The organism is Frankia sp. EI5c (assembly GCF_001636565.1).
Taxonomy (GTDB): Bacteria; Actinomycetota; Actinomycetes; order Frankiales; family Frankiaceae; genus Parafrankia.
The window spans coordinates 1-57,671 of the sequence record NZ_LRTK01000032.1; the positions used below are offsets into that span (position 1 = coordinate 1).

Annotated in this window: 42 protein-coding genes and 12 pseudogenes (1 of these 54 running past the window's edge); 32 read left to right on the forward strand and 22 right to left on the reverse strand. The window is 73.2% G+C overall.

Going from position 1 to position 57,671, the window contains the following annotated elements:
* Window positions 1-762 precede the first annotated feature (762 nt).
* The 5 genes and pseudogenes from UG55_RS16665 to UG55_RS16685 all read left to right on the forward strand — a co-directional run bounded on the left by UG55_RS16665 (window position 763) and on the right by UG55_RS16685 (window position 5,193).
* On the forward strand, window positions 763-1,716 hold the full coding sequence (locus UG55_RS16665; protein ID WP_066069727.1) for a TerB family tellurite resistance protein: 954 nt from the start codon (window positions 763-765) through the stop codon (window positions 1,714-1,716).
* A gap of 122 nt (window positions 1,717-1,838) precedes the next feature.
* Window positions 1,839-2,285: an NUDIX domain-containing protein gene (locus UG55_RS16670; protein WP_066069730.1), complete on the forward strand. Its 447-nt coding sequence runs from the start codon at window positions 1,839-1,841 to the stop codon at window positions 2,283-2,285.
* A 180-nt stretch (window positions 2,286-2,465) separates the two neighbouring features.
* Window positions 2,466-2,760 (forward strand): annotated as a pseudogene (locus UG55_RS47400) (SAM-dependent methyltransferase); the annotation flags it as partial.
* Window positions 2,761-2,889: 129 nt separating this feature from the next.
* Complete coding sequence (locus UG55_RS16680) at window positions 2,890-3,579, forward strand: AIM24 family protein (protein WP_066069733.1); 690 nt, start codon at window positions 2,890-2,892, stop codon at window positions 3,577-3,579.
* A 69-nt stretch (window positions 3,580-3,648) separates the two neighbouring features.
* Window positions 3,649-5,193: a CoA transferase gene (locus tag UG55_RS16685; RefSeq protein ID WP_083986902.1), complete on the forward strand. Its 1,545-nt coding sequence runs from the start codon at window positions 3,649-3,651 to the stop codon at window positions 5,191-5,193.
* 27 nt (window positions 5,194-5,220) lie between these two features.
* On the opposite strand, the gene UG55_RS16690 is transcribed toward UG55_RS16685, so the two are convergent.
* The gene (locus tag UG55_RS16690; protein WP_066069737.1) at window positions 5,221-6,495 is read right to left on the reverse strand and encodes a hypothetical protein; all 1,275 of its coding nucleotides are present in this window, start codon (window positions 6,493-6,495) and stop codon (window positions 5,221-5,223) included.
* A gap of 611 nt (window positions 6,496-7,106) precedes the next feature.
* On the opposite strand from UG55_RS16690, the gene bfr reads away from it, so the two are divergent.
* The 6 genes and pseudogenes from bfr to UG55_RS16720 all read left to right on the forward strand — a co-directional run bounded on the left by bfr (window position 7,107) and on the right by UG55_RS16720 (window position 12,172).
* Complete coding sequence (bfr, locus tag UG55_RS16695; RefSeq protein ID WP_066069740.1) at window positions 7,107-7,589, forward strand: bacterioferritin; 483 nt, start codon at window positions 7,107-7,109, stop codon at window positions 7,587-7,589.
* Window positions 7,590-7,824: 235 nt separating this feature from the next.
* Window positions 7,825-8,421, forward strand: coding sequence for a haloperoxidase (locus tag UG55_RS16700; protein ID WP_066069743.1), 597 nt, complete (start codon window positions 7,825-7,827; stop codon window positions 8,419-8,421).
* A 96-nt stretch (window positions 8,422-8,517) separates the two neighbouring features.
* Complete coding sequence (locus UG55_RS16705) at window positions 8,518-8,943, forward strand: helix-turn-helix transcriptional regulator (RefSeq protein ID WP_066069746.1); 426 nt, start codon at window positions 8,518-8,520, stop codon at window positions 8,941-8,943.
* Window positions 8,944-9,185: 242 nt separating this feature from the next.
* Window positions 9,186-10,097, forward strand: a complete 912-nt coding sequence (locus UG55_RS16710) for a cation diffusion facilitator family transporter (RefSeq protein WP_242424646.1) — start codon at window positions 9,186-9,188, stop codon at window positions 10,095-10,097.
* 422 nt (window positions 10,098-10,519) lie between these two features.
* Window positions 10,520-10,879: pseudogene (locus tag UG55_RS38190) on the forward strand (hypothetical protein); the annotation flags it as partial.
* 858 nt (window positions 10,880-11,737) lie between these two features.
* Window positions 11,738-12,172 carry a CBS domain-containing protein gene (locus UG55_RS16720; RefSeq protein ID WP_066069752.1) on the forward strand — a complete coding sequence of 145 codons (435 nt, stop codon included), beginning with the start codon at window positions 11,738-11,740 and terminating at the stop codon, window positions 12,170-12,172.
* 122 nt (window positions 12,173-12,294) lie between these two features.
* On the opposite strand, the gene UG55_RS16725 is transcribed toward UG55_RS16720, so the two are convergent.
* From UG55_RS16725 to UG55_RS16735, 3 genes are all read right to left on the reverse strand, one after another.
* Window positions 12,295-12,552, reverse strand: coding sequence for a Prokaryotic metallothionein (locus UG55_RS16725; RefSeq protein ID WP_066069755.1), 258 nt, complete (start codon window positions 12,550-12,552; stop codon window positions 12,295-12,297).
* Window positions 12,553-12,628: 76 nt separating this feature from the next.
* Entirely contained in the window at window positions 12,629-13,264 is a 636-nt protein-coding gene (locus UG55_RS16730; RefSeq protein ID WP_066069757.1) for a response regulator transcription factor, read from the reverse strand.
* Window positions 13,265-13,423: 159 nt separating this feature from the next.
* A complete protein-coding gene (locus UG55_RS16735) occupies window positions 13,424-14,791 on the reverse strand; it encodes a DUF2889 domain-containing protein (protein WP_066069760.1) in 1,368 nt (455 codons plus the stop codon).
* Window positions 14,792-16,154: 1,363 nt separating this feature from the next.
* Between UG55_RS16735 and UG55_RS45470 the strand changes: the two genes are divergently transcribed.
* The 7 genes and pseudogenes from UG55_RS45470 to UG55_RS16765 form a co-directional block, all read left to right on the forward strand.
* Window positions 16,155-16,300: hypothetical protein (locus UG55_RS45470; protein WP_255360496.1), on the forward strand; the 146-nt coding region annotated here is incomplete at its 3' end.
* Between the two features lies 1 nt (window position 16,301).
* A pseudogene (locus UG55_RS38195) lies at window positions 16,302-16,747 on the forward strand (molybdopterin-dependent oxidoreductase); the annotation flags it as partial.
* 1 nt (window position 16,748) lies between these two features.
* A pseudogene (locus UG55_RS16745) lies at window positions 16,749-18,509 on the forward strand (FdhF/YdeP family oxidoreductase); the annotation flags it as partial.
* Between the two features lie 1,395 nt (window positions 18,510-19,904).
* On the forward strand, window positions 19,905-21,306 hold a 1,402-nt coding region (locus UG55_RS16750; protein WP_242424656.1), incomplete at its 3' end, for a tetratricopeptide repeat protein.
* Window positions 21,307-21,602: 296 nt separating this feature from the next.
* Window positions 21,603-22,637, forward strand: coding sequence for an MBL fold metallo-hydrolase (locus UG55_RS16755; RefSeq protein ID WP_066069775.1), 1,035 nt, complete (start codon window positions 21,603-21,605; stop codon window positions 22,635-22,637).
* Between the two features lie 304 nt (window positions 22,638-22,941).
* Window positions 22,942-24,489 (forward strand): hypothetical protein, encoded by a 1,548-nt coding sequence (locus UG55_RS16760; protein WP_066069778.1) that lies wholly within the window; start codon window positions 22,942-22,944, stop codon window positions 24,487-24,489.
* Window positions 24,486-25,685 carry a transporter substrate-binding domain-containing protein gene (locus UG55_RS16765; protein ID WP_242424647.1) on the forward strand — a complete coding sequence of 400 codons (1,200 nt, stop codon included), beginning with the start codon at window positions 24,486-24,488 and terminating at the stop codon, window positions 25,683-25,685. The genes UG55_RS16760 and UG55_RS16765 overlap by 4 nt, the downstream gene beginning before the upstream one ends.
* Here the strand turns inward: UG55_RS16765 and UG55_RS16770 are convergent.
* The 6 genes and pseudogenes from UG55_RS16770 to UG55_RS29165 all read right to left on the reverse strand — a co-directional run bounded on the left by UG55_RS16770 (window position 25,648) and on the right by UG55_RS29165 (window position 33,343).
* Complete coding sequence (locus UG55_RS16770) at window positions 25,648-26,322, reverse strand: FHA domain-containing protein (RefSeq protein WP_083986893.1); 675 nt, start codon at window positions 26,320-26,322, stop codon at window positions 25,648-25,650. The two genes, UG55_RS16765 and UG55_RS16770, sit on opposite strands and share 38 nt — an antisense overlap.
* Complete coding sequence (locus UG55_RS16775) at window positions 26,312-27,802, reverse strand: vWA domain-containing protein (RefSeq protein WP_066069781.1); 1,491 nt, start codon at window positions 27,800-27,802, stop codon at window positions 26,312-26,314. Before UG55_RS16775 ends, UG55_RS16770 begins: the two co-directional genes overlap by 11 nt.
* A 13-nt stretch (window positions 27,803-27,815) precedes the next feature.
* A complete protein-coding gene (locus tag UG55_RS16780) occupies window positions 27,816-30,137 on the reverse strand; it encodes a serine/threonine-protein kinase (RefSeq protein WP_066069784.1) in 2,322 nt (773 codons plus the stop codon).
* Window positions 30,138-30,776: 639 nt separating this feature from the next.
* Complete coding sequence (locus tag UG55_RS38200; protein WP_396230935.1) at window positions 30,777-31,028, reverse strand: hypothetical protein; 252 nt, start codon at window positions 31,026-31,028, stop codon at window positions 30,777-30,779.
* A gap of 5 nt (window positions 31,029-31,033) precedes the next feature.
* A pseudogene (locus UG55_RS46295) lies at window positions 31,034-31,886 on the reverse strand (transporter substrate-binding domain-containing protein); the annotation flags it as partial.
* Window positions 31,883-33,343: a hypothetical protein gene (locus UG55_RS29165; RefSeq protein ID WP_157901524.1), complete on the reverse strand. Its 1,461-nt coding sequence runs from the start codon at window positions 33,341-33,343 to the stop codon at window positions 31,883-31,885. The gene UG55_RS29165 and the pseudogene UG55_RS46295, both read right to left, overlap by 4 nt.
* Window positions 33,344-33,717: 374 nt before the next feature.
* On the opposite strand from UG55_RS29165, the gene UG55_RS16800 reads away from it, so the two are divergent.
* Window positions 33,718-34,227, forward strand: coding sequence for a hypothetical protein (locus tag UG55_RS16800; RefSeq protein ID WP_066069851.1), 510 nt, complete (start codon window positions 33,718-33,720; stop codon window positions 34,225-34,227).
* A gap of 432 nt (window positions 34,228-34,659) precedes the next feature.
* Here UG55_RS16800 and UG55_RS29510 read toward each other — a convergent pair whose 3' ends face one another.
* Complete coding sequence (locus UG55_RS29510; protein ID WP_199865160.1) at window positions 34,660-35,535, reverse strand: hypothetical protein; 876 nt, start codon at window positions 35,533-35,535, stop codon at window positions 34,660-34,662.
* 148 nt (window positions 35,536-35,683) lie between these two features.
* Here UG55_RS29510 and UG55_RS16810 point away from each other — a divergent pair, with 148 nt between their 5' ends.
* The 7 genes and pseudogenes from UG55_RS16810 to UG55_RS38235 all read left to right on the forward strand — a co-directional run.
* Complete coding sequence (locus UG55_RS16810; protein ID WP_066069790.1) at window positions 35,684-35,908, forward strand: hypothetical protein; 225 nt, start codon at window positions 35,684-35,686, stop codon at window positions 35,906-35,908.
* Window positions 35,909-36,020: 112 nt separating this feature from the next.
* The coding region (locus UG55_RS38210) for an undecaprenyl-diphosphate phosphatase (protein ID WP_304440418.1) at window positions 36,021-36,524 on the forward strand (504 nt) is incomplete at its 3' end.
* Window position 36,525: 1 nt separating this feature from the next.
* Window positions 36,526-36,902 (forward strand): annotated as a pseudogene (locus tag UG55_RS38215) (undecaprenyl-diphosphate phosphatase); the annotation flags it as partial.
* Between the two features lie 179 nt (window positions 36,903-37,081).
* Window positions 37,082-38,564, forward strand: a pseudogene (locus tag UG55_RS38220) (HAD-IC family P-type ATPase); the annotation flags it as partial.
* A gap of 1 nt (window position 38,565) precedes the next feature.
* Window positions 38,566-38,782: pseudogene (locus UG55_RS38225) on the forward strand (hypothetical protein); the annotation flags it as partial.
* 1 nt (window position 38,783) lies between these two features.
* A pseudogene (locus UG55_RS38230) lies at window positions 38,784-39,148 on the forward strand (HAD-IC family P-type ATPase); the annotation flags it as partial.
* Between the two features lies 1 nt (window position 39,149).
* A pseudogene (locus UG55_RS38235) lies at window positions 39,150-39,604 on the forward strand (cation transporting ATPase C-terminal domain-containing protein); the annotation flags it as partial.
* On the opposite strand, the gene UG55_RS16825 reads toward UG55_RS38235, so the two are convergent.
* From UG55_RS16825 to UG55_RS16835, 3 genes and pseudogenes are all read right to left on the reverse strand, one after another.
* Window positions 39,597-40,091, reverse strand: a complete 495-nt coding sequence (locus UG55_RS16825) for a nuclear transport factor 2 family protein (RefSeq protein WP_066069799.1) — start codon at window positions 40,089-40,091, stop codon at window positions 39,597-39,599. The pseudogene UG55_RS38235 and the gene UG55_RS16825 overlap by 8 nt on opposite strands.
* 430 nt (window positions 40,092-40,521) lie before the next feature.
* Window positions 40,522-42,440: pseudogene (locus UG55_RS16830) on the reverse strand (WD40 repeat domain-containing serine/threonine protein kinase); the annotation flags it as partial.
* Window positions 42,441-42,545: 105 nt separating this feature from the next.
* Window positions 42,546-43,937, reverse strand: a complete 1,392-nt coding sequence (locus UG55_RS16835) for an NAD(P)/FAD-dependent oxidoreductase (RefSeq protein ID WP_066069805.1) — start codon at window positions 43,935-43,937, stop codon at window positions 42,546-42,548.
* A gap of 31 nt (window positions 43,938-43,968) precedes the next feature.
* Here UG55_RS16835 and UG55_RS38240 point away from each other — a divergent pair.
* The 6 genes and pseudogenes from UG55_RS38240 to UG55_RS16860 all read left to right on the forward strand — a co-directional run.
* On the forward strand, window positions 43,969-44,627 hold a 659-nt coding region (locus tag UG55_RS38240), incomplete at its 3' end, for a bis-aminopropyl spermidine synthase family protein (protein ID WP_242424648.1).
* A gap of 1 nt (window position 44,628) precedes the next feature.
* Window positions 44,629-45,750: pseudogene (locus UG55_RS38245) on the forward strand (bis-aminopropyl spermidine synthase family protein); the annotation flags it as partial.
* A gap of 10 nt (window positions 45,751-45,760) precedes the next feature.
* Window positions 45,761-46,396 (forward strand): copper resistance CopC family protein, encoded by a 636-nt coding sequence (locus UG55_RS16845; protein WP_242424649.1) that lies wholly within the window; start codon window positions 45,761-45,763, stop codon window positions 46,394-46,396.
* 4 nt (window positions 46,397-46,400) lie between these two features.
* A partial coding sequence (locus UG55_RS16850) for a cytochrome c oxidase assembly protein (protein WP_242424650.1) occupies window positions 46,401-48,318 on the forward strand: 1,918 nt, incomplete at its 3' end.
* 318 nt (window positions 48,319-48,636) lie between these two features.
* Window positions 48,637-50,152: YhjD/YihY/BrkB family envelope integrity protein (locus UG55_RS16855; protein ID WP_242424651.1), on the forward strand; the 1,516-nt coding region annotated here is incomplete at its 3' end.
* Window positions 50,153-50,387: 235 nt separating this feature from the next.
* Window positions 50,388-52,970 (forward strand): carbamoyltransferase HypF, encoded by a 2,583-nt coding sequence (locus UG55_RS16860; protein ID WP_242424652.1) that lies wholly within the window; start codon window positions 50,388-50,390, stop codon window positions 52,968-52,970.
* On the opposite strand, the gene hypB is transcribed toward UG55_RS16860, so the two are convergent.
* From hypB to UG55_RS16890, 8 genes are all read right to left on the reverse strand, one after another.
* A partial coding sequence (gene hypB, locus UG55_RS27475; protein WP_242424653.1) for a hydrogenase nickel incorporation protein HypB occupies window positions 52,868-53,520 on the reverse strand: 653 nt, incomplete at its 5' end. The two genes, UG55_RS16860 and hypB, sit on opposite strands and share 103 nt — an antisense overlap.
* A gap of 36 nt (window positions 53,521-53,556) precedes the next feature.
* Window positions 53,557-53,961, reverse strand: coding sequence for a hydrogenase maturation nickel metallochaperone HypA (locus UG55_RS16865; protein WP_066069814.1), 405 nt, complete (start codon window positions 53,959-53,961; stop codon window positions 53,557-53,559).
* 14 nt (window positions 53,962-53,975) lie between these two features.
* Complete coding sequence (gene hypE / locus UG55_RS16870) at window positions 53,976-55,088, reverse strand: hydrogenase expression/formation protein HypE (protein ID WP_066069817.1); 1,113 nt, start codon at window positions 55,086-55,088, stop codon at window positions 53,976-53,978.
* Window positions 55,085-56,254: a hydrogenase formation protein HypD gene (gene hypD, locus UG55_RS16875; protein ID WP_066069856.1), complete on the reverse strand. Its 1,170-nt coding sequence runs from the start codon at window positions 56,252-56,254 to the stop codon at window positions 55,085-55,087. The genes hypE and hypD overlap by 4 nt, the downstream gene beginning before the upstream one ends.
* A gap of 53 nt (window positions 56,255-56,307) precedes the next feature.
* Window positions 56,308-56,580 (reverse strand): HypC/HybG/HupF family hydrogenase formation chaperone, encoded by a 273-nt coding sequence (locus UG55_RS16880; RefSeq protein WP_066069820.1) that lies wholly within the window; start codon window positions 56,578-56,580, stop codon window positions 56,308-56,310.
* 61 nt (window positions 56,581-56,641) lie between these two features.
* Entirely contained in the window at window positions 56,642-56,746 is a 105-nt protein-coding gene (locus UG55_RS47405; protein WP_396230934.1) for a DUF6893 family small protein, read from the reverse strand.
* A 2-nt stretch (window positions 56,747-56,748) separates the two neighbouring features.
* A complete protein-coding gene (locus tag UG55_RS16885) occupies window positions 56,749-57,276 on the reverse strand; it encodes a hydrogenase maturation protease (protein ID WP_066069823.1) in 528 nt (175 codons plus the stop codon).
* Window positions 57,273-57,671: part of a hypothetical protein coding region (locus tag UG55_RS16890; protein WP_242424654.1), annotated on the reverse strand (this coding region is incomplete at its 5' end). The annotated region continues 816 nt past the right edge of the window; the window shows 399 of its 1,215 annotated nt. The genes UG55_RS16890 and UG55_RS16885, both read right to left, overlap by 4 nt.

Consider the following 57,671-nt stretch of genomic DNA (forward strand, 5'->3'; position numbering starts at 1 on the left):
GCGCGGGAGTGCCGATCGCGCGCCTGAAGGGCTCCTTGTGTCTCCTGCCGAAACGTCTTGACGACCACGGTGGCGCAGGGGCCGCAACCCCTGCGGGCGAAGGACACGCAAAGCNCTTCAGTCGCTGTCGGCGAATCCTCGCGGANCCGTGGCGCGGGGGTGGGCGACGGGTGTTGCGGGGCCTGTGGGTGCTCTGAAAGCCCTGGNAGCGCCGTTGCGGCGAGGTCTGCGGGCGGCCGGCGGCCCGGCCAGTCGCACTTCTGCGGGTGGTCGCCGGCCCGGGTGTCCGCGGGCGGGATCGGGACCGTCGAACGGGCGGGACGGTGGGGTCCCGGTGCCGGCCCGGGGGCGCCGCCGGCCGGGCNTCACGGCCGGCCCGACGGCCGGGGTGTCCCGTCTGATCAGACAGCTGTGTTACCCGAGGCCGGCTTGATGCCGGGCTGTCACCCGAGGTGCGGCTCGACACCCGACCGTCACCCGAGGCTCGGCCTGGTACCCGGCTGTCACCCGAGGCGCGATCAGCCTCCGACGGCCGCCCGGGGCGCGGGTCAGCCCCCCGGACTACTGCTCCGAACGCCCGATCGTGTTCCACAAAGCCCCCTGGCCAGGCAGGCGCCCCGGTCCAGACCACGTCCGCGTTGGCGCGGGTCGGACCGGGCAGTGCCCGGGCCTCCCCCGTCTGGGGGATGATGTACCGCGCGGGGTGTCCCACTGCGGGCACCGCGACTCCTCGTCCTCGGCCCCGTCGGGAGGTAATCCGCGATGTCCCCGCCTGCCTTGATCCGGCTTGAGGCACGCCTGCTGGTCCGTGTCGGCAACAACGTGCTGCTCGCCCACCTGCCAGGTGACGCCTGGCACGTGCTACCCGGGGGACCGGTCCAACCGGGGGAGAACACCGAGCACGCGCTGGCCCGGAATCTGGGTGGCCTCGCCGAGTTGATCGGCCCCGCCCGGTCTGGCCCGGGCGGGTGGAGGTTCATCGGCGCGGCCGAGCACGCGGGCGACGAACTGGGCAACGCCTCGCAGCCGCGGGACGCGCACACCCTGACCATCCTGTTCGCCGCGGACTGGCCCGGCGGAGTCCCGCTCCCGTCCACCTGGGAGGGGCACGAGCTCGTCCCGGTCGACCGCGACCTGTTGGTGACCACCCGGCTGCGCCCGCTTCCGGTCGCGGCGGCCGTCCGGCGATGGGTGATGGACGAGTGGCCGCTGTGGCGGGGCCTCACCCCCGGCGCGGGTGAGGTCGGGCGCCTCGGTCGCCGTCTCTCCGTCGCCTCGCTGAAGGCGCAGCTGGCCGCCAGGCGTGAGGAGCTGCGCGGCAACGCCTTCCGCGACGCCGCCGTGGCGATGTGCGCCCTGGTGACCGCCGCCGACGGGCGGGTCGACCCGGCCGAGCGCGACGGGCTGCGCGCGTTCGTCGCCAGTGACCCCGTGATGTCCCATTTCCCGGCCGACGAGCTGGAGGCGCTCTTCGACGCGCATCTCCAGCGGCTGGTCGAGGATCCGCCGGCCGGCCGCGCGGCCGCGCTCGCCGAGATCGCGAAGGTCCGGAACCGTCCCACCGAGGCCGCGGCCGTGATCCACCTGGGTGAGGTCATCGGCCGGGTGGACGGGGAGTTCGTCCTCAGCGAGAAGGCGGCGGTCCTCGACGCGGTGCACACCCTGGGGCTCGACCCGGCGGAGTTCGCGCCGTCCGCACTGCCCCGTCCGGCCTGATCTGGCGGCGCGGGCAGCCGTGCGTTGCGCCGCCTGCCCGCATCGGCGCCTGCGTAAGTGCCCGCCCGCGTAGCTGGCCGCTGGTTCGTCTCCCGCCGACCTCCCACTCGTTTGGAGCGTTCATGGTTTCCTTCGCCCCCGTCGAGATCAGCGCCCGGGTGCTGTTCATCACCGGGGACCGCGTTCTGCTCGCCAGCCGTCGCGGCCAGTCGTGGTTCTACCTGCCTGGCGGAAACGTCGCGCCGGGTGAGTCCGTCGAGGCCGCCCTGCGGCGGGAGACCCGTGAGCAGGCCGGTATCGATGTGCACGACCTGGAGTTCATCGGCTGCGCCGAACATGTCTACGTCGAGAAGGGCGTCCGTTACCAGGAGATCAACGTCCTCTTCGCGGCTGATCTGCCCTGGGGCTTCCAGCTCGGCAGCCTGGAGATCGACGTGGACCTGACCACGGTCGCCCTCGCCGGTCTGCGCAGCCTGGATCTGCAGCCCGCCTCGCTGAGGAACGTGATCGACGGCTGGCTGACCGACCGCAGGCCGTCCTGGCACGGTGCGAAGGCGGCCGCCGGCTGAGCCGGCCCCGGCCCCGGGCGGGGCGCTGACGGCTCGGTCCGGCGGGCCGTGGTCCAGGCCGCAGGATCCCGCCGGCTCCTGCCGGTGCCGTCCGCTCCGATAGAGCCGAGCGGGCCGCGCGCGGAGCCGATGTCCACGGCGAGGCCGGCGGAGGCGGGCGAGCCGGGTGGGTTCGGGGCCCGTGACGGGCTGTTCGACCTGGTCGTCGCGGCCGGGAACGTCATCCCGCTGCTGGCCGAGGGCACCGAGGCGGGTGTGCTGCGGGCGCTCGCGGGCCGCCTGCGGTCGGGCGGCCTGCTGGTCGCGGGCTTCGGTCTCGACGCGGGGCACCTGCCGCTTCCCGCCGCGCCTTTCGGGCTCCCCGAGTACGACTCGTGGTGCGCCGCCGCCGGGCTGGTCCTCGACCGCCGCTTCGCCACCTGGGACGCCGACGCGAGCCTCGCCGTCGACGGATACGCGGTGAGTGTGCACCGCCNGGCCTGAATGCCTGCCCGCGCCACCGCGACCCACTGACCCACTGACCCACTGACCCACCGAGACCCACCGCGTTGAACGGCCGGCGCACCCGCGGAGTGCGTCGACTGCGGTCGATGCCCGGCGTTCAATGGTGTCCGTGAATCAACCACTTGGGCGCCATGCGGCAGGGGACGACGGCGGGCCACCGTTCGCGCTCGAGGCGGGTGACCGGATGCTGCGGGTCCGTCTCGACGGCGGTGAGATGTACGCGAAGCAGGGCTCGATGGTCGCCTATCGCGGCCAGGTCGACTTCGCCTACAAGGGTCAGGGCGTGGGTGGCTACCTGCGCCGGGCGGTGACCGGCGAGGGCCAGGACCTGATGCGGGTCAAGGGCCGCGGCACGGTCTGGTTCGCCGAGTCGGGCAGCCACATCTCGATCTTCCATCTGGACGACGACCGCCTCACGGTCAACGGCCGCAGTCTGCTCGCGCTCGAGTCCGGCGTCCGCTACAAGATCACGACCACGTCGGGCGGGGTCGGCGCGATGATCGCGGGTGGCGTCTTCAACACGGAGGTCTCCGGGACGGGTGGCGTCGGGGTGCTGTGTCTGGGCAGCCCCCTGGTGCTGTCGACGGACGAGCCGGTCTGCGTCGACCGGGACGCGGCGGTGGCCTGGACGGCCGGCGTGCGCACCAGGGTTGTCTCGACCTTCCGGGTCGGCAACCTGTTCGGGCGGACATCCGGTGAGCTCGCCCAGATCGAGTACCGCGGGCGGGGTGGTTTCGTGGTGGTCCAGTGCGGCGAGGTCCCGGCTCGTGGCGCCGAACCGAGTGGCTGACAGCCGCCGCACCCGCTGGGCCGCGGAGCACCCCCGAGCGGATGACCCCCGAATCGGGTGGGTCACCGGGTGACCGGGTCCTTCAAGGACGAGCTCGCGCGTGTCCTGCGTGCGGCGGGCCTGCCGCTGCCCGCGGAGTGCGACCCCGACCGTGACGGCGAGCACGGGTCCGGCGCGGCGGCACGGGATGGTTCCGGCGCGGCGGCGTGGGCCGGAAGCGCACTGGACTGGGCGGAGTCCGGGCTCATGTGGCTCACGGGCCAGCCGGGCCAGCCGCCGGTCGTTCCGGCGGCCCCGGTACTCGGGCGGGCCCGCGCCGCGGGCCGGCTGCTGCTCGCCGTGTCGACGCGGCTGGGCACGCCCGTCGCGGTGGATGTCGCCGAGCTGCTGGGCGGGCGCGCCGCCCTGCTGGGCCTGCGCCGCGGTGGCACTGTCTCGGCGAACGGCAGCTGCCGGCTGCTGCGAACCGCGGACGGCTGGGTGGCGGTCAACCTCCCCCGCGAGGACGACGTGGACGCCGTTCCCGCCCTGCTCGGCGCCATGCCCGCGGACATCCTGGCAACGGCCCCACTGGAGCGGGGGCCGGGGGGAGCCGCTGGCCCGGCCGGGCGGACCGGGAGTGACCCGCTGGCTGAGGCCTGGGCCGCGCTGACCATCGCGCTGCCGGGGCGGCGCGGCCGTGACCTCGTCGAGCTCGCGTGGTTGCTGGGCCTGCCGTTGGCCGCGCTACCCGCGGCCCCGCCCGCCGCGCCCCCGGCGCCGGTCCGGATCTCCGGCGGCACCCCGGCGGAACCCGGCCTGCCGGTGTCCTGCCCGCAGGCGTCCAGCCGCCCGCCTTCCGAGCCGCCCGCCCCCGGCGGGAGGGTCCCGCTCGTGGTCGACCTGTCCTCCCTGTGGGCCGGACCGCTGGCGGCGCACCTGCTGGGGCGGATGGGCATGCGCGTGCTGAAGGTCGAAAGCACCCACCGCCCGGACGGGGCACGCCGGGGTGACCCGGACTTCTTCCACTGGCTGCACGCGGGGCATGACGGTTGCCGGCTCGATTTCACCGATCCCGCCGGGCGTGCCGCGCTGCACCGCCTCGTCGAGCGGGCCGAGGTGGTGATCGAGGGCTCCCGGCCGCGCGCGCTGGCCCAGCTCGGCCTGGACGCGGACCGATGGGTGGCGGCCCGGCCCGGGAGGGTCTGGCTGAGCATCACCGGCTACGGCCGCCAGGCCGCCGCCGCCGGCCCGGGCGCCGGGCCGGTGGCCTTCGGGGACGACGCGGCGGTCGCCGGTGGCCTGGTCGCCTGGTCTGGGGCGGTCCGTGGCGGCGGTGTCCCGGTCTTCTGCGGCGACGCGATCGCCGACCCGCTGACCGGGCTCTACGGCGCCCTCGCGGTCGCGTTGTGCCGCGCCGGTGGCCGCGGCGCGCTGCTCGACCTGGCCATGCGTGACGTCGCGGCCTTTGTCGCGCACCCGGGCCCCGCGGCGTCGTCCTGGTCGGTCACCGGCTCGGACCGGTCTGGCTGGACGGTGCATGAGGCGGGCCGCCGGACCCCCGTGCGCCCCCCGCGCGCCCCCCGTGCCGCGGGCGCTCCGCGCCGCCCGCACACCCGGCAGCCACCGCCCTGATGCCCCCGGCCTGACCCTCGCCGGCTTTCAGTCTTCGTCCGGACGTTCCGGGAGGTCCCGCGGCTCGGGGTTGCCGGTGGACGAGTCCTGGGAGCTGACGATCTCGGTCGGCGGGTCGGGATCCTCCGCCCCGTCGGCCCCCGCGGTGCCCATCGGCGGGGCGCCGGGCCGATCTCCGGCCGGGTTGCCGGGTTGCGCATCGGCGTCCTCGGCTCTGGGGACGGGGGCCCAGGCCGCCACCTGCACGATGACCTCGTCACCGGCGACCGTGACGGCGTCATCCGAAATGTGGGGACCACTACCGGCCTGGCCCGGCCGGGGCAGGGACTGGTCTCGTCGGACGGCGGCGTCGTAGGCCGCGAACCGGTACGGAATGCGTTCGAAGGCGGCCGGGTGCCCCCCGGTCCGCGGGCCGGTGGCCGGCGGCGAGGGCGCCAGCGCGATCGGGCGGCGGCGCGGACCGTAGCCGGGTCGGTCGTGGCGCGGGGCCACGCGGACCCACACCGCCGTGCCCACCGCGGCCATCCACAGGCTCCACACCAACCGGGCGAGGACCGGCACCGGCGGCAGACTGACCAGGCCGGCCGTGGACGCGGCGCCGGCGACCAGCAGCGCCGAGCACAGGAGGCCCCCGCCGACCAGGGCCGGCCGGGCCCACAGCAGGCCGCGCAGGCGAAGCCAGTCCGTCCACACCCGGGCGGTCGCGATGAGACGGCCGAAGGAGCCGCCGCGCGGGGACATCCCGCGCCCCACCGGTCGCAGCGGGCCGAACGGCCACCAGCTGTCGAGGACGGCGCCGACGAAGCGGGTGGCGACGAGCGCCGTCCAGCCGGCGAGCAGCAGCGGCCCGATGATCTCACCGCTCAGCAGCCCGGCGGTGACCCGCAAGGAGTCGAACGTGAGTACGTCGGGGGTGATCCGCCCCGGAACCTCCACCGGGTGAGCGAGCAGTGGCACCGCCACCAGCCACAGCGACCACTCGAACATCATCGACAGGCCTGCCGCCATGGCCAGGCACAGCAGCAGCCACCGGGCGCCGCGGCGGGCGGGCGCCGGGTCTCCGTACCCTGCCCGGATCACCGCGGTCGTCAGCGGCACGAGGAGGAAGGCGGCGACGGCGGTGAGGGACGTGAGGAGGGCCAGGGTGCCGATCCGCGAGCCCAGGGCCGTGAGGGCCGCCCCGGCCGGCTCGTTGAGCACGCCCGGGTAGCGGAAGACGCGCGCCATCCCCGCCACCCCCAGCGCGTTGGCCAGCGCGCAGCAGACGAACAGGGCGGCGCCCGCGTCCGTGCCACGTCGCATCGAGGCAACTCCAGGTACTTTGACCGGGTTCCGAGGAACCGCTTCCAGCCTGAGCGTCGCACGGACACTACGTTCCGCTGTCTTTTAGCTGTCGGTTGCCCGCGCCATGTGCCCCGTGTATCGCCGTGGGTCCCGGGAAACGCCCCCCATGGCTGCAGGTAACCCGCCAACCCGCATGCGCGGAGGTCCCGGCGGGTGGAAACGGCGGGCTTCACCGGGCCGTGTCGTGCCGTTTCCGTCCGATCCGTGCCGCAATCCCGGGCGGCCCGTCGGGCGCCCGGCAGGAGTCAGTGAAGCCTTCCCTTACTGAGGACAGGCTAGCCTAAACAGGCATCGATGTGACCTTCGCTTCCCCCCACCGTTGTGCGTTTCGCCCAGCTATGTGATTTCCTGTTTCCTGGGCAATTCAAGATGCGCGGCGTCCGGCTCCGGCCGGGCGGGAGCGAGCCGCCGGCGACGAGTCGGCCGCCCGCTCTGTCCCGGCGCTTCCGGGTAGGACCTGCATGGACGGATGACAGGCCGTGCCAGGGGGGTGCCGTGGGCGATGGCTGCCGCAACAGGCATGCTGGGTGGGCCGCGGCTTGCTGACGCGTGGGAGACGAGTGAGGGAGATGGCGACGGTGCGTGGCGACAAGGACATCATCGACCTGTTGAACAGGGTACTGACCAACGAACTGACAGCCATCAACCAGTATTTTCTGCATTCGCGGATACAGCGGAACTGGGGCTATCGCCGAATTTCGGACTACTACTACCACGAGTCCATCGACGAGATGCGACACGCGGACGAGCTGATTGAGCGCATCCTCTACCTTGACGGCCTGCCCAACCTGCAGCGGCTGCACACACTGCGGATCGGCGAGACGGTGCCCGAGCAGCTCGCGACCGACCGCTCGCAGGAGGACGAGGCCGTCGAGCTGCTCCGCGGCGGAATCGCGCTCTGCCGGTCGAAGAACGACGTCGGCTCCGCGGTTCTGCTGGAGAAGATCCTGGTTTCCGAGGAGGAGCACATCGACTGGCTCGACGCCCAGCTCACCCTGATCGAGCAGGTCGGCGCGACGAACTACCTCGCCCAGCAGATTCACGAGAGCTAGTCACGGAAGCTGGTCACGGAGGCTGGTCCGAGCCGGCGGAGCCGTGGGCTGTGCCGGTGCGGGACGGGTGTCGTCCGCCGGACACGGATCGGGCGGTGGGGGTGCCGGCCGGGGGTGCCGGCCGGGGGATAGTGTGCCTGGCCGGAATGGATCTACGCTCGCCGGATGGTGAGCGTCCTGCCCCGCCGTGGGCCTGACGGCGCAATGGCGCGCCAGACAAGGAGAACACGGCCTCATGACCCCCCTGACCGCAACGATCGACCCCAGGTCCGCCGAACACGACACAGGCCCGGAGGATCGCCCTCCTGGTGAAGCGGTCCGGGCTGTGGTCGCGATGCTGGTTGGTCGCGGCGAGAGCCCGGAACCCTATGAGTGGCTCGCCGGGCGGCTGGCGCTGGACGGCTATGGCGCCACCGTCGTCCCGGGCGGCGGCAACGTGGCACGTTCCGTCGGCGAGATCCGCCGTCCCGGGGTGCCCTTCGTCATCCTCGGCTCCGACTCGGGGGCCCTGGCCGCCCTGGCCATGGCCGGCTCGCCCGCCGTGCGCCCGGACGGGCTGGTGCTGCTCGGGCTCCCAGTGCTGCACGTCCCCGTGGCGGGCATCCCCGTCGCCGACCCGCCCCCGCGCGTGCTGCCCGACATCCCGATTCTGCTCGTACACGGCAGGGATGACCGGATCAGCCCGCTGCCGCTGGTGCGGATGACCACCCGGACGGCCGGGCGGACGGACCTCGCGGTGGTTCCTGGTGGGCACACGGTGCTGGCCGGGCCGGGGCGGCGCTGGGTGCCGGCCCGGGTACTGCTGTTCATCGAGGGGCTCATCGACGGCTGAGCGCCCTCGGTCACCCACCGTCGCCGGCCGGGTCCGGTGGCGGTGGGAGCAGGTTCACGGTCGCCTGATGTCAGCGTCCGCTGTACTGTTCAGTACATGGTGAAGCTTGTGGCGCATGGAGAGGTCCTGGCGAGATTCGGGCACGCGCTGTCCGACCCCACCAGGGCGCGTCTCCTGCTGGTGCTGCGCAAGGGTCCCGCCTACCCGACCGAACTCGCCGAGATCCTCATGGTGAGCCGGACGAACCTGTCCAACCATCTGGCCTGCCTGCGTGGTTGTGGCCTGGTGGTGGCCGTTTCGGAAGGCCGCCGCCTGCGTTATGAACTGGCCGACGGCGCGCTCGCGCACGCGTTGGACGACCTGCTGAGCGTTGTCCTCGCCGTCGATCCGGATCATGCCCACGGCGACGAGCATGCCCACGGCGACGACCACGCCCGGGGCGGCGAGCTCGTGGCCTCCGGCGCGCTGCCCGCCGGGCCCGCCGCGAGCGGTGGCGACCGCACCGATCGGCCGGACCGGTGACCTTCTCGGCCGGCCGGCGTGCGCGGAAACCCGGCCACGAGCATCCCCACACCCACACCCAGGGCATCACCCCCGCCCCCAGCCACGTTCCGCGGCAGGCCCAGCGCCCCCACGCGCATGGCGCGCGTGCGCATGGCGCGCACGCGCACACCGCGGATGGCCTGCACGGTCCGGCGCGCTCCGGGGCCGCCCGGGGCGGTGGCGGTCCCGCGCCGCGCAGCCCTGCCTCCCAGTACCGGAGGATGGCCGCGGCGACAGCCCTCAACATCGCGATCGTCCTGGGCCAGGCCACCGCGGGTCTGATGGTGGGTTCGGTCGCCCTGCTCGCCGACGCCGCGCACAACCTCGCCGACGCGGCGGGAGTCGCGTTCGCCATGGTCGCAATCAGGCTGGCTCGGCAGGAGCCGTCCGCGAGCCGCACCTTCGGGGGGCTGCGCTGGCCGGTGCTCGCCGCCCAGGCGAACGCGGCGAGTGTCCTCGTGGTGACGACGCTGGTGTGCGTGCAGGCGGCCGGGCGGCTGGCCCATCCGGAGCCGATCGACGGGCTGGCGGTGCTCACGGTCGCGCTCGCGGCATCCCTCGGGAACGGCGTCAGCGCGCTCTTCGTGTACGAGCGCCACGGTGACCTCAACACCAGGGCAGCTGTCATCCACCTGGCCTCGGACGCGCTGGTCTCCATCGCCGTGGCCGCGGCCGGCCTCGTCATCTGGCTCGCCGATGGCTGGTACTGGCTCGACCCGGCGCTCTCGCTCACCGTCGCCGGTCTGATCGGCGCGCAGGCGCTGCGCCTGCTGGCGGAGTCCTCCCGGGTGCTGCTGGAGGCCGCTCCGGCCGGCCTGGACATGTCAGCGGTGCACAGCGACGTGCTGGCGGTGGACGGGGTCACCGGCGTGCACGACATGCACGTCTGGAGCCTGTCGGACCGGGTCCTCGCCGCGAGCGCCCACATCGAGGTGGCCGGTCATCCGACGCTGGAGGAGGCCCGGGAGGTCGCCGACCGGGTCAAGGCCGTGCTGGCGGAGCGGCACGGGGTGGAGCACGCGACGGTGGAGACCGAGTGCGAGCCGTGCGCGCCGACCGGCAGCGACCCCTGCGGGGTCCGCGCGGTGATGACGCGGCGCGCCTCCCACCTCATCCCGGCGCACCGCCACTGATCCGCACCGCCACTGATCCGCACCGCCACTGATCCGCACCGCCACTGATCCGCACCGTCGCTGATCCGCTCCCTCGCTGACCCAGCCGGTTTCGGGACGGGCACACCTCTCAGGGGAGTGCCCGTCCGTCCGAGCCGAGGGAGCGTCAGGTGAGCAGTTCGCGAACGTCCGGTCAGGAAAGCCAGGTGCTGGAGTTCGACCCCGTCTCCGGGGAGGCCGGCTCGGGGCTACTGGCCATGTCCACGGTCGAGACCACGCACTCGACCTTGTTCTTCCTCGCCGACCGCGTCTACAAGATGCCGAAGCGGATGGTGTCCGGGCCGACAGATCTGCGCCGCCGGGCGGCCCGCGAGGCGGCCTGCCGCGCGGAGGTCGTCCGCAACCAGCCGTTCGCGCCCGGCGTGTACCTNGGTGTCGCCGACGTGAGCGATGACGCCGGCCAGCCGGTGGAACACATGATCGTAATGCGCCGCCTGCCGGCCGACCGCCGGCTCTCCGAGCTGATCGCGCGGGGCGAGCCGGTGGACGGACCCCTGCGGGAGGTCGCGCGGGCGCTCGTCACCTTCCACGAACAGTGTGCGGTCCCGGCCCGCGGCGGCGGCCACAGCAGCCTGCCGGACCTCGAGGCGGCGTGGCTGACGGCGGTGGACGGGCTCACACCGCTGAGCGGCTCCATGCTGAACGCGGACGAGATCGAGCAGATCGCCGAGCTCGGCCAGCGCTATCTGCGCGGCCGCGGAACGCTGATCGACGCGCGGGCCGCCCGCGGACGCATCCGGGACNGGCACGGAAACCTGGTCGCCGAGCACGTCTTCTGCCTGCCGGAGGGCCCGCGGATCCTGGACCGGCTGTCCGCCGACGGCGGCCGGCGCGTCGCGGACGTCCTGTCGGACGCGGCGACGCTGGCGGTGGACCTCGAGCTGCGCGGGGTCCCGGCCCTGGCGGACCGGTTCTTCCACTGGTGCGCGGAGTTCTCGGGGGAGAGCCATCCGCCGTCGCTGGCGCACTTCTACCTGGCGTACCGGGCGGTCGCCCGCGCCGGCGAGTCGGGCGTGCGCGCCCATCTGGGTGATGAGCCGGCCGCCGCGGAGGCCCGGCGGCTGACCAGGATCGCGCTGGAGCACCTGCGCCGGGCCAGGGTGCGGCTCGTGCTGGTCGGCGGGGCGCCGGGAACCCTCCGCTCGGCCGTGGCCGAGCGGCTCGCCACCGATGTGGACGGCTGGGTGCTGCTGGCGTCCGACGTGATCCGCGCGGAGCTCGCGGTCGACCGCGAGCGCCAGCCGGCCGGGGCGGCGCCGCGCGAGTTCGGGTCGGACGAGTCCGTGTACGCCGAGATCCTTCGCCGGGCGCGGGAGGCGCTGGAGAACGGCGACAGCGTGGTCGCGGAGGCGCGCTGGCCTTCGGCGGCGCGGGCCGCGGGGGCCCAGGTCGCGGCCGGCACCTGGGCCGACCTCATCGAGCTCGACTGCCGCGAGGCCGGTGCCTCGTTCGACGGTGTCGTGCGCAACGGCCGACTCGCCGCGGGTATCACCGCCTGACCGTGTGCGGACAATCACGGTGGGTATGTAACTGCGGGTCGGTGCGGCGGCGTGGGCCGCCGACCGGCGACCAGCAGGCAGGACGACGACAGGGGGAACACCATGACGACGGCCCGGGACATCATGCATGGGGACGCGCAGTGCATCGGCGCGGACGAGCCGCTGACCAGCGCCGCCCGCATGATGCGTGACCTCGGAGTCGGTGCGTTGCCGATCTGCGGTGTCGACGACCGGCTCGGCGGCATCATCACCGACCGCGACATCGTCATCCACTGTCTGGCGGAGGGGAAGGACCCGGCCAGGGTCTGCGCGGGTGAACTCGGTCAGGGAAAGCCCTTCTACGTACGGGCTGACGCCGACCTCGACGTGGTCCTCGACGAGATGATGTCGCACCAGGTCATGCGGATGCCGGTAGTCGACAACAAGCGGCTCGTCGGCATGATCAGTGAGGCGGACCTGGCGCGGAACCTGCCCAGCGACAAGATCGGGGCACTCGTCGAGGCGATCAAGAGTGGTCCGGCTGACCGGGCTGGCTGACCGGCGCTCCGCGCGCCCGGCCNGCCGTCCCGTGCGTCGCGTTCGTGGCGGGGCGGGGCGGCGGGTGTTCTCCGGTCGACGGACCCTGCCGGTAAGGACTCTGCCGGTAAGGACCCTGCCGGTCAGTTGGGGTGGGCGCCGACCGCGTCCCGGATCTCGCGCCCGATGCCACCGCTCTGGCGGGCGCAGTGCGCGCAGCAGAAGAAGCGCCCGGACACCTCCACGCCATGGCCGATCACCCGGCAGTCGCAGTGCTCGCAGCGTGGCGCGAGTTTCTGCACGGCGCACTCGAACGAGTCGAAGTTGTATGTCTCACCGCTGACGACCCGGATCTCGAAGGCCATCCAGTAGTCGTTTCCGCAGGTGTCGCAGGTTCGCATGGCAGTCTCCCCGGTCGGCACACCGGCGAGGCTACGTGTGGTGCCCGGTTGATCGCATGTCGTGGTGAGGGCTGGGTCAGGCCTTGAGCCGGGCGGCGAAGACCGCGGCCTGGGTTCGGCTGGTGAGGCCGAGCTTGCCGAGAATCGCCGACACGTAGTTCTTCACCGTCTTCTCCGACAGGTGGACGCAGGCCGCGATCTGGCGGTTGGTCATGCCTTCGGCGATCAGCCGGAGAATCTGCCGCTCCCGGGCGCCCAGGGCGGCGAGCTGCTCGTCCTCGGCGGGTTCGTCCCGCAGCCGGGCCAGCACCTTCTGGGTCACCGCCGGGTCCAGCAGCGACCTGCCGGCCGCGATGGTGCGGATCGCTCCGACGAGGTCGTTGCCTCTGATCTGCTTCAGCAGATACCCCGCGGCGCCCGCCATGATCGCGGCGAACAGCGCGTCGTCGTCGTCGTAGGAGGTGAGGATGAGGCAGCCCATGTTCGGGTGCGTGGAACGGATCTCCCGGCACACCTCGATCCCGTTGCCGTCCGGCAGGCGGGCGTCGAGAACGGCGACGTCGGGACGGGCCGCTGGGATGCGTCGCAGTGCCGCGGCCGCGGTCGACGCCTCGCCGACGACCTCGATGTCCCCGGAATCCTCCAGCATCTCGCGGATGCCCCGGCGGACGATCTCGTGATCATCCAGGAGGAAGACGCGAACTCCAGTCATGATCAAGAAAGTACCCGGGCGAAGGCGTCTGCCGGGCGCCCCGCGGGGAGGTCAGCCGGTACGGACCTGCCCGTCCGGGACCTTTGCCAGGGTCTCGGCACGTCCAAGGACATCGTGACAGTGCTCCTTCCCGATGCTGGGCGCCCGGGCGGCGCGGGCTCAGTCGTCGCCGCGGTGCCCGAGGCACGCGATCAGATCGGGCAGGTCGCCGAGCGCGCGAAGGGTGTCGTTCAGGTGGGTGCAGGTGGACGTCCCGGCGAAGGTGCGGCTGACCTCGCGGCGCAGGCCCGCGGCCGGCAGGCCGACGATGCGCCCGGCGCTGCCCAGGGCCTCGGGGCACTCCCGGCCGGGTAGCACCCCCGCCCGCGCCGCCGAGCGGGTGATCAGCCCGGCTCCGTCGACGTCCGCTTCGACCCCGTACTCGTGCACGACGACCTCGCGCCCGGGTCCCTCCAGGTAGGTGTCCCGGAACAGCGCGTCCACCCGGACCCCGGCGCCGGCCGGCGCGGCACCCGGCGCGGTAGCGGCGGGTGCGGCGGCGGGATCCCCTTCGGTGCCGACCGGGATGACGTCGATCCGGCGAAGGCGCCGCATGGCGTGCTCCGACATCGCCGGCAGCGGATGCCACCCCTGCGGATCATCTTCCAGGCCGAGGTCACCGGCCGGGACGCTGATCGCCTGGACCGGGGTGGCCGGATTCGCGCGGCGTTCCGCGGACAGCCGCGCGAGCAGCCCGTCCTGCTGCCAGCCGGCGCACACGTCGAGCATGGGGTTCCCGCCGGACTCCGCCCCGGCGTTCGGGGTGGACTCCGTGCGGAAGATTCCGTTACGGCCGAGGGCGGCCCCCGACACCAGAACCGCCACGGGGACGTCGTCCAGGAGCTGACCCAGCAGCGAGCGTGCCGTCTCGGCCCCCGCGCTGCCGGCACCGACCTGACCGGTGCCGGCGCCGGCACCGGCGCTGTCGCCGAGGAGCGCGCGCCGGGCGGCGGAGCGGAAGCCCGCGCGGGTCGAGACGCCGACCAGCCCCGGCAGGGCCGGCACGGCCGGCTCGGACTCGATCTCGAGCACGGTGCCGGGGGCCGCCATGTAGTCGAGGACGATGCGCAGCCGGGCCTCGCCGAGCACGACCGCGCCGCCGTCACGGGTGGTCAACAGGTCGCGGCCGATGCCGCTGAGGTGCAGTGGGCCGGTCAGTCCGGCTGGGCGTTCCATCATCACCGAGATCGTCCGCCGGACCGAGCCCGGGCGGCGGGCGGGTGTTCCCCGCACCGAACCCGTTGTGCCGGGCCACAGCAGGGCGGTTTCGGGTGCCCGGGCATCCGCGGCTTCCCCGGCCTCGCGGACCGGCGCCGGGGCGCCGCGGCGGTCGGCGGCGTGCCGTCCGCCGCCGCCGGAACCGGGGTGACGGGTGATCTCGTCGGTGCGGGGCCGGCCGGTGTGCGGAACGCGGGGGCCGGGCCGCCCGGGTGTGAGCCGGGTGGATGAGGCCTGGACGGCGGTGGGTGCCGTCTGACCGTGCGCCATGCGCGTTCTCCGATCGCTGCTCTCCGGCGCGCGCGTCCGTCCCGCGCGCTCGCCCGCGGCCCGCGTTCGCCCGCGTGCGCTGCTGCTTCCACGCGAATTTGTGGCGGACGCGGCTGCCCGGCCCCAGGATATGGTTCAGCCACCGGCGAATTGGTCCCTCGCCGGTGATGGCCTTTTCACAGTGTTCGGGCGCGGAGGTGTGACCCACACCGCCCGCAACGGTTACCCGCACCGATCCCCGTCGGGATTCTTCGGACGATTTGGGCCGCGATCGGTCGCGTCACAGTGGTCGGCGGCGGGCGGCGGGCGGTCGACCGACCGGCCGTGGTGGGCCGAGTGGCGGGGAGCGGATGCCGGGCGCCGGTGCGGTTCAGGAGGTCGCGGTGGTCTGCGGCATGAACGTGTCGGTGGGAACCGTGGCGACGATGGGCTTTCCGTATTCCGTGAACGTGACGTCAAGCCGGTCGTCGTCCTGGCCGGTGATCTGGCGCAGCGGCACGGCCGGACCGATATTCGAGACATACAACGTGGCGGATTCCATGGTGACGCGCACCGCGGGCGTCCCCAGCGCGACAGCCCNGTCGACCGTCGCTTTCTCGCCGGCGTCGATCCGCTCCTTCATGTTCAGGATCTCGTCGACGGCGCTGCTGAGCGACAGGCTGTCGGAGGTGCCGACCGTACCCGTGTTGATCCACTGGTCGGCCCGGGCACCGGGGTAGGACGCGGTGGCGTTGGGGCCGCGCACGTAGGCGATGTTGGCGATGCGCAGCACCTCGACGCGCTGCCCGTCCCCGTCGAGGACGCCCAGGACGGTGCCGTCGGCCCCCAGCCGAAGGTCGATTGCCGGGGCTCGGCCGCTGTCGCTGCCGCGCCCGACGTACCGGACGGTGGTGGCCGCGCGCAGCGCCTCCGCCGCGGTCGAGATGATCTCGGCGGCGGGTCTGGACTCGACCCCGTTGCGGGGCCCGGTGACCGTCACCTCGACCCCGGGCTCCGGGGCCGGCGTGCCGCCGGGTCCGTCGTTGCCGGCGGCATCGCCTCCACAGGCGGCGAGCGCCAGCGTGAGTCCTAACACGGCGGTCAGTGCGGCTAGTCCGGGCAGTGGGGTCCGCGTCCTTCTCATGGTCGACCTTTCTCCAGCGGCGGACCGGTTGCGGTGCCCCGGGTTCGCGGGGCTTGGGCCGCCGGCCCCAGACGGGTGGTCCCTCCCAGTGCCACCCGCCAGCGGAATGGCCTTCAGGTGACTTTGCGGACGATACGAGCATTTATGGGGACATGCAGCCCGTTGGTGAGGCCCGTAGGGTGGCGGACAATGGCGGCCGGCATCAGAGCTGGCCAGCGTGCCGACAGTGAGCGGAGGGTGATGGGTACCCGTCCTTCCCAGCGGCCATTGACCGGTCAGGTGTCGCCGGCGGATGAGGACACCGGTCTCACCATCGGTAGCCCCGCCACCTCCGCCGCGGGTATCCCCGGAGTGGCGCACGCGCTGGCGAGCTGTCACAAACTGATNGGCGTCCGCCGTTCCGTCCAGACACTTCGCCTGCTCAATCAGGACGACGGATTTGACTGCCCGGGATGTGCCTGGCCCGATCCTCGCCCCGCGGACCGTTCGCGTACGGAGTTCTGCGAGAACGGCGCCAAGGCCGTCGCCCAGGAGGCAACCCGGGCCCAGGTCACGGCGGAGTTCTTCGCCGCGCACAGCCTGCCGGACCTCGCCACCCGCTCCGGGCACTGGCTCGGCGAGCAGGGCAGGCTGGTGCAGCCGATGTACAAGGACGCCTCCCGCGACCACTACGTGCCGGTCAGCTGGGACGACGCCTTCGCGATCACAGCCGCCGAGCTGAACGCCCTGGAAAGCCCGGACGAGGCCGCCTTCTACACCTCGGGGCGAACCAGCAACGAAGCCGCGTTCCTCTACCAGCTTTTCGCGCGGGCGTTCGGGACGAACAACCTCCCNGACTGCTCGAACATGTGCCACGAGTCCTCCGGCACCGCCCTGATCGAAACGATCGGGGTGGGCAAGGGTTCGGTCACGCTGGCGGATCTGGAAACCGCGGACCTGGTTCTCGTGGTGGGCCAGAACCCGGGTACCAACCACCCGAGAATGCTGACCTCACTGGAGCGGTGCAAGGCTGCCTCCGGCAGCGTCGTCGCGGTGAATCCGCTGCCGGAGGCGGCGCTGATGCGTTTCCGCAACCCCCAGAACGCCCGGGGTGTGCTGGGCCGGGGCACCGTTCTCGCCGACCAGTTCCTGCAGATTCGGCTGGGTGGGGACATGGCGCTCTTCCAGGCGCTGTCGGCCCGCCTGCTCGCCGCCGAGGAGGCCCGTCCCGGCACCGTCCTCGACCGCGCCTTCATCGAGGAGCACACCACCGGCTTCGAGGAGTTCGCCGCGCACCTGCGCACCCGTCTCGACCCCGCCGACGTCGCGGCCGCCACCGGCCTGCGCCCCGCCGAGATCGACGAGCTGACCGGGCGCGTGCTGCGGGCCGACCGCGTGATCGTGTGCTGGGCGATGGGTCTCACCCAGCACCCGGACGCCGTCGCGACGATCCGGGAGGTCGTGAACTTCCTGCTCCTGCGCGGCAACATCGGCCGGCCGGGCGCGGGCGTCTGCCCTGTTCGCGGCCATTCCAACGTGCAGGGCGACCGGACCATGGGCATCTGGGAACGCATGCCCCAATCGTTCCTGGACGCGCTCGGTGCCGAGTTCGCCTTCACCCCGCCGCACCACCACGGCCTGGACGTCGTCGACACCATCCGGGCGATGCGGGACGGTCAGGTGAAGGTCTTCGTCGCCATGGGCGGGAACTTCGTGGCAGCCACCCCCGACTCCGCCGTCACCGAGGCGGCGATCCGTCGCTGTCGGCTCACCGTGCAGGTCTCGACCGCGCTCAACCGGTCGCACGCGGTGACCGGCGAGCGGGCACTGATCCTGCCGACGCTGGGCCGCACGGAGCTCGACCTGCGGGCGACCGGCCCGCAGCGGGTCAGCGTCGAGGACTCGATGGGTGCTGTCCACGCCTCCCGCGGTCGGTTGGCTCCGGCCGGGCCGGACCTCCGCTCCGAGGTGGCGATCGTCGCCGGCCTGGCGGCGGCCACGCTGGGTGCGGGGGCGTCCGCGGCCGCTGATCGACCCACTGTGGACTGGGCGGCGCTGGCCGATGACTACCGCCTTATCCGCGCGCACATAGCCAACGTGGTTCCCGGGTTCACCGACTACGAGACCCGCCTCGACGAGCCCGGCGGCTTCCAGCTACCGCATCCGCCCCGCGACAGCCGTACCTTCCCGACGCCGACCGGCCGGGCCGCCTTCTCCGTGAACACCTTCGAGACCGTGCCGATCCCGCCCGGCCATCTGCTGTTGCAGACCATCCGGTCACACGACCAGTACAACACCACCATCTACGGGCTCGACGACCGCTACCGCGGGATCCGCCGCGGCCGCCGGGTGGTGCTCGTCAGTCCCGAGGATCTCGCGGAGCTCGACATCGCCGACGGGGCGCGCGTGGATGTCGTCGGAGCCTGGGGTGACGGTCTCGAACGCCGCGCCCCCGATTTCCGGGTCGTCGCCTACCCGACGGCCCGCGGCTGTGCCGCCGCCTACTTTCCGGAGACCAACGTCCTGGTGCCGTTGGACAGCACGGCGAAGCGCAGCAACACGCCGACCTCGAAATCAATCCTGATCCGCCTGGAAAGCGCGGGAAGCGGGAGCTGAGCCCCGCCGCCGACGCACTGCCGGGGGCGTGCACTTCCGGCCGTTGTGGCGTGATTCCCGGGTGCCGGGCCGTTTTCGGTGCGGTTGCCGTCNGCGATCTGACAGTGATGACTGGCATTCCGGGGCGCGGATGCCAGGGTTTCGGACGCGGGCGCGAGGGTCGCGTTCTCGCGCCTATAGGGCTTTCCGTGTCCTGCCCGCAGAGCCTTGACAACCAGCGTCGCGGAAGGGTCGAAACCCTCGGATGACAAAGGACACACAGAGCCCTGTAGTCGCGGACACCGGACAGGCGCCGGACCCGGCGGACGGTGCGGGTGACCGAGTTCCGGGGCATCTCGGACGTCTGAAGGCCCTGGTAGCAGCCCTGCGGCCGGGCTGTTGCCGCCGGCCGCGGCCCCGCCGGTCCGCTCCGGCCGCACACACCGGCACCGGTGCCGTGCGGAGCCCTCCGGCGTCGGCGGCTCCGAGGAGAAGGCGGACGACTGGCGACCCGGCGCCGATACCGTCCCGCTGACCAGCGGGACACGCGGCCCACCCGACCGCACGGGACATCCCACCTGATCAGACATGGCTGTCACCTCGACCCCAGCAGATCACCGCCGAGCGGCCTGCTCCAGGTGGACGACCCGGCCCGCGCGGCCCGAATCGTCGAGATCTCCTGGTCATTTCGAGTGCGGGCATCCCGGGGTATCCGGACCGGGAAACGTGGCTCGGGGAAGACCGACATTCGTCCTGTTCGGGGCGTGGCGGGGAACGACCTGTTTCCGTCGGCGTGTTGAGTCAGGAAACGGCCTCGGTCGCCGCACAGTGGGCACTGTCCACGGCGGCGCGGCGGGCCTTGTGGACTGATCGGATCCGAGGAGTTCCTGTGCGCCCGTCGTGGCAGGTCAGCCGATGGTGAGAGCTTCTTTCCCCGGCTGCCGGCCGCCGGTGTGGAATGTCCGGCCCCGGGATCCGTTTTTCGTGGGGCGGGCGGAGCTGCTTTCGCGTATGCACCGCGAACTGTGCGGTCCCGGGCGGGCCCGGTCGGCCGCGCCCGGCGGCTACGACCACGACCACGACCACGGGAGCGGCGGCCGGCGGGTCGGCCTGATCCCCGCCGGTGGGGCCGGTGGAATCGGCCGGTCGCGGCTGGCTGTCGAGTACGCCCATCGCCACCGCGGCTCCTACGGGCTGGTGTGGTGGGTGGATGCCGCTACTCCGGCCCGAGCCGAGGCTGGTCTCCTGCAGCTCGCGGCCAGGCTGGAGCCGTCCGCGGCGGGCGGTCGAACAGCGGCGCTGCGAAGGCTCTGGATCGTGCTCGCCGAGCGCCCCGACTGGCTGCTGATCTTCGATGACGTCGACCCGCGCACGGGTCTGGGTGCCGCCGCACCACCCGACACGGGCAGCGTGATCATGATTGGTGACGGTCCGGAGCTGGCCAGGCACGCGCCTGCCCTGTCGGAGGTCGGCGAGCTCGGGCGGGCCGACGCCGTCCGCCTGCTCCAGCTCCACGACAGCCGGCTCACACGCGCCGAGGCGGACGCGCTGGCCGCGGCCGTCGGGGGTCTGCCGCTGGCCCTCACGCAGGCAGGCCGCCTGCTGGCCGCCACGGGCGAGTCGGCCGCGGCCTACCTCTGCCGCCTCGAAGAACATTCGCGGCGGACCGAGCACCCGGCCGCCGAGCACCACCGGTGTCTGTCAGCGGTCATCGAGACGGGCCGTGCATGGTTGGCGGAGAGCGCTCCGGCCGCGGCGGCCGCGCTGGACGGGCTGGCCGTTCTCGCCGCCGCGCCGTTGCCGGCCGGGACTCTTGCCGCCGCACCGGGGCTGGTTCAGCTCGGGCTGGTGGACCATGGTGGCACCGAGGTCCGCGTGCATCCGCTGGTCCAGGTGCGGCTACGGGCCGGTCTGGCGGACGGGCGGCAGGCGGTTGCCCTTCTCGCTGCCCAGCAGCTGCTTGTCGCGGCCGGCCACGCGGCCACTGCCTCCGGTCACGGCGGCACCGGAGATGGTCATGCTCTCGGCGGGCAGGGGCACGCGGGCGGCGTGCTCGTATCGCTGGAACCGCACATATCCGCGCTCGCGGCCTGGATCGACCGGCTTCCCGGGCCGTCCGCCGCGGCGGAGATCCCGGAATTCCGCGCGCTGACGCTGCGGGTGGTCCGCCACCTGCACGCCGGCGGCGGGTACGACAGCGGTCGGGAGCTGGTCCGCCGCGCGCGCCGGCGGTGGTCCGGCGGGCTCGGGCCGGACCACGCCGACACGCTTGCCGCGGCAGAGCTCGAAGCGGCGTTCCTCGTCGACGGTGCCGACGACCTCGTGGCCGCACGCACGCTGCTGGGGCAGGTTCACCTTCACCGGGCGGAGACGCTCGGCGCGGATCATCGCGACACGCTCCGCAGCTCGTGGCACCTCGCTCGCGTTGACGGAGAGCTGGGCGACTTCGCCGAATCCATCCAGCTGTTTCGCGACACGCTGGAGTGCCAGCGGGCCCGGTTCGGCGCGGAGGATCCGGACACCCTGCGGTCGGCGCACGGGCTCGGTGTGGTGCTGACCCGGTGCGGCGAGTTCCCCGAGGCGCGTGAGCTGCTGGCGCTGGCGCATGCCGGCCGCGGCCGGAGGTACGGCCTCGATCACGTGGACACCCGGTGGAGCGCGGTGGCGCTCGGTGTCGCGCTGCGCGGCCTCGGTCAACCAGCCCAGGCCCGTGAGCTCCACGAACGTGTGCTGACCGGTGCGCGCCGGCAGTTCGGTGACGAGCATCCGCAGACCCGTTGCGCGGTGCTGGAGCTGGCGCTCGACCTGGTCGCTCTCGNTGCCGCGGATCATGGGCGGGACCTGTTCACGGAGGTGATCGGGTGGGAGGTCTTCGGCTNGTGCGACGGCCCCCCGGCCGGTGCGGGCGGATCGGCGGCCCGCTGGGCGGCGCGCCACCGGACCGAGATCGCGAAGCTCTGGTCGCGCGGCTGAGACATTTGGCTTAAAGATAGGTCTAAATGGTGTGACGGATCGTTTTCGTGGGCCCGCGCGCGGATCGGTGAGCGGGCGCGGGCGGAGTGGAGAAGGTGAGCTGATGAAGGAGACCGATCGCGGCGCCGTGGTGACCCGAGCGTGACGGGGGTGCCGCGTCCGGCGGGCAGCCTGCGGCCCGAGGTGGAGCGGCTGCGACCAGGTCTGTGGAGCATTCCCGTCCCGCTGCCGACGGCCGGCCTGACCCATGTCTTCATGTACCTGTTCGAGACCGATCATGGTGCGTACGTGATCGACTCCGGGTGGGACACCGACGAGGCGTTCGCCGCGGTCGAGCGGGGCCTCGCCGCCGCCGGCTACGCCGTCACGGACCTGCGTGGCATCATCCCCACCCACATGCATCCCGACCACTACGGACTGGCCGGGCGGCTGCGGGAGGCGTCCGGAGCCTGGATCGGGCTGCATCCAGCGGATGCCGCGGTGCTCCGGGTGGAGCCGCTCCACCCCGCGGACCTGCTCCGCACGCTGAACGAGGCGATGCTGCGCGCCGGGGCGCCGCCCGAGGCGATGCGTGAGGTCACCGCACAGCATCTGCCGCGCGACCCGCTGCCGGGCTTCGCCCGCCCCGACATCCTGATCGAGGACGGCGACCGGCTGGACATACCCGGCTGGGACCTGCGCGCGGTGTGGACGCCGGGGCACTCGCCGGGCCATCTGTGCTTCTGGGAGCCGGTGAACCGGCTGCTGCTCTCCGGCGACCACGTGCTGCCCCGAATCACACCGAACATCCCGTTCGGCGGCGAAGCCGGCGATGATCCGCTGGGGGACTACCTGCGTTCCCTGGACAAGGTCGACGCGCTGTCGGCCACCGCCACCCTGCCCGCCCACGAGTACCGCTTCGACGGCCTGTCCGAGCGGGTGGAGCAGCTGCGCCGGCACCACGAGCAGCGGTTCGCCGAGGTTCGCGCCGCGCTGGCCGGCGGCCCGGCGACCGGCTGGGAGGTCGCCAGCCAGATGCGGTGGTCTCGGCCCTGGGACGAGATAGAGGGCTTCGTGCGGCGCAGCGCCGTGTCGGAGGCGCTCGCGCACCTGCGGGCGCTGGAACGGCGGGGCGTGGTCCACGAGCGGCCCGGTGAACCGCCCACCTGGTGGTTGACCGCCTCAGCCGGCGGCTGAGGCGGTTCGGACCGGCAACCGGCGGGTCGGCTGATTCCGACTGGTTCGACCGGGGCTGAACAGAACACCGCAGATCACCAGAGTACGGACGATTGTTGCGGCGAGGTATTGGCCGCATAGGTTCGGCCGGGAACGGCCATTAGCCGCGAACAGGATATCGGCTCGCCATATTTCGCCGGTGAGCCCGCCAGTTTCGTCGGCTGCGTACGCTCGGGTGCTGTGGCTATGGCAGGCTCCGCCAGATCTCCGGGGCGAGGTCGAAATGTCGGATCCTGATCCTCCGGAGCCGGTGGGAACAGCGCCGGTGGGAACAGCGCCGGTCGTCGCGGGGAATGCGGCGCCGGCTGTTCTCCGGCTTCTTCGGCAGGTGCGCGCGGGCGGCGCCGGCTCACGCTTCGGCGGTGTCCTGGCCGTGCTTCTCGGGGTTCTCGCCCTCGCGGGTGTGGTGTCCCACGAGGTGCTCGACCAGCGGCTGGTGGCGACCGACAACATCCGTGAGCGTTCGGCGGCCGCGCTGATCGCGGCCGAACGCCTGCGGGCCGGGCTTGCGGGGGCGGATGCCACCGCCGCCGCCGGCGTTTTCGCCTGGGTCGCGCTGGCACCCGGGGATTCGACCGATCCCGCGCGTCGCCGGGCTTACTACGACCGGATAAAGGGCGACAGCCACTACGCCGGGGATCATTCCGGCGACGGTGCGGGCACCCGTTCGGGAAAGGCGGACGACCCGTCCTCGGTGGCGGGTCCCGGCAGGGCGGTGAACGAGTACAGTTCCGCGTTGCGCGGCGCCGTCACCGCGTTGCTCGCGCTGCGCGAAATCGACCCCGGCGGGTGCGATCCGGTGCGCGATCCGCAGTCCACGCACTGCGCGATGGACCGGATCGCCACGCTGATTCCCGAGTACGTGGGCCTGGTGGCCGAGGCGACCGCGAACACCCGGGCGGGGAACACGGTCGGTGGCTCGTACCAGACGCTGGCCTCCACCCTGATGGCCACGAGCATTCTCGGTCAGACGGATCTGCTGGTGAGCGCCTACGGCGAACGGGTCGACCAGGACTACCGGCGGGCGACGAGCGGGGCGGCCGAGGAACTGCTGCTCGGCGCGTTCGGCTGCGCGCTGACCGGTCTGTTCTGGACGCAGTTCTACGTGTTCCGCCGCACCCGCCGGATTCTCAACGTCGGCCTGGCCGCGGCCACCGTGCTGGTGGTCGGGGTGGGAGCGGCCGGCCTGGTGCTGTTGAACGGGCAGCAGAGCAGGCTGGCCGCCACCCAGCGGGCCGACTACCGCCCGATGACACTGCTCGCGGCCTCGCGCACCCTCGCGTTCCAGGCCCGGACGTGCGAGTTCCTGTCCCTGATGTCCCTGGGGAACGGGGAGGAAGCCGACCACTGCTTCGCGAGTGCCGTGTCGGCCCTCGGCTACACCCCGGAGGGCAGGCCCGGGGCGCCTTCGGAGGCGCGGCGCCGGGACGGGCTGCTGACGGCGGCGCTGGCCGCCCTGCCGTCGGAGTCCGCGGCCCGGGGCGGCGAGCTGGCCGCCGACCTGGGCGGCTGGCTGCGGACCCGGGCCGGCGCGGTTGCCACCCTGCATCAGCCGCCAACCCGGTCTGGTGACGCCCCGCCCGTCAATGTCTTCGAGCGGGCCGTCGAGGAAACGCTGAACTCATCCGATTTCGACAATTTCGTTGGTGGTACGGATGAGCTGCTCGCCCGCGGTGTCGACAGTTTCGATGACGAGCTGCGCGGCGCCGCGGCGGCTGTCCGGCTTCTCTCCGGCCTCGTCACCGTGCTCGTGTCCATCGCTGTGCTCGGTGCTGTGCTCGGTGTCGGGGCCCGCATTCGGGAGTATCTGTGAGCCGCCGGCCGGCCCGCGCCCGCGGATCCGTCCGCCTCGTCCTGGTCGCCACGATGACGGTGCCGCTCGCACTCGGTGGGCTGGCCTCCTGCGGGACGACCGGCAGCCCGCCGTGGCGTCCGGTCCGCGCTCAGGAGGCGCCGGTGACCCCGCTGCCCACGCCGTCGGAGCTGCCCGCGCCGTCGGACGCGCCGGGCCCGGCCGGTGGGCCGGGCCCGGCCGGTGGGTCGGAGACGGGTCCGGACTGCAACCCGCGTGCCAGCGAGCCGCCGCTCGCCAGCCTTCCGCCAGCGGGCCAGCGCGGGCCCAGGATCACCGAGATCGAACGGCGCAAGGTGCTGCGGGTGGGGGTGGTCGCCGAGGCGCCGCCCTTCGCGTCCATGAACTGGCATACCGGGCAGCCCGAGGGTTTCGAGGTGGCGATCGCCCGCGAGCTGGCTCAGGTGATCCTCGGTGCCGGCGGTCGCGCGGAGATCCGCGCCGTCGACACCCGCGACCGCGAGAAGGTGCTCGCCGAGGGCGGAGCCGACGTGGTCATCGGCACGATGACGATGACCTGTCAGCGTAAACAGAAGGTCAACTTCTCCGGGGTCTACTTCGAGGCTGCCTTCCGCCTGCTGGTGCCGAAGAACGCCGGGTTCCGGACGGCCGGCGATCTCTCCGGGCGAAAGGTCTGCTCATCGCAGGGCAGCACCTCCCACGACAAGGTCAGAAATCTCCCGGGCTTTCCCGCGGGAACTCCGCGACCGGTGCCGGTGACGAGGGTGGGGTCCGCCGACTGCCTGGCCGCCCTGCAACGCGGCGAGGTCGACGCAGTGGCCACCGACGACACGATTCTCGCCGGAATGGCCCGGGAGGACGTGACCGTCCAGGTGCTGGGGGCCGAGGCCTTCCGCGGCGCGAGCCCGGCGGACCTCGCGAAGCTCGACGAACCCTACGGAATGGCGGTCGCCCGCACCGAGCTCCCGCTGAGTGGGGCGGCGAAGGAGACGGCGATGCGCGCCGACCGGCAGTTCGTCGCCTTTCTCAACCGGTTCCTGCTCGATCTGATGAACGGCCCGCGGTGGCGCGAGCTCTACTCCGAGTATCTCGGCGACGTCCTGGGCGGGGATGCCGGACCGCCGACCGCCAACCAGCCGAACTGGCCGGACGGAGTCATCAACCCGCCGGTTTCCCCGGCCGGTGGCGGAACGTGATCCGGGTCCAGGCACCGAGAAAGACCCGGTCGCCGTCGTGCAGGAGAACGGCCTGCCCGGGGCGGATCGGCCGGGCGGTGTCATTCACCCGGGTCCCGTTCAGGGACTGCCGGTCGATGATGGCGTAGCTCCCGTCCGGCTGCCGGTCCAGACGCGCGTGCCGGCCGGAGACAGCCGGATCGTGGAGCGCGTCGACCAGGTTGATCGCCTGCGGTGAACCGTCCCGGCGCGCGCCGATCGGGACGATCACCCCGCCCAGCGGGATCACCTTCGGTTCCCGTCCCGCGGGCAGCCGCAGGCCGTCCCCGGCCAGACTGCCGAAATAGCGCGCGTCGACCTCGATCACCGCGTCCCATTCCGGGGCCGCCGGATAGCGGGGGATGGTCCCCATCCCCTCCACCGGCCGCACTATGGCCGGTTGCGGAAGTCGCGCGTTCGCGAAGTCGTACCGGCAGCCGAGGCAGAACTGGTCGGCCGGCTCACGCCTGGTCTGGCAGTGCGGGCAGGCGGCGGAGAGGCGGGTGATGTCCCAGGAGTCCGGATCCCAGCTGCCCGTCGCCCGGCGGGCGACGGGCAGCGGCGCGGGGGGCGCACAGTCCCCGGTGCCGGCCTCGGACGCGCGCGGATCACGCGGCACGGTGGGTTCGTCGGAGATGTCGGCGGCCGCTGGGCGGATGGTCCCGTCCGGCGGCTCCGCGGGGCCGGGGGGTGCGGTCGGCCCGGCGGGCAGCCACAGCCCCGGGCCGGTGAACCAGCCGTTCGGCGGGCGGTAGGCCGGCCCGCGATCTCGGGCGCCGGGTGACAGCCCCGGCTCCGGGCCCGGCTCCGGCTCCAGGTGCCGGCTCACGGGGCCTGGCGGGACGGGTGTAGCGGGAGCGCACATCGAACACTTCGAGGTCGTGCGGGTCGATGCCGGGCCGGATCCGCACCCGGCCGGTCACCGGGTCCGGCTGGAGGAGCTGATCCAGCATCTCGATCTTCGTGTCGTCCCCGAGGTCGTACGCGAGTCCCCGGGCCCGGCTGAGATGATCGGCCGCGTTTCCGCTGTCGCCACGGCGCAGTGCCTCGGTGCCCCGGGTGAAGGCCGTTTCCAGCAGAATCGTCGCCCGGCTGTACTCGGCCTGCCGCGAACGCCGCGAGTACAGCGTGGGCTCCGACGTCCAGACAGCCTTGACGTCGTTGCTGGCTAACACCTCGTCGCCGCTGACGACGGCGACCCGCGCGAGTCGGCACGGCTCGGTCGACGTGCGCGGGCGCAGGTCGGAGATGGTGAGGTGGTAGGTGCGCCGCTCGGCGCGCCACGCCCCGGTGGGGAACTCGCTCTCCAGCGCGCCGACGGGCCGCGCGTGGTCGAGCAGATCACTGATGGTCGGCGTGACCTGCTTGAACAGGCTGATCCGGGCGTGGCGCGGCACCCACACCCGCAGCGAGATCTCCGGCCGCGCGCGGGCCATCGCCGCGACCGTCATCCGCTGGAAGTCCTCGACGAGGTCGGCCGGGTCGGCGACGTCGCGGGCGCTGCCGAGCAGCGCGTCGGAGACGGCGGTCAGCTCGGCGGCGACCCACCCACGCCCCACCCCGCGGCTGTCGCACTGGAAGCGCCCCTGACAGGCGGCCAGCGCGGCGCGGAAGGCGGCCGCGGTCTCGTGCTCGTTCTTCCCGTCGGTGAGCAGGATCGCGTGCCGGAACGCGTCGGGATGTTCGGCGAACAGGTCGCGCGCGGCGAGGAGCCACCGGCCGATGGCCGTCCCGCCGCCGGCCTCGACCTGCTGGACGAGCCGCCGCGCGTCCGCCCGGGTCTGCTCGGTGGCCCGGACGAGGCCGCCTTCCGGCGGGTAGACCGTGCGGGCGATGCTGCTGCCGCGGATCACCGCGAACAGGGTTCCCGGCCGCAGGCTGTCCACCGCCGCGCAGGCCGCCTGGCGCGCCGCGTCGAGCTTCGACCGGGGAGTCGCCATCGACCCGGAACAGTCGATGATGATGACTTCGGCGTAGTCGGGGCTCCGCGAGCCGGCAGTGCCGTCCTCGCGGGCCTGCACCGTGATCATCGCGTCTGTCTCGGCGGTGCCGGTGGCGAGGTGGCTGTCGGTGTCGGCCCGCACCGAGAAGCTGATCATGCTGGCCTCCGGATCACCACAGGGTCCTCGGCCGGACCCGGTTTGCCTCGTCGACGAGCCGGATGCGTTCCCGCCGGTCGCGGGTGAGCCGGGCGATCTCTCGGTAGGTCTCCTCCAGACCCAGGCGCAGATCGCGTTCCGCCAGCGGCCGGCCCAGGACGGTGAGCCCCGCGGGCCCGGGGGCGGCACCCTCGCGCTGGACCCGGGCAGTGCGCCATGCCCCGGCAGTGCGCTGGGCCTCGGTGGTGCGCTGGGCCTCGGTGGTGCGCAGCGCCGCGGCGAGAATGGCCAGCCGAAGCTCGACCCGGCGGCGCTCATCGAGCTCGAGCCGCCGGTCGGCGAGGATGGCCTGGGCCCGCTCGAGATCAGTCGTCGTGACCGGCGGCGGGACGGCCGGCGGCGGCGAGGCCGCCAGCGGTGAAGGCCCGACGAGTACCTCGATCATCCTTACTCGGGCGGCGGTGAAGGCGTAGGCGGAGGGCGGCACCCGCTGATAGGCGTCGATCTTGCCGGCCGGCTCGTCCAGGCAGCGGGCCAGCCCGAACGCCGCGCTGGTGATGGCCGGGTCGATCTGGCTGACCGCGTCGAACAGCTCGGCGGCGCGGGCCCGGTCACCGACCGCCTCGCGAGCGGTGGCGAGCGCGAGCCGCGGTGTCAGTTCGCCCGGGATGTACGCGAACACCCGCTCGAACGCGTCGGCGGCCCGGTCCGGCCGCCGCTGGGCGAGTTCGAGGACGCCGCGGTACCAGACCACCCGCCACTCCCGCGGGAAGTCGGTCGCCAGCTCCGCCACCGTCAGCCGCGACTGCTCGGCGCGGCCCGCGCGCAGCTGGGCACCCGCCAGCGCCAGCCGGGTGGTCAGGGTGGGCTGGTCGACCGCGGCGAGCCGGTCGGCCAGCGCGGCCGCGTCCTCGCCGGGGGCGGCCGCGAGAATGCGGGCCTGCGGGTCGTCCGCGTCCACCCGCAGCTCGGGAAGTACCTCCCAGACAGCGGGAGAGCCGGCACCCGGCGGGCCGCCGGCGGGCTCGCCGGTCGGATGCAGATCGGGCTCGAACCAGCGGCTGGCCAGCGGGGGCACCCGGCCCTCGGTCCGCGAGACGATCTCGTAGAGGACGCCGGTGAGTTCCTCGCCGAGCTCGCTGATGCTCGCGAACCGGTCGGCGGGGTCCGGCGCGGTGCCGCGGCGCAGGAGATGGTCGAGCGACTCGAAACCGCGCAGCGGTGCGTGTTCGGCCCGCGGCGGCAGCTGGTGGCGGTACGTGTCCAGAAAGCCCGGGAACCGGCCGAGGACGAGGCGGGCCAGTGTGCGGGTGGCGGCGAAGACATCCGAGGCGACGGTCGGGACGGTGTGGCGGGGCACATCCGGCGGGCGGAACTCGCCGTCCTCCAGTTCCGGGGCCCGGTACCCGGGGGTCGACAGGAAGGTGGAGACGTGGTCGTCCAGGCGCCGCGCGCCACCCAGGTCGATCAGGACCACCTGCTCCGCGGTGACCATGATGTTGTCGGGTTTGAGATCGCAGTAGGCCAGGCCGCGCCGGTGCAGGTGACTCAGCGCCGGGAGCAGCCGCAGCAGGTACCGGATCGCGTCCGCGGGCCGCAACGGCTCCGGCCGGCCGTCGGGCCCCCGCGACTGCAGGTCCGCCAGCCGGGACAGCGGAACACCGGGGACGTACTCCATGACGATGTAGTCCTCGCCCCGGTGCCGGACGTAGTCGATGATCCGGACGATGTCCGGGTGGTTGACGGCGATCAGGATCCGCCGTTCCTCCTCGGCGATCCGGCGCGCCTCGGGGTTCGCGGCGTCCAGCAGGCCCTTGAGAACGACCCAGGCCTGGACGCTGTCGTCGCCGTCGTCGCCGAGGTTGTCGTTCGTGGCCGCGTAAACCCATCCCATGCCACCGTGCGCGATCACGCCGTGCACGGTGTAGTGGCCGATGCGCTCACCCTCGGTGAGCTTCACCGTGAACGAGTACCGCTGGCCGCAGCGCGGGCAGAACCCGTCCAGCTCGGGTTCCCGGCCGGGCGTCGGCTGGGCGACCTTCGTGCCGCACGCGGCGCACTCCCGACGGCTGGTCGGGACACTGGGATTCGGCTTCAGCACCGGACGGTCCGCGAGACCGAGCACGTGGAGCTTGGGGAGGCGCCTCGGGTCGGTGTCCTTCGACGCCGCGTCCTCCCGTGGCCCGGACGGCAGCGGCAGCGGCCCGGAGCGGGTCGGCAGCTCGGAGCGGGTCGGTGGCCCGGAGGATCCGCACCGGTGGCAGAAGCCACTGGTGGTGATGAAGCCGTCGGTGCAGTCCGGCTCGGTGCACGCGACGGCGGTCAGCTCGCTCACCGGGTCGCACCCCCGCGAGCCGGGCCCGCCGCCCNGCTCTCGCGGTCGTCCAGAGCCCGCACGTAAGCCATCGTCAGGTCCTCCGCCAGGGCCAGATCGGTCGGCGCCCGGTCCAGCGTTCCGCGTGCCCGGGCGTACAGCGCGGCGAGGTGCTCCTCCTCCGTCAGGCCGAGGCGGGTCGCCTTGGCGTGCGCGGCCTGGAGGCGCCCCCGCAGCTCCCGGTGCTGGCGTAGCGGCGCGGTGTTCGCGGCCGTCACCGCCGCCGCGGCCAGTTCGGTCCGTTCGGCGAGGATCTTCCACCGGGCCAGCCCGCCCGCGATGTCCGCCGGGCGCCGGCCGTCCGCCGCGGCGGTGCACAGCGCGTCGAGCCACGGCCGCAGGCCGAGACCGTCCTGTTCCAGGACGTCCGGATCCGCGAGAACGAGTGGGTCCGTCGCCCCGTGGAGGACGTCACCCACCCGGTCCAGGGAGGCGTCCGCCGCGGCGACCAGGTCCCGCAGCCGGGACAGCCGTGCGCGCGCGGCCGCGAGCTCGCGGGCGATCTCCTCCGGGGTGCCCGGGGCGTCGTCGCTCATCCTGCCGGCGCCCGTTCCGAATCCGTTGGGTGGCAACGCCGGAAGAGCGTCGGCCACCTGGCCGTCAGCGTGCCCATTGCGGCTCGGGCGGCATGGACTCGTCGCACGGCATCTCGGGAACCTCCCACTCCTCGCACAATGCCATCCAGGCCGGCGGGTCGCGCCGTATGCTCTCCAGCACGCCGTTGACGAATCCGGCCAGCTCGGTGTCCTTTCCGGCCAGCCCGGCGTCATCGCGTCTGAATGCGACACTGTAGTACTCGGCTGGGCCGATATCGAGACCGGCCAGGGTGGCGGTGGCGTCCTGCTTCAGCATGCCCNCCAGGCTCGCGTCGTTGGCGGCCACCGCATCGACGGAGCCTTGCTGGAAGGCAACCAGACAGTCCGAGAGTTCGTTCAGGCTCCCCACGATCTCGAACTCGCCGTGCTGTTCGCGCAGGTTCCGCAGATTGTTCAGGGATGTTGTTTTCCGGGGCGCGCAAACCCGTTTTCCGATGAGGTCGTCGAACGAGTTGATGGTAGGTGCGGTCCGGCCGTCGGCGCCGGCCGTCGGAGCGACCCGGACGAGCAGGCGCGGGCGCGCGGTGAAGTAGGCCGCGGACATGCCAACCTGCGCCGCCCGCGACGGAGTGTAGGTCATTGTGCTGACAACGATGTCCACCGCTCCCTGCACGATCGCGGGGACCCGTTCGGAGTAGCTCACCGCAAGGTAGCGCGTCACCTCGTCGGCGGTCCCTGGATCCGGCCGGCCGAACAGGGCGGTGCTGATCCGGCGGGCGATATCCACGTCGAATCCCTCGAACCGGCGGGTCACCGGATTCCACGCCCCGCGAAGCTGGGTGTCGCGGGAGACGCCCACCCGCAGGTAACCACGCCGGTGGATGCTTTCCAGCGTCCCACCGGGCCGGAACAACTCCGGGCCAGGCAGCGGCAGTGTCGGCGGAACCAGATCGCGCGGCGGTATCGGACGGTCGTCTGCCACCCCGCCGGCGGGTCCGGCCGCCTCCGGTACCGGGGTCGCGAGATCGTCCCAGCGCTGGTTCGCCGCCGGCGGCAGGTCGGCCGCCACCGTGCCGCACCCGGCCGCCGCCACGGCGGCCAGCAGAAGCGTGATTGCCAGCGCCGCGCTCACCGGCCGCACCGACAGCCGGGGCCGGGGGAGGGAAGCGGTCACCGGTACTCCCGGATTCTCGGTTCCAAGCCCGCGGCGACCAGAATCGCGGCCAGCCCGAACAGCACTCCCGCTCCGGCCGCGACGCCGGCCAGCGCGTCCTGGGCGCTGGCCAGCTCGGCGTCGAAGCGTGCTTCGGCCGCCGCGTCCGCCTCCGTCAGCGCGTTGTCCAGCGCCGCGAAGCGAAGCATCGCCGCGGGCAGCCCGCCGGCGTCAGCAGGGGGGCGGCCCCCGGCGGGCGCGTCCGCGGCACCGATAGCCGCGGTCCCGGCCGTGCTGGCGGCCTCGACCAGGTCGATGAGGCCGGAGGCGAGTGGACGCGCGGTGATCGTCGCGCAGCCGTCGCCGGACTGCGGCCCGCTGCCGCCGCTGCTGCCGTCGTCGTCGGCGTCGTTGGCGTCGCTGCCGCCGGCGGCGCAGCGGAGCTGCCGCACCGTCCGGTCGTAGTCGCTGTCGAAGGCGATGTCACCGCTCTGGGCGAAGCGCCAGTACAGCACGTCGCCTTCGGCCCGAAGCGCGAGATTACGAACCCGCGCGAGCAGCCCGCGCACCTCGTAACCCTCGGAACTGGCGGTCGCCAGCGCGGACCGCTCGGCGGCCAGCGCCAGCTGCGGCCAGGCGGTCCCGGCGATCACCAGCGCCGTTGCGGCGAGCAGCGCGGGGTTCAACCGTCGGCGGGTCCACCGCGCTGCGGCGACCTGGGTGCCGACGAGGGCCGCGAACCCCACGGCAGCGACCAGCGCCAGGCCGACGACGTCCGCCCTGTTGGTGGCCCGCCGGAACTGCCGCGTCAGCTCGGCGGTGTGTGAACCGGCGAGGGTCGCGCTCGCCGGCAGCATCCGGTCGTTCATGAGGGCGTTCGCCCCGCGCAGGTAGGCCGCGCCCACGCTGTCGCCGTGCCGGTTGTGGGCGCGGGCTTCGCCGATGTACTCGGTGTAGGTGGGTGTGAGGCAGACCAGCGTCGCCAGCGCCGCGGCCGCCTGGGCCGGTGAGGTCGTCCCCGGAGCCCTGCCGTCAGGGGCTGGGCCGTCGGTGCCGGTGGTGACACCGGTGCCAGCGCCGGTACCGGTGCGGCTGTCCGGCGGCGGGCACGAGGGGTCCGCGCCGGTATTCACATTCGCCCCGGCGCGCATCTCGGCCGCGGTCGCGGCGAGTATCGCGGACGCGAACTCGCGGTAGATCTCGGTGCTCTCCTCGTCCTCGCCGCCCGCGGTCCGGGCCGCGAGCGGCTCCGCCTCGCCGTCCTCCTGCCCGGCCGCCGGCCCGATGAACGTCGCAGCCTCCGCCGCCGCCGCCCGCGCGAGGTGCCGGTGGATGTCCCAGGACGCCTCGGTGCGGTTCATCGCCGGTCCGCTGATCGCGGCGACCGCGCCTGCCCGCCGCTCCGCCACCGCGACAGTGCTGATGCCTGCCGCGACGCAGAGCGAGACACCCACGACAGCGCAGACCAGCAGGCGCATCGGTGTCGCCGGGCGGCTGAGCCGGGGGCGACGGCCGCGGGCCTTGCCGGGTTCACCCCGTCCGCCTCGCCGGGGTGTTCCGCGAGGAACACTCACGGGGGACAGTGTGCACTAGGTGACTGATTCGCTCCCCGGCGCGGTCAAATCTCCCGGGGTGCCTGCCGGTGCGGTCGGTGCCGGGGCCGTACCGGCCCGGACAGCGGCCCGTCCGGGCCCCGGGCGCCAGGCGGTACCGCTGTTGCCGGTGATCTGGCCCGAAGATTATCCGGAGGCCGCCAACCGGGACCACCGAAAGTGTAGTCAGCACTGGTTTTTTTGTTTGAACATCCCTGGTTGCCGGGACGGATGCGGGCATTGCCACTACGATTCGGATGATGATCGCCACGAGTGGGCTTCGTCGTTCCGACAGCGGTGCGGTATTGTTCCACCGGCTTCGTGAGGGGGTTCTCGCGCTTGATCCCGCGGTTGAGGGAATGCTGCGGCACACCGCAGGCACGATAGTGTGGGGCGCGCTGATGGAAATCGGGTCGGCCGAGGGCACTGTCACGGTCGTCTCATTGGCCGACGGCACCACGAGCCTCTACGCGAGCGCGGGGGGCGGTGTGGTCGGCGGCGGTGCGCACAGCTCGGTGGTCACTGCTACGAGGCACTTTCTGGCGGTGGTCGAGGAGCGGCTGACCAGCTTCGAGCCTGACGGCGAGCGTGCCCTGGTGCCCGGTGACGAGCGCATCGCCTTCCGTGCGCTCACCTATGGAGGGCGTCGTTACGCCGAGGCGGCCGAGAAGGACCTGCGTGAACCCGACCACATTTTCTCCCCGCTTTATCGGGCCGGGTATGCCGTGCTCAATCGGCTACGTTTCGTTGCGGCGGCCAGGGTATTCTGAAGGTAACCGAACGCTCCGGTTGGATTACCCGGGGCGGCGCGAGTCGCCCCCTGGCCGGCATTAACGAGGATAGCGGCGAACGTTTTCTCGGATTGTCGCCCGGAACCGGTCGAGGTGGCCGTTCCTTCGCCCGGTGGCTGCCCTGCGGTGGCTCTCATTCGCCCGGTGGCGGGAAGGTGACGGACCGGCAGGTGCGGCCGGCCGAGTGGCGCCTCGCTGCCGCCGGATCTTCCCCGCCTCGGCGGGGCGCTCGTCTTCGCGCTCGTCCTCGCCTCGTCCTCGCGCCGGTCGAGATGACCCCGCGCCCCGCCCTCGTGTCGGTCGAGACGGCGCCGTCGGGCCGGCTCGGGCCGCAGTCCCGGGGCAGGCTCGCGGTCGAGTGTCACCGCCTCAACCCTCCGTCGTTAGTGTTGTACGCTCAGTAACAATGATCTAACTTGGGTTCGCTGCTTCAGGGCATGCGACGGAGGGAACGGGCCCCATGGCGACCAGTTCATCGGAGACCAACACGTCCAGGAACGGCTCCGGCGCTGTCGGCGGCCTGGCGGGCCGGGGCGGGGCGATGCCGACCTTCACCCCGCCCGCGGCAGTGCCTCCGGTCATCCCAGGCCCGGCGCCGAAGCCGGACTCCGGCTCCGCGCGCCCGGAGGTCTCGCCCCGACCCGAGGTCTCGCCCCGACCGGAGAGCTCGCCCCGACCGGAGGGCGGAGCCGGTGCGGGGCCGGTGGCGCCGCTGGGAACGAGGACCCCCGGCGAGGCCCCGACCACGCCCACCGAGATCGCACCGGCGCAGGCGGCGTCGCGGCCGGGTTCGGGGCCGGCGGGCGGCTCCTCGGCGACGGGCGGGTCGAAGAGCGGCGGTGCTGCCGCGAGCCCGAGCCCGGCGTCGGCCGCGAAGAAGCCGGCGAAGAGTGCCAAGAAGGCCCCGACGGCGAAGGCATCCACCGCCAAGGCGTCGACCAGGGCGGGGACGTCCACTGCCCGCGGCGCGGGTGCGGAAGTTCGCGCGACGACGGCACGTGACGCCGCCGCGGCCGTAAAGCCCGCCCGCGGCGAGGCACGGACCGCCACGAAGAAGAGCACCGCGAAGCCGACCGCCGGGAAGACGGCGACCGCGAAGACGGGCACCGCGAGCGAGGCCGCCGCGACGGAGACGAGCGCGAACGAGGCCGGCGGGAGGCGCGGGGCCTCCCCTGAGACGGCTCCCCGAGCCGGGGCGGCCTCACGACCCCGGGCGACCTCGGGTACCGCCGCTTCCCGCCCGCCCGCATCCCGGGCGTCGACCGCGCGCACCTCGACCGCGCGCACGCAGACTCCCCGGACCTCGGCCGCCCGCACGCCGGCCGCCCGTAAGCCGGCTGGCCGCGCGTCGGCCACGCGGACGAGTACCACACGCCCGGAAGCTGGCCGGGCCACCGCGGCGCGGGCTGCGTCGTCCCGTCCGGAGAAGCGTGTCGTGCTGCGCCTGCCGTTCGTTCAGACGCGGCTCGAGGTGGCGAAGCCGCCGGCGGATGACGGCCTGCGCATCGGCCCGGTCGTGCTCCCGTCGGTGCGGAGGACGGCCTACTACCTCGGCCTCGGGACCGCCGCGGCGGTCGAGGTGCTGGAATGGCCGATCGCGGCCGTCGGCGCGGCGGGGAGCTTTGTGGTTCACCGTGTCCGCTCCGCCGTGGCGCCCTGAGCCGAGGCCGGTCACGCCGGGCTCCCGCCCGCCGACGCCGGGGGCGACGGGACCCCGCGCCACCGGCCCCCGACGCCGGCGATAGCGTCGTGCCCGTGGACGGGACGTCGCGGTGAACTGGACCGAAGGCACGGTTCTCGGTCTGGTCCAGGGCCTCACCGAGTTTCTGCCGGTCTCCTCCAGCGCACACCTGCGGGTCGTCGCCGCGCTCGCGGGCTGGGATGACCCGGGTGCGGCCTTCACCGCCGTGACCCAGCTCGGCACGGCCGCCGCGGTGATCGTCTACCTGCGCGCGGACCTCGCCCGCCTGGGTTCCGCCTGGTTGCGGTCGCTGCCCGCGCGCGCCGCCCGCCCCGGCGCCGCTCCTGACGCCGCCCAGGCCGCCGCGGACGCTCGGACGGCCTGGCTGATCGCCTTCGGCACGGTGCCGATCGGGGTCGCCGGATACCTGTTCGAGGACGTCATCAAGGGACGTCTGCGCGATCTGCGCCTGATGGCCGGTGCGCTGGCCGGTGTGGGCCTGCTCCTCGGCGCGGCGGACCGACGGGCGAACGGCCGGCCCGGTGGCCGCAGGTCACTGGCGGAGCTGTCGGCCCGGGACGGGCTGCTGATCGGGNTGATGCAGGCCACCGCGCTGATCCCCGGCGTCTCCAGGTCCGGGGCGACCATCGGCGGCGGGCTCACGCTGCGCTACTCGCGCCAGGCCGCGTCCCGGTTCTCCTTCCTGCTCGCGGTGCCGGCGGTCGCCGTGTCGGGGGCGTTCGGCCTGGACCGTCTCTACCGGGAGGCGCGGGATCCGGCGTCCACCGTCGCGTGGGGGCCGCTGGCCGGCGCGAGTGTCACCGCGTTCGTCGTCGGGTACGCGGCCATCGCCTGGTTCCTGCGGTACGTGTCCGACCACGGGTTCGCGCCGTTCGTCGTCTACCGCGTCGGCCTCGGGCTGCTGCTGCTCGCCCTGGTGCTGTCTGGGCGGACCCCGGCCGTACCCTCCTGACGGCCCGACGGTCGGGGTGTGCTGCCGCGGCGGGGCGTCAAATACGGTGGGCGCCGGGCAGACGCGCAAGCCGAGCACCGACCGAACAGGGGTGACCGATGGACCGGCCAGTGGCCACGACATCCGCGGCTCCGGACTCCGCCCAGCCGGAAGACGAGGCCGTGCCGGGGCTCGGTGCNGGAGGCAGCGCGAGCGGGCTGAACGCGGCCGAGGTCGCGGAGCGGGTCGCGGACGGCCGGGTCAACGACGTTCCGGTCCGGTCCAGCCGGTCCGTCGGCGAGATCGTCCGGGCGAACGTCCTCACCCGGATCAACGCGATCATCGGTGTGCTGTTCGTGCTCATCGTGATCGTCGGTCCGCTGCAGGACGCGCTGTTCGGCGGCGTGATCATCGCGAACACGCTGATCGGTGTCATCCAGGAGATCCGGGCGAAGCGGACCCTCGACCGGCTCGCGGTCGTCGGGGAGGCGCGGCCGGTCGTCCGCCGGGACGGCGTCGCCGCCGAGCTCGCGGCGGCCGAGATCGTCCTCGACGACGTGATCGAGCTCGGCACCGGCGACAAGATCGCGGTGGACGGCCTGCTGCTGGAGGCCGACAACCTGGAGGTCGATGAGTCGCTGCTCACCGGCGAGGCGGATCCGGTGCACAAGCGGCCCGGCGATCTGGTGATGTCCGGCAGTTTCGTCGTCGCCGGGGCGGGCGCGTTCCGCGCGACCAGGGTCGGGCGGGCGGCCTACGCCGCCCAGCTCGCCGAGGAGGCGAGCCGCTTCACACTGGTGCACTCGCAGCTGCGCAACGGCATCAACACGATCCTGCGGGTGGTCACCTGGATGATCATCCCGACCGGGATCGCGTTGATCATCAGCCAGATCGCGGTCAACGACGACGACCTGGCCGAGGGCGTGCGGCGGATGGTCGCCGGGCTCGTCCCGATGGTGCCGGAAGGGCTCGTCCTGCTCACCTCCGTCGCGTTCGCGGTCGGAGTGGTGCGGCTGGGGCGCCGCCAGTGCCTCGTCCAGGAACTGCCGGCGATCGAGGGGCTGGCCCGCGTGGACGTCGTCTGCCTGGACAAGACCGGCACGCTCACCGAGGCCGCGATGGACGTCGCCGAACTGCGCCTCGTCGGTGCCGAGGACCTCGCCACGGCGGACGTCGGCTCCGGGGACGTCGGCTCCGGGGACGTCGCCTCCGGGGACGTCGCCTCCGAGGCCGGTGAGGCCGGTGCCACCGAGTCCGACCCCGAGCCCGCGGGTGGGGATGCGGACGGGGGTCTCGATGAGCGCCGAGGGCTCGCCGAGGCCGTGCTGGGTGCCCTCGGCGTCGCGGACAAGCGGCCCAACCCGAGCATGCAGGCCATCATCGACGCCTACCCCGCGCGGCCGGGCTGGTCCGTCCAGGCGGATATGCCGTTCTCCTCGGCGCGGAAGTGGAGCGGTGCCGAGCTCGTCGATCCGGCCGGTGAGCCGTCCACCTGGCTCCTCGGCGCGCCCGACGTGCTGCTCGCCCCCGGCCACCCGGTGCTGGCCGAGGCGGACCGCTTCGGGGCGCGTGGCCTGCGCGTGCTGCTGCTGGCCCGCTTCGGCGCCGGGCTCGACGACGCCGTTGCCGACCCCGCCGGCGTGCCCGCGCACATCACGCCCGTCGCGCTGGTCGTCATCGCCCNGCGGCTGCGCCCGGAGGCGCCGGAGACCCTGCGCTACTTCGCCGAGCAGGGCGTCGCCGCGAAGGTCATCTCGGGGGACAACGCGCTGTCGGTCGGCGCCGTCGCCCGCACGCTCGGCCTGCCCGGCGCCGACGACCCGGTGGACGCCCGCACGCTCCCCGACGACCCCGAAGCCCTGGCCGACGTGCTGGAAAGCCATTCGATCTTCGGACGGGTCNCCCCGCGGCAGAAGCGGGAGATGGTCGCGGCCCTGCAGTCCCGGGGGCACGGCGTGGCGATGACCGGCGACGGGGTCAACGACGTGCTGGCCCTCAAGGACGCCGACATCGGCGTCGCCATGGGCTCCGGCAGCCAGGCTACCCGGGCGGTCGCGCAGATCGTCCTGCTGAACAACAGCTTCGCCACCCTCCCGTCGGTGGTGGCGGAGGGGCGGCGGGTGATCGGCAACATCGAGCGGGTCGCGAACCTCTTCCTGACCAAGACGGTCTACTCGGTCCTGCTCGCCATCGTCGTGGTGATCACCCAGGTGCCCTACCCGTTCCTGCCGCGGCACCTGACGCTGATCGGCTCGCTCACGATCGGCNTCCCCTCGTTCTTCCTCGCCCTGGCGCCGAACGCCGAGCGGGCCCGCCCGGATTTCGTCGGCCGGGTGCTGCGGTTCGCGCTACCCGCCGGCATCGTCGCCGCGGCCGCCACGCTCGCGTCGTACTTCGCCGCCCGCTCGATCTACGACGACCTCGACGCCGAGACGTCCATGGCGACCCTGACGCTGTTCCTCATCGCGCTCTGGGCGCTGGCGATCGTGGCCCGGCCCTACACCTGGTGGCGAATCCTGCTGGTCGCCGCGATGGCGCTCGCCTTCACGCTGGTGCTCGTCGTGCCGGCGGGCCAGGAGTTCTTCCAGTTGTCGCTGGTGGGCACCACCGGGCCGTGGACGGCCGCGGGGATCGCCGCCGCCGCTGCGGTCGTGCTGGAGATCGTCTGGCTGTTCACCCGCCGGGCTCTGGACGCGGCGGCCACATCCAGACCCGTCACCTGAGCGCGGACGGCGGAGCCATGGTCGAGTTCGGCGCGCCCCAGTCCGTGGAGACGAACCGGTGCTTGATCAGCCACTCGTCACCGGCCGGGACGAACGTGTCGCGGTAGCGGCCATAGTGGTCCAGCCCGATCTCGGTGAAGACGGTGAAGTAGCTCGCCACCCGCGCGGAGGTGGGCGTCACCTCGGTGAACCGGATGTTGGCGACGTTGTGCCGAACGATCCGGCGCACCCCCGGCACGGCCGACACCCTGGGCAGCCCGGCACCGGCCGCGGCAGCCGCACCGGATGCGCCACCCGCCGCGCCGCCGCCGAGGTAGCGGACGATGGCCGCGCGGCCGCGCAGCGGCTCGCGGCCGCGCAGCTCCAACTCGCCGTCGGGGTGAAAGGCAAGCGCGAGCTCGTCCAGCCGGAACGCGTCTCCGGACCAGGTGTAGCGGGCCAGCGAGTCGCGGATGCGCTCGCGGGCGGTCAGCTCCCAGTGCTCCACAGTCCGCGGAGACTACCGCCCCGTGCCACCCGGCGCCGCCGCTGCGGTGGCCGCCCGCTCGTCACCTGGGCATCTCCTCGATCCTCGGAACACTCCGATCCGACGGCAGGCGGAATCGCGGCCAGTACAGCAGCGGTGATCGGTCCGTGTCCGTGTCCGCGGCCGCGGAGGAGGCAAGCGGTGACCCGCTGGTTCAACACGACGCGCTCTTCTCGCCGCCGCGTTGACGGCCTGGGCGCGGGCCTGCCAGCGACCGCTGGTGCTGTTCTTCGACGAGATCGATGCGCTGGCCGGAAGGAACGGCGGCCGCACTGTCACTCTCTTCCGCGGTTAGTACGGCGGATCGTGTCGGGAATGCCGTAGTCGCCGGCGAGTAATTCAGGGCGCCCGCTCGATCTATTGCAGCTCCCACAGGCGCACCGTGTTGTCNCCGGAGCCGGTGGCGAGGGTGCGGCCGTCGGGGGAGAACGCCACCGAGAGCACCAGGGCGAGGTGGCCGGTGAGGGAGTGGGCAACGGGTGTGGAGAAACCGAGGTCGTCGATATTCCACAGGAGCACTGTGCGGTCGTCGGAGCCGGTGGCGAGGGTGCGGCCGTCGGGAGAGAACGCGACCGAGCGTACCGGGCTGACGTGGCCGGTGAGGGGTTCGCTGTAGGGGGTGGGATTTGCGGGGTTGTGCACGCTCCACAGGCGCGCTGTGTTGTCGGCGGAGCCGGTGGCGAGAAGGTTGCCGTCGGGAGAGAACGCCACCGAGAGCACCTTGTCGAGATGGCCGGTGAGGGGTTTGTCGAGAAGGGTGGGGTGTGTGGGGTCGTCGAGGTCCCACAGACGCACCGTGTTGTCGGCGGAGCCGGTGGCGAGAAGGCTCCCGTCGGGAGAGAACGCCACCGAGAGCACTGCGCCGGTCTGGCTGGTGAGGGGTTGGCCGAGGGGGGTGGGGTGTGTGGGGTCGCGGACATCCCACAGGAGCACGGTGCGGTCGTCGGAGCCGGTGGCGAGGGTGTGGCCGTCGGGGGAGTACGCCACCGAGTTCACCCAGTTGGCGTGGCCGGTGGGGGATTGGCCGAGGAGGGTGGGGTGTGTGGGGTCGCGGACATCCCACAGACGCAACCTGTGGTGAGCGGAGCCGGTGGCGAGGGTGTGGCCGTCGGGGGAGTACGCCACCGAGTTCACCGGGTAGGCCTCATTGCGGAGGGGCTGCCCGAGTGCCTGGGCGGTGCTGAGGGGCGGGGGGGAGTCGAGTCGGTCGTCGGGCTGGTTGGGGAGGGTGATCAGCAGGAGGACGGCTAGGAGCAGGAAGGCCAGGGTGGCGGCGCCGGCGATGATGCGCGCGCGGCGGTATGAGGGCGGGTGTGAGGGCGTCGGCGGCACATGGGTTACGGCCGGCGGGCTGATGGGTACGACCGGCGGGTTGATCTTCGGGTTGTTCTTGCCGGTGACTGGTGTTGCCGGTGGGGACGGTGGTTGAAGCGCACGGCGGATGGGGTCGGTGAGGTGGAGGAGTTGTCCGGTGTGATCGGAGTCGGCCCAGCCGGGTCCGTAGGCGGCGGTGGCGGCGGTGGCGAGCTCGGTGGCGAAGGTGTGGGCGTCGGCCTGGCGGTCGGCGGGGTCCTTGGCGAGTGCGCGCAGGATGACCTGGGCGAGGCCGGGGGGAACCATTGCCAGGGGTGGCGGCGGGCTGGTGAGGTGCTGGCGCAACAAGGCGTGGAGGGGCTGCTTCGGGTCGAACGGCGGAGCGCCCGCGAAGACCTGGTAGAGGGCGATGGCCAGCGCGTACAGGTCGGTGGCGGAGCTGAGGCGCCCGCCTTCGATCTGTTCGGGCGCCATGTACAGCGGGGTGCCGGCGATGCCGCTGGCGGTGGCGGCGGAGCCCTCGAACATCTTCGCGATGCCGAAGTCGGTGACTTTCACGGTGCCGTTGCCGGCGAACAGGATGTTGTCGGCCTTGATGTCTCGGTGCAGCACTTTGCGGTTGTGGGCGTGGTCGAGCGCGGCTGCGACCGCGAGTCCTACGGCGCAGCCCTGCTGGGGAGTCATGCCGCGTCGCCGGCGGGTGAGGGTGCCACCGGCGAGGAGTTCCATGACGATCAGGCACAGCCCGTCGGCCTCGCGGTAGTCGAACGCGCGCACCACATGCGGGTGGTCGAGGCTCGCCAGGGTGGCGCCTTCGGTGAGGAAGTCGCCGGTGAGCCCGTCCGGCTCCGCGCTCTTCATCACCTTGATCGCGACGCGGTGGCCCAGCTGCCGGTGCTCTCCGGCCAGCACGAGGCCGAACGCTCCTGAGCCGAGTTCGGCGCCGAGTGAGTACTCGGGCAGGATGGCTGCCACCCGATCCCGATCGATGATCATGCTGTGTGGAGGCTGGCTGGCCTCGTCCNGTTTTCCCCCGCCATGATGGGGTCAGCCTAGCGTCGCTCCGTCACACTGCGGCGCCGCCCGGAGCGATCTCTGCCGTCAGCTGGTGTGCTGGTAGATGCCGGTGCGTTCGGCGGCGGCGATCGTCTCCTCCCGCGGGTCGGGGGTGGCGTAGTGGGTGATCTCCTGGCCGAGCACGCTGTTGAGCAGCCAGTCGGTGGCCACCCGAAGCCGGTTGGCGGTCGCCGGCAGGGTCGTGAGGTGGTAGCCACGGGTCAGCACGGCCGCGGGCAGCCCGCTCAGCGTGAGGCCGAAGGGGTTCGCCACGGCGTCCCGTCCACCGAGATCGACGACGAAGCCCAGGTCGTGATGCCGGTACGGGCGCGGCTTGCGGACGCCGAGGGAGGCCGCGACGTTGCGGGCCGCCGCCGCGCCCTGGCGGACGGCGTGCTGGGCGGTCTGCCCGGTGGGCGCCCCGCCGCGGGTGCTGTCCGGGACGGCGGCGACATCACCGAGCGCGAAGACGCCGTCGACGGCGGGAACCCGGAAGAACTCGTCCGTCACGATCCGGCCGTGGTTCGTGGGCAGTTCGAGAGCCGCGGCGAGGGGGCTGGGGCGCACCCCGGCGCACCAGACGACGGTGTGGGTCGGTAGCCGGGCGTGTCTGCGGACGTTCGGCCCGCCGGTGGCGAGTGTGATCGAGTCGGCGCCGATCTCCACGGCCGACGTGCCGAGGCGGACCTCGATCCCGCGCCGGGCGAGGACCCGGGCGGCCCGCTTCCCGAGCGCCGGGGCGAGATCGTGCAGCAGGCGGGGCGCATGGTCCACCAGCAGCCAGCGGACGTCCGCCGGCCGCAGGCTCGGGTAGGTGGCCGCGGCCCGCCGGGTGAACGCGGCCATCTGCGCGGCCAGCTCGGTGCCGGTATAGCCACCCCCGACCACGACGAACGTGCACAGCGCCGCGCGGTGCCGGCGGTCCTTGGTGGCTTCGGCGAGCTCGAGCCGCGACAGGACGTGATCACGCAGCGCGACCGCCTCGTCCAGGGTCTTCAGGCCCAGTGCGTGCTCGGCGAGCCCGGGCACATCCGGGGTGGCGGTCACCGAACCGGGTGCGAGAACCAGCCTGTCCCAGTGGACGGGCCGGGTGGAGCCGTCCGCCGATCGAACCGTCACCGTCCGTGCCTGGAAGTCGGCCGAGACAACGTCCCCCAGGAAGAGTTCCGTCCGTTTCAGGACGGCGAGCAGCGCCACCGCCAGGTGTCGGGGCTCGACTGTGCTGGCGCAGACCTGCGGGATGAGCGACGTGTACAGCAGATGGTCCACGGGTGAGATCACCAGCAGCTCGGCCCGGTCGGCGGGAAGCAGCGCCTCCAGCCGGCGCAGCAGCCGCAGCCCGGCGAAGCCGCCGCCGACCACGACGACTCTGGGTGGCGCCGCGCCGCGGCTGGCGGGAGCCGGTGTTTCCAACGCGTCCAGGACCGACCTGACCACAGCTGCTCCGTCCGATGATATGAATGTCCGCATGACCGGCGAAAAATCCTCGGTGGATGCCGTCGCCGCCTTTGTGGGCAGCTTTGGCGTGCGTTCCAGACCACTACGCGAAATCCTCTCGCTGTTGACTCGCGGCAGCCAGCCGATCGAGGCCCTCATCGTGTCGACGGCGACACCGAGAAGGGTGGTAGAGGACCTTCTGCGTAGTCTTGGTGAGGACCTCGCCGAAAATTCCGAAGGGCTGAGCGTCCGGCCCGCTCTGGCTGCCCTGTACCGCGATTCCTTCGCGCTGGCCGAGGTCGGCCCGGCAGGTGGCGAGCACGGGGCCGCCGGCGACCCCGGGGCCGCCGGCGAGGCCGGTGATGCCGGCTCGCCGGTCGAGGCTCTGGCCGCGCTGATCGCGGGAGCGCCGGCCCCCCGCCGCGACCTCGATCATGTCGCCGCGACCGCGCAGACCCTGGCCCGCCGGGTGAGCTGGCTCCGCTCGACCTACGACCTGGCCGGCAGGCGGGTGCTGTTCGTCGGTGATCATGACCTGACCTCCGTCGCGCTGGCCCGCTCCTGCCCGCGCACCGAGATCACCGTCGTTGATCTGGATGAGCGGACGCTGGCGTACATCGACGCGACCGCGCGCCGCGAGGGCCTGGCGATCAGCACCCTGTTCGGAGATCTCCGGTTTGGGCTGCCGTCNGCGGCGCGGGAATGGGCGGATCTCGCCGTCACAGATCCTCCGTATACACCGGACGGTGTCGGTCTTTTTCTGGGACGTGGACTCGCGGGCCTGCGTGACCGAAAGAACGGTGTGGTGGTGCTCGCCTACGGCCACAGTCGCCTGCATCCGATGCTGGGATTTCAGGTCCAGCAGTCGGCGCAGCAGCTCGGTGTGGTTTTCGAGACAATTCTCCCGGCCTTCAACCGGTATGTCGGGGCGCAGGCGGTGGGCAGCGCGAGCGATCTGTACGTGTGCGCGCCCACCAGTCGGACCTGGAAGGTTCTCGACCGGGTGGCGGAGGGCTTCGGTACCCGCATCTACACCCACGGCCGCCAGTCCGTCGAAAGCGGCACCGAGAGCGACCTGGGCGGCCTGCTCGCCGCGGCGGGCGGTCCGGCGGTGACCACCGTGATCGGGGAGGCCGCGCCGGCCGGCTCGCCGCAGGTGCGTCGGCTGGGGCTGCGGGCGCTGTTCACCGGCTCGGACTATCTGCGGGACGTGGGCGCCGGCGCGGACATCGTGGTCGACCTGACGGCCGACCCGGGGCCGCTGCTGCTGCGCGGCCTGCTCGCGGTCACGGCCACGCGGCTCCGGCTCGTGGTGCCGGCCGATCATCCCGACACCGCCTCTCCGGGCGGTCGGGCCCGGCTCGCGGAGCTGCTCGCGCCGAAGTACCGCCTCACGTTCGCGTCGGCGTCGGCGTCGGCGGGCGGTGCCCGGTGCACGGTCGTCCAGGCGGAGCTGGCCGGCGAGGGGGGCGTGGATCCCGTCGCGCGCTGGCTGCTGGAACGCGCCCACGGCCGGATCGGCAACGTACTGCGGGAAGGGGTCATCCGCGCGGCGGCCCGGGGCGGCCGCGCGGTGTCGAAGAACGAGGCGCGGGCCGCTGTCCGCGCCCTGGTCGGCGCGGCCGAGCAGGACATCCTGGAACTGGCCCTGATGGAGCTGCCGCGGGGGCGGCTGGAGCGACTGCTGACCGCGGTTGTCACCACCACCAGCGCCGGCGCCGCGACCGCCGCGACCGCCGCGACCGGCGTCGCGGACACCGAGGCGCGTTCCGCGGGCGCGCCCCCACCTTCTTCTACCAGTGGTAGAACGTAGACTCGGCCCGGTGCAACGAGGATCGTCCGCCCCGGTGCGGCGCGCCGGGCCCAGGGCACTCGCAGCGATGACGCTGCTGTTCTGCGCCGCCATGCTTCTCACCCCCAGCGCCGCCTCGGCCCACTCGGGACTGCTGCGCACGGAACCGGGCGACGGGACCGCTCTGACGGCTCCGCCGGACCGGATCTCCCTCGTCTTCAACGAACCGGTCTGGACGGACTACGCGACCGTCGCGGTGACCGACAGCGGCGGGCGCCAGCTCACGACCGGGTCGCCGCAGGTCATCGAGACAACCCTGTCAGTGCCACTACAGGGTGCCGAAACCGGTGAGTACCACGTAACGTGGCGCGTGGTCTCGGCCGACGGCCATCCGATCACCGGCCAGTTCTCCTTCACGGTCGCCGGGAGCGGCGCCGCGGCCCAGCAACCCACCGCGGCGTCGTCGGCCGCCGCGCCGGGGTCACCGGCCGGCCAGGTGGCGAGCCCGGAGGGCGGAGCCGGCACCGCCGCGGCCACGACGCCGCCGGTCTTCGAACCGGCACCCCCGGAGGAGGGCGAGAACTGGTGGATCATCGGCGTCCTCGTCGCGGCGCTGGTCGCCCTCGGTGGCGCGGTGCTGCTGTACCGGCGACGGAACCGGCGGTAGGACGGTGACCGCCCCCGTGGTCGCCCTGGGTGCGGCGCTGCTGCTGATCGCGCTGCTGGTGACCGTCACCCTGATCCCGGCGGCGGCGAGCCTGCCCGGCCTTCCCGACGCCGGCTCGCTGACCCACTGGGGGCTGCCGATCGCCCGGGTCGTCGGTGAGGTGGCCTCGATGGGGACGATCGGCTGGCTGCTGGCCGCCGCCGTCCTGATCCCGACCAAGAACGGCCGGCTCGGTGCGGCGGCGCGCCGTCGTGGCCGCGCGGCCGCCGCGGCGGCCGGGGTGTGGCTGGTGGCGACCGTCGCCGAGCTGGTGTTCACCGCCTCCGACATCACCGCCCGCCCGGCTGGCGAGGTGCTCGACCCGGCGGCGCTGCGCTCGTTCGTCAGCGCGACCGGGCAGGGCAAGGCGCTGGTCGGCGTGGCCGGGTGCGCGCTGGTCGTCGCCCTGGTCGGCCCGACGCTGATGTCGACGGTGGCCGCCGGCTGGCTGCTGGCCCTGGCCGGCGTGGCGCTGCTCCCGCCCGTGTTCACCGGCCATGCCGCCGGCTCGTCGCAGCACAGCCTGGCCGTCGTCGCGCTCGGCCTGCATGTGCTGGCGGCCGTGGTCTGGATGGGTGGCCTGCTGGCGCTGCTGACCCTGCGCGGCGGCACCGACTCCGCCTTCTTCGCCGCGCTGCGCCGCTACTCCCGGGTGGCCGCGATCGCCGCCGCGGCGACCGCGCTGGGCGGCATCGCCAGTGCCGCGATCCGGCTCGGCGGGTTCGGCCCGCTGGTCGGCGAGCGTTACGGCCTGATGGTCCTCGGCAAGTCCGCTGGCCTGCTCGTCGCGGTCGCGCTGGGCGGCGTGCTGCGCCGCCGGGTGATCGCCGGTTCACCGGAGAAGCCCGCCGGTTCGCCGGACGACAGGCCCGCCGGTCCGCTGGACGAGTCCGCGGGCCGGAACGCCGCCTCCTCCGGGGCGCGGCGCCAGACGTTCTTCCGGCTCGCGATGGTCGAGATCTTTGTGCTGGCGGCGACCTTCGGCCTGGCCACGGCGCTGTCCCGGACCCCCACACCGGTGGACGACGCGGCGGTGCCCGGGGATGCCACCGAGGCCATGCTCGGCTACCCGATGCCACCGCCGGTCACCCCCTGGCGGCTGCTGGCGGACTGGCGTCCCGACTGGGTGTTCATCGGTCTGTGCACACTCGCCGCCGGGCTCTACCTGGCCGGCGTGATCCGGCTGGCGCGCCGCGGGGACCGGTGGGCCCTCGGCCGCACGATCTGCTTCCTCGGCGGGCTCGCCGTCGTCCTCACCGTCACCTCCGGCGGCCTCGGGCGCTACGGCCCGGTGCTGCTCAGCGTGCACATGAGCCAGCACATGATCCTCACCATGCTGGCGCCGATCCCGCTGGTGCTCGGCGCGCCGATCACCCTCGCGCTGCGGGCGCTGCGGCCCGCCGCCGAGCCCTACCGCGGCGGCCCCCGCGAATGGCTGGTGGCGGCCCTGCACTCGTGGCCGGCGCGGGTGCTGACCCACCCGCTGTTCGTCACCGCGAACTTCGCCGGCAGCCTCTACGTCATCTACCTCAGCCCGCTGCTGGGCCAGCTGATGAACGACCACCTCGGGCACCTGTTCATGAACGCCCATTTCCTGATGACGGGCTTCTACTTCTTCGAGGTGCTCATCGGGGTCGATCCGCTGCCCCGGCGCCCGCCGCACCCGGGGCGGGTGCTGATGCTGGTCGCCGTGGTTCCGTTCCACGCCTTCCTCGGGCTCACCATGATGAGCACGACGTCCGTGCTCGGCAGCGGGTGGTACGACACGCTCGTCCGGCCCTGGGGCGCCAGCCCGCTGGGCGACCAGGGCACCGCCGGCGGCATCGCCTGGTCGTTCGGCGAGGTCCCGACCCTGATCGTCATGCTCGTGCTGGCCGTCCAGTNGGCGCGCACCGACGAGCGCCGCGCGCGCAACCGGGAGCGGCGGATCGACGCGGTCGGCGTGGACGAGCAGCTCGACGCCTACAACGCCTACCTCGCCAGGCTCAACGGGGTCCGCCCGGTGCCGGCCACCGCCGCCGGCCCGCCGCGGCCGCGTGCGGGCGAGTCCGCCGCCGCCCCGGACGGCCAGTCCCCGGTGTAGATCTGGCGGCCTGCGGGGAGTCCGGATGCAGACCATCCCTACTATCGCGGTCGACAGTCGATAACTTTCCCGGGCGTCCTCGGCGCGGTCGCGGCGCGGCGGGGCGAGGAGGCGCAGGATGGCCCTCGGCACGCGTCTGGATCGTGCCCAGCAGCGAAGGCCCAGCGTCGCGTTCCCGCTCGCGGTCGTCTACAAGTTCACCGAGGACCAGGGCGGCTACCTGGCCGCACTGATCGCCTTCTACGGCTTCCTCTCGCTGTTCCCGCTGCTCCTGCTGCTCACCACCGGCCTCGGCTTCGTGCTGGCCGGCCAGCCGGACCTGCAGGAGCAGGTGGTCAGCTCGGCGCTCAGCCAGTTCCCGATCATCGGCGACCAGCTGCGCAGCGACGTGAAGGCGCTGCGGGGGAGCGCGGCGGCGGTGGCCATCGGTGTCCTCGGCAGTATCTGGGGCAGCCTCGGGGTGGCGCGCGCGCTCGGCAACGCGCTGGACACGGTCTGGGCGGTTCCGCGCCGTTCCCGGCCGAACCCGTTCTTCGCCCGGGTGCGCAGCTTCGGCCTGATCGGTCTGCTCGGCCTCGGTGTGGTGCTGACCACCGTGCTGTCGGCGATCACGACCCGGGCGAGCGACCTGGGGACGGGGCTCGGGGTGGGCCTGCAGGTGCTGGCGGTGCTGCTCGGTATCGCCGGCAACACCGGCCTGATCCTGGTGGCCTTCCGGCTGCTCACGGTGAAGGAGGTCTCGTTCGGGGAGATCCTGCCCGGGGCGGCGATCGCGGCGCTGGGCTGGCAGGTCGTCCAGTCGGCCGGTACCTACCTGCTCCAGTACCAGCTTCAGGGCCGTACGCAGGTGTACGGGCTGTTCGCCTTGGTGCTCGGTCTGGTGACCTGGCTGTATCTGCTGGCGGCCGTGGTCGTGTTCGCGATGGAGATCAACGCGGTGCGGGTCGGCCGGCTCTACCCGCGCGCCCTGCTCACCCCGTTCGTGGACGACGTCGTGCTGACGGAGTCGGACCGCCGGGTCTACACGGCGTACGCGCAGGCGGAACAGTTCAAGAGCTTCCAGCGGGTCAACGTCTCCTTCGACCAGGATCGACCCGTGGACCTGCTGCATGCGATGCGCACGACGGGCACCTGCCGGCGGTTCCGGCCGGACCCGGTGCCCGCGGACGTCCTGCTGGCCGCGTTCGACGCGGCGCGGTTCGGCCCGCAGGGCGGGAACCGGCAGCCGGTGCGGTTCGTGGTCGTCCGCGACCTGGAGCGCCGCCGCGCGCTCGCCGAGCTCTACCGTGCCCGCTGGGAGCCCTACCTCGCCGAACGCGGGATCGACCCGCCGGCCGACACGGATCACTTCGCGCGCAACCTCGCCGACGTCCCGGTGCTCGTGGTGGTCTGCGCGAAGCTGGCGGCGCTGCACCCCACCGACACCGGGCTGGACCGGCTGAGCATCGTCGGCGGGGCGTCCGTCTACCCGATCGTGCAGAACCTCTGCCTGGCCCTGCGCGCGGCGGGAGTCGCCAGCGCCCTGACCACCCTGCTGGTGGCGGACGAGCCCGCGGTGGCCGAGCTGCTCGGCATTCCCGCCGGGTACGCGACCGCCGCGCACCTGGCGGTGGGCTACCCCGAGCACGACTTCCNCCGCCGGCTGCGCCGCCGCGCCGTCTCCGACCTGGTCTTCGACGAGACCTTCGGGCGCCCGCTGAGCGACCCTCCCGGTTCCCCCCCGGAGTCGCCGGAACTTTCCGGGGTGTCGGGTGTGCCCGAGTCGTCGGAGCATCCCGGGCCGTCGGGCGATACCCGCTAGCCTGCGCGACACTCGGAACATGGCGTCACGACAGCATGTCAGGGTCGAGGTGACTGGGACGGTGCAGGGTGTCGGCTTCCGTCCCTTTTGTGCATGGCCTGGCCTCCCGGCTGGGGCTGAGCGGCGAAGTCGGTAACGACCCCGAGGGCGTCCACATCGAGCTGGACGGCGACGACGACCGGATCAACGCGTTTCTCGCCGCGCTGCTCGGCGAAGCCCCGCCGCTGGCCCGGATCGAGAGCGTGGACGTCACCAGTGAGCCCCCGGACGGCGCCGGGCGGGCCGCGGGGGGCTTCCGCATCGCGGCGAGTGACCAGGACCCCGCCGGTGGGCGGGCGCGAACCGTGGTCTGCGCGGACAGCGCAACCTGCGCGGACTGCCTCGCCGAGCTGGCCGACCCGGCCGACCGGCGATATCAGTTCCCGTTCGTCAACTGCACGAACTGCGGCCCGCGCTTCACGATCATCAAGGACGTCCCCTACGACCGGCCGGCGACGACCATGGCGCCGTTCCGGATGTGCGCCCGGTGCGCCGCGGAGTACCACGACCCGGGCGACCGCCGTTTCCACGCCCAGCCGGTGTGCTGCCCGGAGTGCGGGCCCACGCTTACCTTCCGCCCGGCGGCCGGTTTCTGGCTGACGCCCGAGTTCGGGCTCGGGCCCGGCTTCCGGCTGGGCGCGGGGTTCATGCCCGCACCCGCCGATCCGGCCCGGCGTTGCGCCCATGCCCTCGACCAGGCGGCGGCGCTGCTGCGGGCCGGCGGGATCCTGGCGGTGAAGGGGCTCGGCGGCTACCACCTGGCGGTGCTCGCCGCCGACGAGACCGCGGTGGCGACGCTGCGCCGGCGCAAGCGGCGCGAGGCCAAGCCGTTCGCGGTGATGGCCCGGGACCTGGCCACCGTCGAACAGCTGTGCTTCCTCGACCCGATCGCGCGCGCCCTGCTCACCGACCGCCGGCGGCCCATCGTCCTGCTCGACCACCGGCGCCGCCCCCGCGCTCCCGGCGACCGGAGTCGTGCCGGTGACCGGAGTCGTGCCGGCGACCGGAGTGGCGTTGACGACGCGGTCCCGGGCGGGCCGCCGCGCATCGCGCCGTCGGTGGCGCCCGGTGTCGGCACGCTCGGCGTGATGCTGCCGTACACCCCCCTGCACCATCTGCTGCTCGCGCGACTGCCCGGCCCGATCGTGCTCACCAGCGGCAACATCTCCGACGAGCCGATCCTGTTCGAGGACGAGGAGGCGCTCGCCGCCCTCGGCCCGATCGCCGACGGCTTCCTCCTCCACGACCGCGCCATCCACGCCCGGCTGGACGACTCGGTCGCCCGGTCGGTGCGCGGCCGCGAGACCCTGGTGCGCCGCTCCCGCGGCTACGTTCCGGAGCCGGTGCGGCTGCCGTGGGAGGTCGGGCGGCCCGTGCTGGCCTGCGGCGCCGAGCTGAAGAACACGGTGTGCCTGGCGGCGGGACGCCGGGCCTTCCTCTCCGGGCACATCGGCGACCTGGAGAACCACGCGACGATGCGCTCGTTCGTCGGCGGCATCGAGCACCTGCGCCGGCTGTTCGACATCACCCCGGAGCTGGTCGCGCACGACCTGCACCCGGAGTACCTGTCGACCAAGTGGGCGCTCGAGCAGGACCTGCCCACCGTCGGCGTCCAGCACCACCACGCGCACATCGCCTCCTGCCTGGCGGACAACGGCCACCCCGGCCCGGTGCTCGGGGTGGCTTTCGACGGTCTGGGTTTCGGTACCGACGGCACGCTGTGGGGCGGCGAGTTCCTGCTGGCCGACCTCGCCGGCTTCACCCGGGTCGCGCACTTCGAACCGGTGCCGCTGCCCGGTGGGGCCGCGGCGATCCGCGAGCCGTGGCGGATGGCCGCCGCCTACCTGGTGGCCGGCGGCGGTGCGGTGGCCTGCGGCGGCGGTGCGGTGGCCTGCGGCGGTGTGCCGCGGGAGGCCGACCGGCGGCTGCTGGCGGTGGCCCGCCGCAACGAACGATGGTGGGACGCGGTGGTCAGCCTGGCCCGCGCGCGGTCGGTCGTCCGACTGACCAGCAGCGTCGGCCGCCTGTTCGACGCGGTCGCCGCGCTCGTCGGCGTGCGCGACACGATCGACTACGAGGGGCAGGCGGCCATCGAGCTGGAGCGGCTCGCCGCCCCCGGCTACCACGGTGGCTACCACGTCGGCCCGCCCCTCCCGGACGCCGGTCCCGGTCCCGGTCCCGGTCCCGGCTCCGGCTCCGGCTCCGGTGGCCCGGTGCGGCTGCCGGGCACCGAACTGGTCCGCGGGGTCGTCGAGGACCTGCGCGAGGGGATCGAGCCGGCGGTGATCGCAGCCCGCTTCCACAGCAGCCTCGCCGAGCTCACCGTCGACACCTGCGTGGCGCTGCGGGCGCGGCTGCCCGGTGCGGCGGCGGAGACGGTGGCGCTGTCCGGCGGGGTGTTCGGGAACCTGCGGCTGCTGGGCGAGATCGAGGACGGCCTGCTCCGGGAGGGGTTCGCGGTGCTGACCCACTCCCAGGTGCCGGGTAACGACGGCGGGATCAGCCTCGGTCAGGCGGTGGTCGCCAACGCGCGCAGCCAGGCCAGCCACGCCGTCAGACCCGAGCCGTCCCGGGCCGAGACCGGCAGCACCCGGGCGGCCGGGTTGACCTGACGCAGCGCGGCGGTGAATGCCTCGCCGTCGAAGTCCAGGTGGGGCAGCAGGTCGACCTTGGTCAGCAGGACGAGATCGGCCACCCGGTACATGTGCGGGTACTTGGCGGGCTTGTCCGGGCCCTCGGTCACCGAGGCGAGCACGACGCGGGCGGACTCGCCGAGATCGAACAGGCCGGGGCACACCAGGTTCCCCACGTTCTCGATGAGGACCACCCCGCCGGGCGGCGGGTCGAGGCCGCGCAGCGCCCGGCCCACCGCACCGGCCTCCAGATGGCAGCCGGTGCCGGTGTTCACCTGGACGGCGGGCGCGCCGGTGGCGCGGATCCGCTGGGCGTCCAGCGGTGTCTCCTGGTCGCCTTCGATCACCGCGCAGCCGACGGTGCCGGCGAGAGCCGGAACCGTGCGCTCCAGCAGCGTGGTCTTGCCCGAGCCTGGCGAGCTCATCAGGTTCACCGCGGACGTCCCGCGCGCGGCGAGCCAGTCCCGGTTCTCCCGGGCCGACTCGTCGTTGCGGGCGAGGACGTCCAGCTCCAGGCGGATCGTCCGCCNGGTGCCGCTGTCGGCGCATCCACACGTGCCACACATCAGGACACCTCCTGCCCGCGCCCCGCGAGCCGCCCGCCGCCTGGTCCCGCGGTCGGTCCGTTGGTCGGTCCGTCGACGACCTCGACGGCGGTGATCCGGACCTGCTCACCGCCGGTCAGGTCGATCTCATGACTCCCGCACCGACACGGCGTGAGCAGGTCGGGCAGCGCGACCTCGTCGCCGCAGCGGCGGCAGCGGCCCCACCCGGGCGGCTGCGAGACCTCCAGACACGCCCCGTCCAGCGGCGTGCCGGCGGCGACCAGGTCGAAGCAGAACCGCACCGGTTCGACCATCACCCCCGACAGCCGGCCGATCTCCAGCCTGACCCGGCTGACCCGGACGCCCGCGGGGATCCGCTCGGCGATCATGTCGACCAGGCCGACGGTGACCGAGAGCTCGTGCATGCGTCACCCCCCGGTCAGCAGATGCGGGGGAGCGGGTCGCCGACGAGCAGGTCGACGATGCGGGTGCCGCCGAAGGCGGTGTTCAACAGCACCGTCCCCGGTGGGTCGTCGACGATCCGGCCGATGACCGTCGCGTCCGAGCCCAGCGGATCGGCCCGCAGCGCGGCGAGGGCGGCGTCGACGGCCGCCGGGGCCACCACGGCGACCATCCGGCCTTCGCAGGCGACGTACAGCGGGTCGAGCCCGAGCAGTTCACAGGCCCCGCGGACCTCGGTCCGCACCGGGATCGAGTCCTCCTCGACGACCACCCCGACCCCGGACGCCGTCGCGATCTCGTTCAGGATCGTCGCCACACCGCCCCGGGTCGCGTCCCGCATCGCCCGTACCCCGCCGTCCCGGCCCGCCGCCGCGAGCAGCCGCGTGACCAGGTCCGCCAGCGGGGCGGTGTCCGAGCGGATCTCGGCGCGCAGATCCAGCTCACCGCGGGCCAGCAGGACCGTGATCCCGTGGTCGCCGATCGGGCCGGTGACCAGGACGACATCCCCCGGCCGGGCCAGGGAGGCGCCGAGGCGCAGGTCCGGGTCGACCAGCCCGACGCCGGTGGTGGTGATGTAGCAGCCGTCCGCGCGGCCGCGTTGCACGACCTTCGTGTCCCCGGTCACGATCGACACCCCGGCGCGCGCGGCGGCGGCGGCCATGGACGCGACGATGCGCCGCAGCTCCGCCACGCTCATCCCCTCCTCGAGGATGACCGCGCAGGCCAGGTGCAGCGGGCGGGCGCCGGCCACCGCCAGGTCGTTGACGGTGCCGTTGACGGCGAGATCGCCGATGTCGCCGCCGGGGAAGAACAGCGGCGTCACCACGAACGAGTCCGTGGTCAGCGCGAGGCGCTCGGCCCCGGCGGTGAACACCGCCGCGTCCTCCAGCGGCTCCAGCAGCGGGTTGCGCAGCGCCTCCAGGAACACCGCGTCGACCAGCGTCGCGGTGGCCTTCCCGCCGGCGCCGTGCGCCGAGGTGATGTGCGTGTCCCGCAGCTTCGGCCGCCGCCGCCGCGCCGCGTCGACCCGGTCGAGCACCCCGGCCGCTCCCGCGCGGGCCGGGGTGGTGCCCCGGCTGGTCGCCGTCATGCTCGGCTCATCGCCTTCCCGCTCCCGGCGTCGGCCGCCGCCGGGCCGCGCGCCGCCGCGGCGGCGCGATGGCGGAGGCGTCCGAAGTTGTAGTAGGCCGCGCAGGCCCCCTCGGGGGAGACCATGCAGGCCCCGATCGGGGTCTCCGGGGTGCAGCCGGTGCCGAAGACACCGCACTCCCACGGCTTGATGACCCCGGTGAGGACCTCCCCGCACTGGCAGGCCTTCGGGTCGGCGACCCGGGCACCCGGCGGGGCGAAGATCCGCTCGGCGTCGAAGGCGGCGAAGCGCTCCCGCACCTGCATGGCCGACCAGGGGATGTGCCCCAGGCCGCGCCACTCGAAGTCCGGCCGCGGTTCGAGCACCCGGTCGATCGCGGCCAGCGCCACCGGGTTCCCCTCGGCGGCGACCACCCGGGTGTACTGGTTCTCCACCTCACAGCGCCCGTCGTGCAGCTGGCGCAGCAGCTGGTAGATGGACTGCAGGATGTCCAGCGGCTCGAAGCCGGAGACCACCAGCGGCCGGCCGTAGTCACGCGGGATGAACTCGTAGGGCCGGCAGCCGATGACCGTCGAGACGTGGCCCGGGCCGACGAAGCCGTCCAGCCGCACGTCGGGGGAGTCGAGGATCGCCCGCAGCGCCGGCACGATCGTGATGTGGTTGCAGAAGACGGAGAAGTTCCGCAGGCCCTCCGCCGCCGCGCGCAGCACCGTCAGCGCCGTGGACGGCGTCGTCGTCTCGAAGCCGATGGCCATGAACACGACCCGCCGGTCGGGGTTCGCGCGCGCGATCTTCAGCGCGTCGAGCGGCGAGTAGACCATCCGGATGTCGGTGCCCTCGGCGTTCGCGTCGAAGAACGAGCCGCCGCTGCCCGGGACCCGCATCATGTCGCCGAACGAGGTCATGATGACCCCGTCCTGACGGGCGATGTGGATCGCGTCGTCCACCCGGCCCATGGGGATGACGCACACCGGGCAGCCCGGGCCGTGCACCAGGGAGACCCCGGGTGGCAGGTGGTCCTCCAGCCCGTGTTTGTAGATCGTGTGGGTGTGCCCGCCGCAGACCTCCATGAAGGCGTACTCGCGGCCGGGTTCCAGCAGCTCGGCCATCCGGGCGGACAGCGCCCGGGCGGTGCCGGCGTCCCGGTACTCGTCGACGAAACGCATCAGCTCCACCTCCCGTCAGTCGGTGGACGTCCGATCAGTCGAGGGACGTCCCGTCAGTCGATGGCCGAGGCGCGCAGGGCGACCAGTTCGTCGTCGTAGGCGCGCCCGAGGCCGGTGAGGAACTCCAGCGCCGCCTGCGCCTCGGCCTCGTCGATCTGGGACAGCGCGAAGCCGACATGGATCAGCACCCAGTCGCCGGGACGGGGCGGGCAGGCGTCCAGCAGCCCGATGTTGATCGCCCGCCGCACGCCGCTGACGTCCACCGTCGCGATGTCGGGGCGGTCCGGCCAGATCTCCACGACCTCGCCCGGGATACCAAGGCACATTCTGATCACCGACGATTCCGGAGGTTGGGTTGGATCTCCCGCCTGACCGGCGGGGGCGCGGTCAGAGGCGGCTGAACTCCAGGTAGCGCCGGATGTCCGGGGCGACGGCGACGGCGACGGCGCCGAGGCCCGCGGTGACGGCGGCGAGCAGCATCCAGTGCGACATGATCACTCCTTTGCCGGGGGTGCGAGGGTGGGCGTCCGCGGACCGGCCCCGGCACCGCTTCCGGCCCCGGGGCTGGTCGCCGCCTTCTCCAGGACGGACCGGACGAGCCGGGCGGCGGGGGCGACCGCGGCCGCCACCGGCGCGGACAGCCCGATCCGGGGTTCGATCTCGGCCGGTTGGCAGCCGATCATCAGCACCCGTTCGAGATGCCCGCCGAGGGTGGCGACGAGGTCGAGCACCGCGTCCGGACGCATCCCGTGCGCGTCGAGGCCGGCCGGAATCCTTGGGTCGCTCAGGTCGAGCAGCGTCACCGTCCCCGGTGGGTGCCCGCTCCCGACCGCGTCGACGAGCACCACCAGGTCGAACCCCGAGCAGAGGTCGAAGGCGAGCTGCAGTCCGCTGATGCCGTAGTCGGCGACGATCGCGCCCGGCGGCGGGCCGGCCCGAAGCAGGTGCCGGGCCACCTCCACCCCGAACCCGTCGTCGCCGAACAGGACGTTCCCGACCCCGGCGACCAGCGTGGCGCTCATCGCGGCGCCAGTTCGTCGGGGGTGAAGTACAGGAAACGACCGAACTCCCTGCGCAGGTCGGCGCCCGGGTCCTCGTCCAGGGTGACCGCGATGTGGGTTCGGCCGTCGAGGTCGTGCAGCACGGCGGCGACGGTGGCCGCCGCGCCGTCGACGAACATGTCCTGGGCGTCGGTCCGCCCGCGCCGGGGGTGCACCCACACGGAGCTGCCCTCGGTCAGGTGCGCGGGGGGTGCCGAGGCGGGCCCGTCCGCCCGCGGCGGGGTGATCCGGGTGCGGCCGTGCAGCTTCTCGACCATGGCCGGAGCGAGCTCGGCGACCGCGTCGAGCAGCTCCGCGGCCCGTGGGTCGTCCGCCCGGGCCTCCCGGCGCTCGGTGTCGGTCAGGGTGGCTGTCCG

Coding starts and splice junctions, on each gene's coding strand:
- UG55_RS16665 (WP_066069727.1), top strand. CDS start 763: ATGTCCCCGCCTGCCTTGATCCGGCTTGAGGCACGCCTGCTGGTCCGT.
- UG55_RS16670 (WP_066069730.1), top strand. CDS start 1,839: ATGGTTTCCTTCGCCCCCGTCGAGATCAGCGCCCGGGTGCTGTTCATC.
- UG55_RS16680 (WP_066069733.1), top strand. CDS start 2,890: ATGGTGTCCGTGAATCAACCACTTGGGCGCCATGCGGCAGGGGACGAC.
- UG55_RS16690 (WP_066069737.1), bottom strand. CDS start 6,495: ATGCGACGTGGCACGGACGCGGGCGCCGCCCTGTTCGTCTGCTGCGCG.
- bfr (WP_066069740.1), top strand. CDS start 7,107: ATGGCGACGGTGCGTGGCGACAAGGACATCATCGACCTGTTGAACAGG.
- UG55_RS16700 (WP_066069743.1), top strand. CDS start 7,825: ATGACCCCCCTGACCGCAACGATCGACCCCAGGTCCGCCGAACACGAC.
- UG55_RS16705 (WP_066069746.1), top strand. CDS start 8,518: ATGGTGAAGCTTGTGGCGCATGGAGAGGTCCTGGCGAGATTCGGGCAC.
- UG55_RS16710 (WP_242424646.1), top strand. CDS start 9,186: ATGGCCGCGGCGACAGCCCTCAACATCGCGATCGTCCTGGGCCAGGCC.
- UG55_RS16720 (WP_066069752.1), top strand. CDS start 11,738: ATGACGACGGCCCGGGACATCATGCATGGGGACGCGCAGTGCATCGGC.
- UG55_RS16725 (WP_066069755.1), bottom strand. CDS start 12,552: ATGCGAACCTGCGACACCTGCGGAAACGACTACTGGATGGCCTTCGAG.
- UG55_RS16730 (WP_066069757.1), bottom strand. CDS start 13,264: ATGACTGGAGTTCGCGTCTTCCTCCTGGATGATCACGAGATCGTCCGC.
- UG55_RS16735 (WP_066069760.1), bottom strand. CDS start 14,791: ATGGCGCACGGTCAGACGGCACCCACCGCCGTCCAGGCCTCATCCACC.
- UG55_RS16775 (WP_066069781.1), bottom strand. CDS start 27,802: ATGATCAGCTTCTCGGTGCGGGCCGACACCGACAGCCACCTCGCCACC.
- UG55_RS38200 (WP_396230935.1), bottom strand. CDS start 31,028: ATGCTGAAGCAGGACGCCACCGCCACCCTGGCCGGTCTCGATATCGGC.
- UG55_RS29165 (WP_157901524.1), bottom strand. CDS start 33,343: ATGCGCCTGCTGGTCTGCGCTGTCGTGGGTGTCTCGCTCTGCGTCGCG.
- UG55_RS16800 (WP_066069851.1), top strand. CDS start 33,718: ATGATCGCCACGAGTGGGCTTCGTCGTTCCGACAGCGGTGCGGTATTG.
- UG55_RS16865 (WP_066069814.1), bottom strand. CDS start 53,961: ATGCACGAGCTCTCGGTCACCGTCGGCCTGGTCGACATGATCGCCGAG.
- hypE (WP_066069817.1), bottom strand. CDS start 55,088: ATGACGGCGACCAGCCGGGGCACCACCCCGGCCCGCGCGGGAGCGGCC.
- hypD (WP_066069856.1), bottom strand. CDS start 56,254: ATGCGTTTCGTCGACGAGTACCGGGACGCCGGCACCGCCCGGGCGCTG.
- UG55_RS16880 (WP_066069820.1), bottom strand. CDS start 56,580: ATGTGCCTTGGTATCCCGGGCGAGGTCGTGGAGATCTGGCCGGACCGC.
- UG55_RS47405 (WP_396230934.1), bottom strand. CDS start 56,746: ATGTCGCACTGGATGCTGCTCGCCGCCGTCACCGCGGGCCTCGGCGCC.
- UG55_RS16885 (WP_066069823.1), bottom strand. CDS start 57,276: ATGAGCGCCACGCTGGTCGCCGGGGTCGGGAACGTCCTGTTCGGCGAC.